The following is a 56,595-nucleotide window of genomic DNA, read 5'->3' as shown; positions in this document are numbered from 1 at the left end:
GCACAATGCCGATACAACGCCAGCCTTACGTGGCCCGGCGTGTTCCAGCCAGCCACCCCAGATTGCTGCCGAGCAGCCCAGGAAGATGAAGAACAGGGTGTAGATCCAGCCCAGCATGGAGATGGGCCAGTCGCATTGGGACGAGAAGACTTGGCTGATGAAGCTCATGTCCGGCGCGCAGGCGACCGGTTTGGTGATACCCAGCGCCTTGGACAGTGGCAGCCAGAACACCGAGAACCCGTAGGCCATGCCGATGCACAGGTGGATGGCCAAGGCGGCCGGTGGAACCAGCCAGCGGTTGAAGCCAGGCTTGGCGATGATGCGTTCCTTGGACAGGAACGCAGGCTGTGCGGCAGTTGAACCCGCCGCAGTGCTAGTGCTCATTGGTGTTTCCCCCAGTTGTTAGTATGTGTCCGTCAGGCGCTCTCTCCCTCGGCCTTGCACGCAAAGCGTTGGCCGTTGTTGTTGAGTAAAGCTCCATTTAAGCGCGACGCTATGTCGCAGAAGGCAGACGAACCTGCGCAGATTAGCACCTGTGGATGACAGAAAAACCAAACTGATATCACCTTTTTCGGGAAATCTGTTTTGTTTGACGCCAGAAACCCGTTTCCCCGCCCCTGGATACAATGTAACGATCGGGGCACTGACGCAGGCCGTCGGGCGTTATACTCTGCGGCTAAATTTTGAAATCGACATACAAGGACTCGCCCATGAAAGCGTTCGGCAAAATCCTGGGTCTGGTACTTCTCGGGCTGTTGCTGATCATTGTGGCTCTAGGCTTTGCCCTGACCCATCTCTTCGATCCCAACGACTATAAAGACGAGATTCGCCAGATTGCCCGCGACAAGGCCCACATCGAGCTGACGCTCAATGGCGATATCGGCTGGAGCCTGTTCCCCTGGCTTGGCCTGGAACTGCACGAAGCCAGCGTGGCGACCCTGACCGCGCCGACCCAACCGTTCGCCGACCTGCAAATGCTCGGCCTCTCTGTACGCGTGCTGCCGCTGCTGCGCCGCGAAGTGCAGATGAGCGATGTGCGTGTCGAAGGCCTGAACCTGCGCCTCACCCGCGACAAGCAAGGCCATGGCAACTGGGAAGACATCGGCAAGAACGTGACCGAGGCGACCGCCGGCAGCCCTGGCTCGACCGAGCAACCTGCCGAGACCGAACCGGAAAAACCTTCGAAGCCTATCCGCCTGGACATCGACAGCCTGACGGTCAACAACGCCCGCGTCGAATATAACGATGAGCAGACCGGCAAGCAGTTCAGCGCCGAAAGCATCCAACTGAGCGCCGGTGCCGTGCACGAAGGTGCCAGCATTCCGGTGAAACTCACCGCGTTCTTCGGCAGCAACCAGCCGGTGATGCGAGTCAAGACCGAGGTCAACGGCAACCTGCGCATCCAGCGTGCGCTCAAGCGCTATCAGCTTGAAGACATGAAGATCACCGGCGAAGCCACGGGCGAGCCGCTGCAAGGCAAGACTGTGACCTTCTCAACCCAGGGCCAATTGCTGGTGGACCAGGCAGCCAATATCGCCGAATGGACCAACATGAAGTTGTCGGCCAATCAGCTGCGCGCCTTGGGCGAGCTGAAGGTCAACGACCTGGACAAGACCCCGCAACTCAGCGGCGCGCTGTCCATCGCCCAGTTTGACCTGGCCAAGTTCCTCGATGGCATCGGCCACCCGTTGCCGCCGATGGCCGAGGGCAGCCTGAGCAAGGTCGAACTGGTCAGCCGCCTCAAGGGCACGCCAACCAGCCTGGCCCTGGAAGACCTGAACCTGAAACTCGACGGCAGCACCTTCACCGGTCGCCTTGCCGTGGACGATTTCGCCAAGCAATCCCTGCGTGTCCAGCTCAAGGGCGATACGTTCAACGCCGACAACTACCTGCCGGCCAAGTCTGAATCCGCCAAGGGCGCAGCCGCAGCCCGCCAGGCCGAAGTGCAGAACAGCGAAGCCGGTGCCATGGCCGCCGGCGGCACCACGCCGCTGCCTGACGCGCCGACCAAAGGCGCCTGGAGCACCGACAAACTGCTGCCACTGGCGCGCCTGCGCACACTGGATGTGAATGCCGACCTGGCCTTCGGCCAACTGACCCTGAGCAAGCTGCCGATCCAGAATGCGGCGCTCAAAGCGTCCGGCATCGATGGCCAGCTCAAGCTCGACACCTTGAGCGGCGGCCTCTACAACGGCACTTTCCAGGCCAACGGTACGCTTGACGTGCGCCAGGACATTCCGGTGCTGGCGCTGCAAAGCCATATCAAGCAGGTGCCGGTCGAACGCATCCTGCAAGCCCAGGGGCAAAACCCGCCCGTGAAGGGCCAGATCACCCTCGACAGCAATCTCACGGGTCGCGGCAATAGCCAGAAAGCCCTGATCGACAGTCTCAACGGCACGGCCAGCTTTGTGATCAACAACGGTGTGTTGCTCAACGCCAACCTCGAACAGCAACTGTGCACCGGTATTGCCCTGCTCAACCGCAAGACCTTGAGCAGCACGCCGCAAGGCAAGGACACACCGTTCCAGGAGTTGAAGGGCAACCTGACCTTCCGTAACGGCGTGGCCAGCAACCCTGACCTGAAAGTGCGCATCCCAGGCCTGACCGTCAACGGCAACGGCGACGTCGACCTGCGCGTGCTGGGCATGGACTACCGCGTCGGTATCATCGTCGAAGGCGACCAGCGCGAAACCCCGGACCCAGCCTGCCAGGTGGGCTCGAACTTCCAGGGCATCGAAGTGCCGCTGCGCTGCCGTGGCCCGCTGGAACTGGGCGCCAAGGCCTGCCGCCTGGACAAGGACGGCCTGGGCCAAGTCGCGATCAAGGCGGCCGGCAACCGCCTGAACGAGAAGCTGGAAGAGAAGCTCGACAAGGTTAATCCACAGCTCAAAGATGCTTTGAAAGGCCTGTTCAAACGATGAGAAACGAGCAGTTTTCAACGGCGGTGCTGGACTGGTACGACCGCCACGGTCGCCACGACCTGCCCTGGCAACAGGGCATCACACCTTACCGGGTGTGGGTCTCGGAGATCATGTTGCAACAGACCCAGGTGAGCACCGTGCTCAATTACTTCGACCGCTTCATGGCCTCGCTGCCGACGGTCGAAGCCCTGGCCGCCGCGCCGGAAGATGAAGTGCTGCACCTGTGGACCGGCCTGGGTTACTACACACGGGCGCGCAACCTGCAAAAAACCGCGAAGATTGTCGTGGCCGAGTACGGCGGCGAGTTTCCCAGGGATGTCGAGAAGCTCACCGAGCTGCCCGGCATCGGCCTGTCCACCGCCGGCGCAATCGCCAGCCTGAGCATGGGCCTGCGGGCGCCGATCCTCGACGGCAACGTCAAACGCGTGCTGGCGCGCTTTACCGCGCAAGAGGGCTACCCGGGCGAGCCCAAGGTGGCCAAGCAGCTGTGGGCCACCGCAGAACGCTTCACGCCCCATGACCGCGTCAACGCCTACACCCAGGCGATGATGGACATGGGCGCCACGCTCTGTACCCGCAGCAAACCCAGCTGCCTGTTGTGCCCGCTGGAAAAAGGCTGCGAAGCCCATATGCTCGGCCTGGAAACGCGCTACCCGATCCCCAAGCCGCGCAAGACCATCCCGCAGAAGCGCACGCTGATGCCGCTGCTGGCGAATGCGGAGGGCGCGATCCTGCTTTACCGTCGCCCTTCGACCGGCCTGTGGGGCGGCCTGTGGAGTTTGCCGGAGCTGGATGACCTGCAAGACCTGGAACACCTGGCCAACCAGCACGCGCTGGAGCTGGGCAAGCAGCAGGCGCTGCCGGGGCTGATCCACACCTTCAGCCACTTCCAACTCGCCATCGAACCCTGGCTGGTCCAGGTCGAGGAAACCGCCCATCACGTGGCCGAGGCCGACTGGCTCTGGTATAACCTCGCCACCCCGCCGCGCCTGGGCCTTGCCGCCCCGGTAAAAAAACTGCTGAAGCGCGCGGCCGATGTATTGAATGCAGGAGTTCCGTCATGACCCGCACCATCATGTGCCGCAAGTACAAAGAAGAATTGCCCGGCCTCGAACGCCCTCCGTACCCAGGCGCCAAGGGCCAGGACATTTTCGAGCACGTCTCCGCCAAAGCCTGGGGCGACTGGCTGAAACACCAGACCCTGCTGATCAACGAAAAACGCCTGAACATGATGAACGCCGAAGACCGTAAATACCTGGCGGGCGAAATGGACAAGTTCTTTTCCGGCGAAGATTACGCCAAGGCCGACGGCTACGTGCCGCCTGCTCAATAATTGATCAAAAACCGGGGTCTGCACGTAAGCGACGGTAATAATTAAATATTTTTTGAAAACTTGCTTGACGACCCCCTGAAAAACCCGTTTAATGCGCCCCGTTGCCCAGATAGCTCAGTCGGTAGAGCAGGGGATTGAAAATCCCCGTGTCGGCGGTTCGATTCCGTCTCTGGGCACCACTATTCAGTTTCAGGTGGTGCAAACGTCATCTGAAACACACAAGAAACCCGCCTAGTGCGGGTTTTTTGTTGCCTCGGATTTATCGATTAGTCTGAGGCGATTCAGCATCGCCCCAGAAGATCTTTCACTTGCCATCCCACATCAACGTAAACACCGCGACCCGCTCCTGATCGGAGATCTGAAAGCCCCGCTCCTCGACCCGATCAATCCAACCCTGGGCCGACAGCTTCTCGCCAAAACGCACCAGGCGTCCATAGCGCTTGAAGACCGCCCTCAGCACATTGATCATCGCCGGGTAGCTGCAGCCGCCGTCGAAGCAGATGCTCAACCAGCCAATTCGCGAACGGCCGATCACGTGGCCACAGTCAGGCCGCTTAAAGTCCTTTTTCGTCATGTCCATGATGCTTCCAGTACGGCAATTCCAAAAAACAGTTCGACTGAGTGACCGATCAGTCACTCAGCCAGCGAACATACAGCAACTTGCTGATTCATTTCAGCAAAAACACCATCAGCGGATTGTCGTTCAACCGCCCCTCAAAGGTCGGCGCCTGACGCTCAAGCGGCGTCCCTTGCAGCAGCGCGGTCTCCTTGCGCGACACGATTACCCAGGCAGGTCGAGGCAAGCCCTCCAGCCCCTCGAGTTGTTGACTGCCGACAAACAGCGGTTGCTCATCATGATCCAGGTTCATCATGTAGCGCACCGCCCAGGTGTCTCGCCCCAGATTGATAAACACCAGCGGCCCAGGCGTCTCGACACGCAACGCTTCTACCTGACCGACAAACTTGCGGGTATCGAACTGTATATCCTTGGACGGCTCCACCACCGTCACCAATAACAACCATTGCGCCAGCAATGCGATCAGGCTGAGCCACACCAACCGCCCCGCTCGCCGCGAGGCAATCAGCGCTGCCACTTGCAGCACCACCAGCACACCCATCAACAGTGGCAGCGAAACGTCGGGCCAGTAACCATGCTTTTGCCATCCATGCCGACAGACAAAGACTACAACCACGCACAACGCCGGTAGCGCCACGACCAGCCCTTCGTAGCATCGGCGCACGCCCGAGAGCCAACTCGGCGCCTGGAGCAGCCCATAGGCCGCGACAGCCGCAAACATCGGCACCATGGGCAGGATGTAATAGGCACGCTTGAAGTGCGGCACCGACAGCCCGAGCAAAATCATCAGGCCGCAGGCGGCGAGTCGCACCACCAGTTGCATATCGCCTTCGAGCCGCTCGGACCAGCGATGACGCAGCGCAACCATGGTGGCCAGCGCCAACGGCACCACCGGGAAGTAGCGGTACAGGCTCAGCTGGAAGTAGAAATAGAACGGCTCGCCGGTTTCATCGAGGCGGCCGCCCACCTGCATCTTGAACACCTCGTCGGCAAAGGCGTCACCACCGCTGATGCGCGCCAACTTCACCAGCAACCACCAACAGGCTGCCAGCAACACCAGGCCAACAGCGCCGTGAACCAGCACCTGTTTCACCCGCTCCCCAGGCTTGCCCAACGCCCAGTACACGCACACCACACCACAGACTTCGATCAACCCCAGCGGCCCGCGTATCGCAAAGCCCAGGACGAACAACGGAAACACCGCAAGCCGCCTCCAGCGCCCGCCACTGTGTAGCAGGTAGAAACTTCCCACACACAACAACGCCACCATCTGATCCAGGCAGACCGAGCGGGACTTTTCGAGCAGTTGAGTGGTGAGCAAGGTCAACAACACAGTGAGCAGTGCCCACTGTCGATTCGCAGGGACCAGCAGGCGATAGACCACAGCCACTACACCCGCAGACGCCAGGGCGGTGGGCAGCACATTCGCCAGGTGGTTGGGGGCGCCAAACAGTCGGGCAAACACATAGCTGAAGAACGTCGCGGTGCCGGGGTAATCCGCGTAGGGCTGGCCATAGGTGGTCGGGAAAAGACTCGCGCCATGGCGAAACATTTCTTGCAGGAACAGCGCCCAGCGTCCGTCAAACCCTTGGGGCTGCTGATCCCAGATACCCAGGGTGAACAACAGCAGGGCGAACAGGAAAATGCCCAGGGACTCCAGGCGAAAACGGTTGCGGTGATCCATCGGTTGACCTGTCAGGTAAGGGGCGCCGACTTATGGTGCCGACTGCCCTGCTGAATAGCGCCTGAACAGACCTGAATATTCCGGTGTTTACCGACCCACGGGCCACACCCATTTCGGGATCAATCGAACGTAAATCAACTCACCCAGCAGTTCGACCAGGGTTTGCAGGATCACCGCTGTCGCCGCCAACCCGCGCACGTCCTCAGGCAGCGCCAGCGCCAAGGGCAGCACCACCAGCGAATTGCGCGTCGACGCGCTGAACGTCACCGCCCTGGCCGTCACCGCAGGCAGCGCAAACAGCCGCGATGCCAGCGCGCCCATCAACGGCGCCAGCAAGAGGAAAGCGATGTACACCGGGATCACCGGCAGCAACAGGTTGATATCCCGCACCACCGAGGTGATTTGCGAGCCGATCACCACAAACAGCACCAGCGCCATCGCTGGCACCGGCATCCACGTCCAGGCGTCGCTCCAAGCACTGACGAGCGATGATCGCCGTGCCAGGGAAGTGGTGAGCACCGCCAGAATCATCGGCACCACGATCAGCAGGAAGAACGCCTCGATAAACGGACCCACTTCCACCACCACCTCAGATTGCGAACCGAGCATTACGCCCAGATAAATCGGCAACAACGCTAATTGCAGCAACAACAACACCGGCGTCGCCGCCAGCATCAGCCGCGAATCGCCCTTGCCGATATGGGTAAACACCACCACGTAGTCGATGCACGGGGTCAGCAATACCAGCAACGCCCCCACCAGCAGTGCCGGACGTCCTGCCAGGCCTTGGGTCAATGCCCACACCAGTAACGGAATGAGGATAAAGTTGGCGAGCAGCAATGCCGACAGGAAGCGTTTGTTGCTCAGGCTTTTGCGCACGTCCAGAAAGGGGATTTGCAGGAACATTGCGTACATCAGCACCGCGATGGCGGGTGTGATCAGTATGCTGAGGTGGTGGGCGAATGAGGGCGCGAGCAGGCCGAAACCGGCAGCCAGCAGCACGACTACGAAGTACAAAGGGATCTGGTTGCGTTCGAGGGTATCGCGGGTCATAAGACAGCTCTATCGGGTCGCACAGCGCAAGGTTATGCGTCTACTGATCCAACGTCGAGCGACACAAAGAAAAGGGTATCAGGGGTACTCCTGGCGGGCATGTAACACTGTCACTATTTCGATCCAATCCGTTATTGATACACCACCAAATAGTTAGGATGCACGACAATTTCTCGAGTACCAGGGATTCGGCCCAGACGGTAGAGATACGGATGATCAGGAAGAGCCGTTGTCGCTGCCTCGATGGATTCGCTCAAACTACTGGCTGCCACGGTATTGCGCTCAAGGATATATTCCAGAATGACTCTTAGCTCGGCACGAGCTTCCGGCCGCCACTCAACCCGCATCTTGCGCTTTTCGCTTCGATTCAATCAGAGCGCGCATCTCTGCCATGACCTGATCGTGCGGAATATTTGGACGAGGATCATCAATCGAAGCCTGCACCTTGGCACGGAACCAACGGTCATAGCTGGCAGCCTGCTCTTCAGTTTCAAACTCAGAAACGATGGGAGAAAGTGGGATGCTCATAGAGACCTCCTTAATGGATGCCTGCCAGTCTAATCGGTCCATGGTTTGCTGTCGTTCCTCTCGGATGTATGGCTTTATCAGCGGGTATCGAAGGTTAATGACCCTGCCAGACGCGGTGCAACTACTGGCAAACTGGTGAACTGTTACTAAAAAATAAGAAACCTATAAAGGCCGAGAACCCAATGAATTTGAACGACGCCTCTTTGCGATTGCCCTCGGCCTCACCTACGCGCGAGCACGGCGAACCTTTCAAGGAGCCTGCCGCCGATGGCCACCCGCTAGGCGGCTTCACCTGGCGCCACATCAGAACCGATCCCACACGCCCCGTGGTCATTATCAACGCCGCCACCTCCGTGCGCTGCCGCCACTATGCCCGCTTTGCCGCCTACCTGTTCACCAACGGCTTTGACGTTATCACCTACGACTACCGTGGCATCGGCGAATCCCGCAGCGGCTCATTGCGCGGCTTCAAGGCTTCATGGTCGGACTGGGGCGTGCTGGATTTCGAGGCCATGTTGCAACGTGCGCAACGGGAGTTCCCGGCGCAGCCGATTGATGTGGTCGGCCACAGCTTCGGTGGCTGCGCGGCAGGGCTCGGGGCGTCGGGTGCGGTCATTCGGAGAATGGTGACCGTGGGCGCGCAGTTTGCGTACTGGCGCGATTACGCAGCAAGTGTGCGCTGGCAGATGTTTGCCAAGTGGCATGTGATGATGCCGCTGCTGACCAAGCTGTGCGGACACTTTCCCGGTAAGCGCCTGGGCTGGCTGGAAGATACACCGGCGGGCGTGGTGCGGGACTGGAGCACACCGACGCCCAAATATGAAACACGCCCCAGCGGACGAGCCCTGGGTGAGTTGCCGTTCAGTCGCGTGAAGGCGCAGATACTGGCCATCAGCATTACCGACGATCCGTTCGGGACCGTCGCCGCCATCGAACGGTTATTGGGTTATTTCGACGGCAGTCAGCGCACTCATTTACGGATAGCGCCTGAGGATATAGGCGAAAAGACAGTCGGACATTTCGCATTTTTTCGCAGCGAATATCAGGATAGGTTGTGGCCGATTGCATTGGCGTGGCTTCAAAACGGCCAATTGGCTGCAGATACCCTTGGGATTTCCCCCAACCTGCGCTTCAATACCCCACCCAGACCCAAAACCCTAGGACGCTGAGCCCATGGCCTCGCCAAACAAGCAGCAAAAACGTGCCCACCGGGCCAAGGCCAAGGCCAAGCAGAACCGCACGCAGCGCGCCGTCGCGACCAAGCCGGATGCGTTTGCCGGCGATGACAGCCGCATTGACCTTGAGTCAGTGGATCTGACCGAGCTGTTCGTAGAGATGCGCACCGCTGGCGAAACCAGCCAGCGGGCCCTGTGCGCGGTGTTCCTGGCCCACCCGTTGCTGGCACTGGTGCTGGAGCAGGAAGGCGAGGAAGAAGCCACCGACTTTATCCTCGCGGCGCTGATCGAATATCGCCAGTGGGTTACAGATACCGATGATGAAGCCGCGGCCCTGGCGTGGATCGAGTCGCCGGAATTCCAGGCGGATTACGTGGCGGCTTCACAAGAACTGGCAAGCTCGGCTGACTGATTGCACACATAAATAAGGGAGCCAAATGGCTCCCTTATTGTTTTCTTCAACAGATCAATTCAGCACAGCAGCACCCACTCTCTGCGCCTTGCGACGGCTCGCCACAATCAGCCCCGCCGCCACCACCAGCAAGCTCAACACGCCTGTCGCAATGATCTCGACCCGGTGCGCTTCCTGGAACAGCATGATGGTCAGCGTGCCCACGATGAACACCATCACTGCGTAGGTCAGGCCTGGGAACAGCCACATCTTGAAGACAATCTTCTCGCCCGCCGCCGTGCGTTTCTGGCGCATGCGCAGTTGCGACACCGCGATCACCAGGTACACCAGCAACGCAATGGCGCCGGAACTGGCCAGCAAAAACTCAAACACTGCCGCAGGGGCCACGTAGTTGGCGAATACCGCCAGGAACGCCGCGCCAGTCGACAGCAACACCGCCCAGTAAGGCGTGCCGCTCTTGTTGGTGCGCTTGGCCACCGCCGGCGCATCACCGCGACGGCCCAGGGAGAACAGCATGCGCGAGGCGGTGTACAGCGCCGAGTTCAAGCAGCTGGTCACGGCAACCAGTACCACCAAGTCGACGATCAGCTTGGCATTCGGAATGCCCATGCGTTCCAGCACGGTCTGGTAGGAACCTACGGCGGCCAGGGTCGGATCGTTCCAGGGCACCAGGGACACCACGATGAAGATCGACAACAGGTAGAACAAACCAATGCGCCAGATCACCGAGTTGGTGGCCTTGGTGATCTGCTGGCCTGGGTTCTTCGATTCAGCGGCGGCGATGGTGACAATCTCGGTACCCATGAAAGAGAACATGGTGGTCAGGATCGCCGCCAACACGGCGCCCATGCCGTTGGGCATGAAGCCTTGGGTGTCGAACAGGTGCGAAACGCCGCTGACCTGGCTGGTCGGCAGGAAGCCGAAGATCGCGGCCAGGCCGAGGATCACGAAGCCGACGATGGCCACAACCTTGATCAACGCAAACCAGAACTCGAACTCGCCGTAGTTCTTCACGCTGAACAGGTTGGTCGCGGTCAGCAGCAAAGTGATGATCAGCGTAAAGGCCCAAATGGCCACGTCCGGGAACCAGGCATGCAGGATGGTCGCTGCCGCGTTGGCTTCCAATGGAATCACCAATACCCAGAACCACCAGTACAGCCAGCCAATGGTGAAACCGGCCCAATGGCCGATCGCCCGGTCGGCGTAGGTGGAGAACGAACCGGTGTCCGGCGACGCCACGGCCATTTCGGCCAACATGCGCATCACCAATACCACCAGCGTGCCCGCCGCGGCATAGGCCAGCAGTACGGCCGGGCCGGCAGCAGCAATCGCGTGGCCAGAGCCAACAAACAAACCGGCACCAATAACGCCGGCAATCGACAGCATGGTGACGTGACGCGGTTTGAGCCCCTGTTCGAGGTCATTGGAGCTTTGCGTACTACTCATTGACACACCTTTACGAGGAATTGCGAAAACGGTCCGCCCGGCCCGGAATCTTTCTCGTGAAAAGAAACCAACAGGGCGTTCTTTATTTTTTACGCAAGATTTGCGCCAAAATGTTACAGAGCCGCGATTGACGCGGGCTGTAGGACGCTTCAACACGACTCGCAAGTCATTGAGAGCAATGGCATTCCGCTATAGCGTTACCGTGCGACTCACATTCAGGACGAATAAACGCACCATAAACACACACAAAAAGTACGTGACGCCCCACAAAAGGGCTGATATGCACCGTTTGCCCGGTTAACCCTTCCAACACCCGGCCAAAGCTGGCACCATCGCGCCCTTTTTTACGCGAAGCCTGCGGTTTTTCGGGTTCAAACGGATGTTCGGTTGTTGATGGCGCGACACGCTGCTGTGCCGATGCGACACCCTGCCGCACACCACCTGTTTACCGCCGGCCATGCTGTTGGCTGCCATCAAGACGCTATGCTAGCTTGGCGCCTCGCCAGGAAGGCGGCCCAACAGCAGGATCGCAACGAACACAATGAGGACCCCACATGGCCGAGGCCACGCCCGCGCTTGAAATCCGCAACTTGCATAAACGCTATGGTGAGCTGGAGGTACTCAAAGGTATCTCGCTGACCGCTCGCGACGGCGATGTGATCTCGATCCTGGGTTCCTCCGGTTCCGGCAAGTCCACCTTCCTGCGCTGCATCAACCTGCTGGAAAACCCGCACCAGGGCCAGATCCTGGTCGCCGGCGAAGAACTCAAGCTCAAGGCCGCAAAAAACGGCGAGCTGATGGCCGCCGACGGTAAACAGATCAACCGCCTGCGCAGCGAAATCGGTTTTGTGTTTCAAAACTTTAACCTGTGGCCGCACATGAGCATCCTCGACAACATCATCGAGGCCCCTCGTCGCGTGCTTGGCCAAAGCAAGGCCGAAGCCATCGAAGTGGCCGAAGCCTTGCTGGCCAAGGTCGGCATTGCTGACAAACGCCACGCTTACCCCGCGCAATTGTCCGGCGGCCAGCAGCAACGGGCGGCCATTGCACGCACCCTGGCGATGCAGCCTAAAGTCATCCTGTTCGATGAGCCCACTTCGGCGCTTGACCCGGAAATGGTTCAGGAAGTACTTAATGTGATCCGCGCGCTGGCCGAAGAAGGCCGCACCATGCTGCTGGTCACCCATGAAATGGGCTTCGCCCGCCAGGTGTCCAGTGAAGTGGTGTTCCTGCACCAGGGCCTGGTCGAAGAGCAAGGATCGCCACAGCAGGTGTTTGAAAACCCGCTTTCGGCGCGCTGCAAACAATTCATGTCCAGCAACCGCTAACGGAGCAACATGCATGCAGAACTATAAAAAATTCCTTCTGGCCGCGGCCGTCTCGATGGCGTTCAGCGCCACGGCCATGGCGGAAACCTTGAAAATGGGGATCGAAGCGGCCTACCCGCCGTTCAACAATAAAGACGCCAGCGGCAACGTCGTCGGCTTCGACAAAGACATCGGCGACGCCCTGTGCGCCAAGATGAAAGTCGAGAAGTGCGAAGTGTATGTGTCCGACTGGGACGGCATCATCCCGGCCCTGAACGCCAAGAAGTTCGACTTCCTGGTGTCCTCGCTGTCGATCACCGATGAGCGCAAGCAGGCCGTCGACTTCACCGACCCGTACTACTCCAACAAGCTGCAGTTCATCGCGCCTAAAGCCACTGCGGACTTCAAGACCGACGCGACTTACCTGAAGGGCAAGACCATCGGCGCCCAACGCGCGACGCTGGCCGGCACCTACCTGGAAGACAAGCTGCCGGACACCACCGCCAAGCTGTATGACACCCAGGAAAACGCCTACCTCGACCTGACCTCTGGTCGCCTGGACGGCATCCTCGCCGACAAGTACGTGCAGTACGAATGGCTCAAGAGCAAAGACGGTTCAGCCTATGAATTCAAAGGCGACCCGGTTGTAGAAAGCGACAAGATCGGTATCGCCGTACGCAAGGACGACCCACTGCGCGATCGCCTGAACAAAGCCCTGGCAGAGATCAAGGCAGACGGCACCTACAAGAAGATCAACGACAAGTACTTCCCTTTCAGCATCGAATGATCTGAACGGTATGCCCGGCGCGCTCACTTGAGCGCGTCGGCTTTTTGCAATGCCTGCCGCGATATGAAAACACCATGAATTTCGATCTCTACGGATTCGGCCCGGCGCTCGCCGCTGGCGCGCTGATGACCGTCAAACTGGCGCTCACGGCCCTGTGCCTGGGGCTGGTGCTCGGCCTTGCCGGGGCCTTGGCCAAGACTTCGCCGTACAAACCACTGCAGTGGGTGGGCGGTGCGTATTCGACCATTGTTCGCGGCATTCCCGAACTGTTGTGGGTACTGCTGATTTATTTCGGCACGGTCAATCTGATGCGTGCCCTTGGCGAGTTCTTCGGTAACCCCGACCTTTCCCTCAGCGCCTTTGCCGCCGGGGTGATCGCCCTGGGCCTGTGCTTTGGCGCCTACGCGACGGAAGTGTTCCGTGGCGCGATTCTCGCGATTCCCAAGGGCCACCGCGAAGCCGGTGTGGCGCTGGGACTGTCGAAGTTCAGGATTTTCACCCGGTTGATCATGCCACAGATGTGGCGCATCGCCCTGCCGGGCCTGGGCAACCTGTTCATGATCCTGATGAAGGACACCGCACTGGTGTCGGTGATCGGCCTGGAAGAAATCATGCGCCATGCGCAGATCGGCGTAACCGTCACCAAGCAGCCATTCACCTTCTTCATGGTGGCCGCGTTCATGTACCTGGGCCTCACGGTCCTGGCTATGACCGGCATGCACTTCCTGGAAAAACGCGCCGCCCGCGGCTTTGCAAGGAGCACCCAATGAGCGGCGACTACAGCTGGCTGGCGCATTTTGACCTGGGCTTGAACTGGGCCGTGATCATCAAGTGGCTGCCAAGATTGGCCCAAGGCGCAACCCTCACGCTGGAGCTCGTGGCCATTGCGGTGATCGCCGGTCTGCTGTTGGCGATCCCGCTGGGTATCGCTCGCTCCTCACGCCGTTGGTACGTGAGCGCCCTGCCCTACGCCTACATTTTCTTCTTCCGTGGCACCCCCTTGCTGGTGCAGTTGTTCCTGGTCTACTACGGCCTGGCGCAGTTCGACACGGTGCGCGAGAGCTTCATGTGGCCCTACCTGCGCGATCCGTTCTGGTGTGCCACCGCCACCATGACCCTGCACACGGCCGCCTACATCGCCGAGATCCTGCGCGGCGCGATCCAGGCTATCCCGCCCGGCGAGATTGAAGCGGCGCGCGCCCTGGGCATGTCCAAGCCGAAGACGCTGTTCTACATCATCCTGCCACGCGCCTCGCGCATCGGCCTGCCGGCTTACAGCAACGAAGTGATCCTGATGCTCAAGGCCAGCGCTCTGGCAAGTACCGTCACCCTTCTGGAGTTGACCGGCATGGCACGGACCATCATCGCCCGTACCTATTTACCGGTGGAGATCTTCTTCGCCGCCGGCCTGTTCTATCTGTTGATGGCTTACATCCTGGTACGGGCCTTCAAGCTGCTGGAACGCTGGCTGCGCGTCGATGCCTGCCAAGGACGCTGAGGCACGCTTCCAGGCACTGGATGCGTTCCTGATCGAGCACCAAGGGCTGTGGAAACCACGGCCCTTTACGCATCGCCAGCTCCCTTGGGAAACCGAGCATCCGGACCTCGCCCAGTGGCTGCGCCAGCGCTCGCTGGCCGATGCCGAGGCCAGTCATAACCAACCCCATGACCTGCTGGCACCGGCACCTTTTCCACAACTCGCTGCGCAAGCTCGCCAGCTCAGCGCTGTGGATAAGTTACCGGTGCAACTCCTCGCACCCGCTCGCCATCGCCTGAACGTCGATGTTCCGGGCCGCAAGTGGGACCAGATCGAAGCCTTCGGCGCCGCACTGCATTTCAAGCAAGTGCCCACACACTGGCTGGACTGGTGTGCAGGCAAAGGCCACCTGGGCCGCCGCCTGCTAGAAGCCGATCAAGCACTGACCTGCCTGGAACACGACCCGGCGCTGATCACCGCAGGCCAAGCCTTGAGCGACCATCACCGCTTGGCGGTCACCCATTGTCTGCAAGACGTGATGGCCGACGTGGCAATCAGTCCCGAACACACGCCCGTTGCCCTGCATGCCTGTGGCGACCTGCATGTACGCCTGCTGCAACTGGCCAGCAAAGCCGGCTGCAAACAGCTGGCGCTGGCGCCTTGCTGCTACAACCGCATCAACGCTCAAACCTACCTGCCACTCTCCAACGCAGGCCGCGCATCACGTCTACAACTGTCGATCGATGACCTCGCTCTGCCGCTGAGCGAAACCGTCACCGCAGGCAAGCGGGTACGCCTGCAAAGGGACTCGTCCATGGCGCGACGCTTGGGCTTCGATCAGTTGCAACGCGAACTTCGTGGCGTCGACGAGTACCTGCCCACGCCCTCTCTGCCCGCGAGCTGGCTGGACAAACCCTTTGCCGACTACTGCCAGGAACTGGCCAACCTCAAAGGGTTATCCACAGGCGATCAGGATTGGGCGGCGCTGGAGGCACACGGCTGGCGCCGCTTGGCACAGGTGAGGAATCTGGAGTTGGTACGTGGTCTGTTTCGGCGCCCACTGGAAATGTGGCTGGTGCTGGATCGAGCATTGTTTCTTGGCGAAAACGGCTACAGGGTCCAGGTAGGCACGTTCTGCGAACCCGCACTGACGCCGCGCAACTTGATGGTGCTTGCCGAGCGCGATTAAGGGGCAAAATGGTCGCAGCACAGCCTGTGGATAACTCTGTTGATGAAATCTTTACGGAGCCTGTAGCTATCTGCGATACAGGTCATAAACCGAGCTGGTCATTTTTTGTTCACAAAATAAAACGCACACAAAACAGGCAGTTGCGGCGTGATGAGAACCGCTCCACAAAATGGCTGTTTAGTGACAGGTGCATCCAACCGATTGTGCATAAGCATCTGGCGTTCAGCGTATAACCAGCGCTTCAGCCGGTTGTTTTTGGCGCCTTCAACAGCCGACAAATATCGTTGATATCGTCAGCTGCCAGCCCCTTCTCCACGCTATCCAACGGGTCGACACCAAAAGCCAGTGCTTCATTGATCGCTATGTCGCGGTGCACTTGCAACGCCGCTTTCCCCAGCCTCTGTGTGAAGGCCTCGACCATGTCCAGGCTGAAGGCGCTCCTTTCATCCACTTGGTTGATGACCACGTGCACTCGAGGCGGGTGCTGAGCCTCAAGATGCGGGGCAAGCAGTACATCCAGATGGTCAAGGGTGCCCAGGCACGCAGCATCGGCCTGCACGATGACCAGCACCACGTCGGCAACGCTCAATGCTTGATGGAAGTAGACGTTGTTACCGGCGGGGGTATCGATGATCACCGTATGCCGTGCGCTCAAGTCCAGAGACGCGAGGTGTTGAGCCAGCCAGTGCGGCTCGTGCTTGAGCCAGCGCTCCAGGCTTTCCTGCTGGGGGATATCGACTTCGCCAAAGGTGATGACCTGGCAACCGGCAAAGCTGAGCTGTTGGAGTTGGCTCCACTGCCCATGCTCCAGGCTGGTGCGCCCGATACCTGGCAATGCAGAGCTGACCCCGAAGTGATGTTGCAAGGCGTTCTGCGGGTCCAGGTCCAGCGCCACGACGGACTCGCCCTGGCGTTGCAGGCCGCTGCTCAAAGCAGTGGCCAGGGTGCTTCGGCCGACACCGCCATTGATCGACACCAGCGCCACCACTTTCGGGCGCAAGGTCATGGCGGGCGCGGGCGTGGCGCTTTCGTTGGCGGCGCGCTCGTCTTGGCTGGGAATGCTGCCGAAGAAATGCAAACGCGACGCCATGCCGCGCTCATCCTGGCAGACATCCTTGCCGAGCAAGGCTAAAAGACCCTCAGTAATGCCCATCACAAACCCCTCATCACGGCGAAGCTCAAAGACGTGAAAAGGTCAGCTGATACGACTGCTTACCGCAGGTCTTTTTGTGGTCGCCCTAGTGCAAGCAGTCTGCTTCAGGCGCGTAAAAGTGTCATTATTTTGATGAGATAGTTGTCTATTTTTTAGACAAACGGCAAATAGTCAAATTACTGACCCATACTGATCACATCGTAGGGCGTTTGCAGATCCCGCTCGGGAATCTCCCAAATCAACAACTTAGGCGGCGTTTGCTTGAACGCCGGGCTTTCAAAATAGGCCTTGGCCGCGCCGGAGAATTCGCCACCGTCTTTGCTGAAATTGCCGACCGGCGCATTCAGGGCCTTCTGCAGGAAGCCAACAAAGTTGGAATTACGCGAAAACGAGGTGCCGATCAGCGCCACATTGGGCAAGCCGGCGTCGCCAAACAGGTCATCGGCATTGCTGGTCGCGCCACCGGTTTCATGGGCGGTGCTGGCCGCGACCGACTCCCCTGGCGGCTGCAACTTGGGCGGTAACCAATCAAGACCTGCCAGGCGCACCAAATCACCAGGACGCACGGCGAGCGGTGCCTGGGTGATGTCGAAGATTTGCTCCGGCGTGGCCTTGATACCGCGCTGCTGGATACGCTGCGCCAGAGCCTGGGCACCGGCGTTGGAGCCAATTTCGCTCCAGTGAGTATCCGTGCGCAGGTAAGCCTCGGCGCCCAGCGGCTTGAGCGTATCGGTCAGGTCCAGCGCGGAAACGCCGGATGCCTGCAACAACCGGGTCCAGTCCTGGATCCGGCTATCGAGCACCGCGGGACGGTACAGGCCACAGCGTTGGGCAGCGGCAATGCGACTCTTGTCCGGCACCACCACCACTTGCAGATCGATACCTTTTTGACCCAGTTGTTTTTGCAGGTCGATCACCGCCTGAGCCTTGGTCTGGGCATTGGCTTCGGCGTGACGGTTGATGCGCAGCTCATCGCTGATAAACAACCAGCCGGGGCACCCCGGACGCACGCGTGGCCCGGTGTCGCCAAACGCCAGCCAGCTACCACCACGCTCCAGGTTCGCGGCCTGGATCGCCATCGGCGCCTTGGCCAGTTCCTTGGCAAAACGGTGAGTGAGGTCGCCGTGCAGCAGCATGTCGCTGTCGACCTTGGCCGGCACATAACTGATCGGTCCCTTTACCATCAGCCAGGCGCAGGACAACAACCCCGCCGCCAAAAAGGGCACCAACACCCAGGCCGCCAGGGGGCTGGTGCGAACGGCCAGGTCGCTCGGTGGAGTCGGCGCGGTAGGAGCAGGCATGGTCGGGCGTCCTTAGAACTGAAAGTACAGAAACGGTACGGCGTCGCGGCTGGCAATCAGCGCAAACGACAACACAAACCCGGCCACCGGCCACAGCGAAGCCGCCACCACGAACCACGGCTGGGTGCCGAAACGCTGTTCGCAACGCACCTGCCAGATCGGCGCGATGATGCACACCAGGCCCAGCAAAGCCGCCATGCCATGGGCCGGGCGCATGGCCACAGCCATCGCGTCACCCAGGCCCATGCCGTGCATCCCGAACTGGCCGGCATACATGGTCAGCGCCGAGTGGAAGTCCGGCGCACGAAACAAGGTCCAGGCCAGGCACACAAACAGCAACGTGAGGCTGTGCGACAGCACCGGCGGAATGCTCGGCAGGCTCGAACGCGACCAAGCGCGGTCAACACACAACGCCACGCCATGGGCCGAACCCCACAACAGGTAGTTCCAGCTGTCACCGCCGTGCCACAACCCGGCAATCGCCATGGTCAGGAAGAGGTTGCGATAGGTACGCCACACGCCGTCACGGTTACCGCCCAAGGCGATGTACAGGTAGTCGCGCAACCAGCTGGACAACGACAGGTGCCAGCGCCGCCAGAAGTCCTGGATGCTGCTGGCCAGGTACGGCCGGTTGAAGTTTTCCGGGAAATGGAAGCCCAGCATCAGGCCCAGGCCGATGGCCATGGCGCTGTAGCCGGCGAAATCGAAGAACAGTTGCAGCGAGTACGCCAGGCAACCGATCCAGGCGTCCACCAGGCTTGGGTTTTCCAGGTGGAAGGCAATGTCCACCAGCGGCGACAAGGTGTCAGCCACCAGCACTTTCATGCCCATGCCGATCATGAAGCGGCGCGCGCCCAGGGAGAAATTCGGCCAATTGAAATAACGCTGGTTCAGCTCGCGGCGGACCCAGTCGTAACGGATGATCGGACCGGCAATCGAATGCCCGAACATCGAGATATAAGTGGCGTAGTTGATGAAGCTGCGCTCCACCGGCACCGTATGACGGTGCACATCCACCAGATAGGAAATCGCCTGCAACACGATGAACGACAGGCCGGCCGGCAAGGCCACGCGCTGCCAGTCGAGCGGCATATAGCCGTACCAGGTGATCACCTCACTCACGGTGCCAGCGACGATGTTGGCGTATTTGTACCAACACAGCACCGCCGTGTTGAACACGATCAACGCAATCAACAGGCGCACCCGGCCTTTGCCATCCTCACGGGAGCGGTCCACCAGCAGGCCGCCGATCCAGGCCACCACGGTCAACACCATGTGCAGGAACAGGAACAACGGGCTCAACCAGCCGTAGAACAACCAGCTGCCGATCAACAGGATGACGTTGCGCCAGCTCGGACGAGCCAGGGCATAGATCAACAGGAAGGCCGGCAGAAACAGCGTGAGGAATTCGAGTGAGGCAAAGACCATGGTGGTGTCGGGCCCGATCAGTTAGCGAGTGCGTCAGAGGCGAACAGCAACTTCGAGCCTGTGTCTGAAGGAACGGCCAAGACGCTGTAGCGCTCGCCCGCCTTGAGGGTAAACGTCAGCGGCTGGCCAACCGGCGCGCCGGCGCATTTGAGCTGCACCGACAGTTCCACCGGGTTGATCATGCGACGCTGCACCGCGCCTTCCGCGACCTTCTTGAACAGCTCGGCCTTTTGCGTCACGGCTTCCAGGCTGGCGTCGGCGCAGGTGGCGTCGGCGTTGATAAAGGCCAGGGAGGCTTTGAGTGCGTTGAAGTCGTCCGGCACTTCGCGCACCACCAATTGGCGCGTGGCGCCCTTGGCATCGACCAGCGCAACCACCGTGGCGAATTCGCCCGGCGCCACTTTCACGGAGAAATCGGTGTTTTTGCCGGCGCTGCTCAACACGCCTTTGATCGGCTTGTCACCGCCGACCACTGGCAAAAAGGCCGACACGGCTTTGTCGCCATTCAACACCAGGCTGGCCTTGGAACCGTCGGCCACCAGCTTCAATTCGCCAGGGGTGCCGTTGGCAAAACGCAGGAACGCTGCGTCTTGCTCCGGGCCGGTCGGGTACAACGGGATGTCGGCGCTGTAGGCGCTGACGCTGGCGAGCAAGGTCGCCAGGCCCAGGGTCATCCGTTTCATTATTTGCTTCCTTTACCGTAGGCCGATGGCGGCAGGTCACCCAAGGCAGTACCGATCGCCTTGGCCCACTTCTGGTAACCGTCGATGGTGAAGTGTTGGCCGTCGGTGGTGATCCACTCGCCCGGTTTGGAGAACGTCAGCGAATCGATGTAGGTGCACGGCGCCACGTTGCTGGCCAGGAACGACGACATCAGCTTGGTGCGGGTGTCATCCTTCTTGTACTGGGAACCGACCTTGCCCCATGGCGGGCCGACCCACACGCATTTGGTGCCGGTGTCGGTGATGGCTTTGGTCAGCGAGGTCACGCTTTTCCAGGCCCAGGCTTTGGGGAACACCGGGTTGGTGTAAGAGCCCATGGTGTCGCCGATGATCAGCACGACCACGTCGGGCTTGTCCTTGGCGATCAGCTCCTGGATCGGCGTGGTGCTCATGGCGTTCTTGCCATAGATCACGGCCTTGCCAGTTGGCGTACGTTCGCCACCGCACTCGACTTTTTTCGGGACAACCCAATCCGCCGCACCGGCACCGCACGCACCGATGGAGTGAACCACCGCGCCTTGCTTGGTGAGGTTGTCTTGCAACGGGTTGAGCAACGAATCGGGAAAGCTCATATGACTTTCGCCCAATACCAGCATGGTTAGGCCGGCAATCGCAGAAACAGGCATGAATGACTCCGATTAATCAGTTGGAATAAGGTGAACGGTACGGGCTGACCGGCAATGGCATAGGCCCGCTCAGGTCTTCGAACAAGTAGCGCAGATAAGCGTTACCGGCGTACTGGCGGTAGTCCTGGGCGTTATCGACACCGATTTCGCCACCCAGGTAGAACCGCGAGCTCAGGCGGTATTCGGCGGCAGCGTTGAAGCTGTAGCCGACGCCGGTTTTGTCCGAGCTTTTGTATTCCTGGGTACCGAGGTCTTTGCGGCCCGGGAAAAAATCCGCGCTATCTTGGCCGATATACTGCACGCCCACCGAACTTTTTACCTGGTAGCTGAAGCGATCAAAGCTCTGCGCCCACCGAATCGGCACGCCCAGGGAGAAGAAGCGCTGCGGGCTGAAGTAGCCGCCGTTGCCGTAGGTGTAGAAGTCCTGGTTCTCCTTGAAGCTCAGCGCCGAACCGCTGATACCCAAGGTCAGGGTGTCACGTGGGTTATTACGCAGGTACCAGTAGATACCGCTGCCCAACTCCATGCGCGTATTGTCGTCAACGTGGTTGCCCATCAGTTGATGCAAGGAGGCGTAGCCGTAAACACCCAATTTCTGGTTGTCGTAGCTCAACTCGCCACGCCCGCCGTTGGCGGTCACGCCGCCCCACTTGTAACCGTCGCCGTCTTTGGAGCCTGCAAAGGAAGTGACGCTGTCGGTGACTGGGCGCCGAGAGATATTTGCACCATAGCGGAAGTTCGAATTGGCCTCGAACGGACGCGACACGCTCACGCCGCCGACGATGGTGTTGTAGAGGAAGCCCAACGGGCTTACGCCGACGTCGGCCTTGAGGCCTTCATCAGGGTTCTCAAAAGCCACGGCCAAGCCAACACCGGTAGCATTCTGGGTCCGTGGTGAGGTGACCTTGCCGCCGCCGAAGCGTGATGCAGCATCATCGCCAACACTACCAGCGCTCAAATGCACCGGCGTCACCCGCAGCGCCACCGTGTTATCGCCCACTGGCATACGCGCTTCAAACGGCGCTTCCACATCGGTGAGTTTGCTCAAGCCTTTCTCGCCGTTGTTGCTGCGCACGCTCAAGCCTTGCACCACATAACCGGTACGGTCACGCAGGATGGTATCCAGCGCACGTCGCGCCGGGCTCAGCTCGGGGCTGTCGACGGAGGCAATGCTCGACGGCGGCACAAACGGGTCGCTCAAGTCGTTGGACGTTGCACTCGCAAAAGCACTGGACGTCACGGACTTGGTTGGCGCATCGATCGGCGGCGGTACGGCGCCAGCAACGGTCAGGTCGGTGACCTGGCGACGCTGGCCCGGCAAGCCTACGAACGGGTTATACGATGTACCTGGAGCACCAGCCGGGGCCACTTGGGTCTTGGCCTTCATGGCGTTTTCAATCGCCAGGGCCTTGCGCAGTAACTCAGCGGCTTCGCTGTTCTTGCCCAGCCCCTGGTAAATACGCGCGGCCGAGGTGAGCGTCTCCGGGTTACCCGGCTCCAGGGCCAGCGCCTTGTCACTGGCGCTTTGCGCCAAGCTGCGGTCATTGCCTTTCAGGGCGATGTCCGCCAGGCCCAGTTGCAGGCGTGCGTTGTTCGGGTTCTGCTGGATCAGCGGCGCGTACAACTCCATCGCCTTCTTGCCGTTGCCACTGGCGGCGTACATCCGCGCCAGTGCGCCGACGCCCAGCGCGTCATTCGGACGCTGGGCCAACGCCGGGGACAGCATGTCATAGGCGGCTACCAGGTCGTTCTTCTCGCGCAGGGCATCCGCCTGTTTGACCCGGTACAGGTAAATCAGGTCGTCATAGCGCTGGCGACCGATTTCGCTCAAAGGCTGGCCTTGCACTTCGCGCAGGATCTCACCCGCCTCGCTGTACTTGTTAGCCTTGAGCAGCACGTTGGCGTACAGCAGTTTCTGGTCGACCGTAGGGTTGGGGTTGTTCTCCACCACCTTCTGCATCATATCGAGGCCGTACTGCGCGGCGCCGACTTCCACATAGGCGGCGGCCAACACCGCCACACGCTCAGGCTTCTGACGGGTCAACGGTTCGGAACGCCCCAGCAATGCCAAGGCTTCAGGGCGCTGGCCACGGCGAGCGGTTTCGATGGCCACGTCGGTCTGCTGGTGCAGCGCGATATCGATCACCAGCTCGTTCATGTCGGCCGTGCGTTGCGCCGTGGGGATACGCCCCAGGGTCGTCTCGGCCTGTTTCCATTCGCTCAGTTGCGCCGACAACAGGGTGCTGGTGTACAGCGCGTCCGGCTGGTTGGGCTGAGTCTTGAGCAAGCCGTCGATCAACGCACGGGCATTGCGGATCTGGCCGTCGCGCAGGTACATGCGCGCCAGGGCAAAGCGGGTCCATGGGTTTTCAGGGTCAGCGTCGAGAGCCTGGCGGTAGGCCGCTTGTGCGCCTTTCACGTCACCGCGTTGCTCCGCCAGTTTACCGACCTGGGTCGCACGCAATGCGTTGATTTTCACGCTCGGCGCGAACTTGGCGCGCTGCGCCGGTGACACCGAGTCGATCAGCTTCAAGGCCTCATCCGGTTGACCCGACTGGGACAACACGTTGATCAAGCCACTCAAGGCATCCGGGTCACCGGGATGACGGGCCAACACCTTGCGGTAGCCGGCTTCGGCTTCTTCGAACTGGTTGTCCTGAGACTGGAAACCCGCCAACGCGACCGCCGCGCCAGGCTGGCCTGGGTTCAGGCGCTCGGCCTGGGCCACCAGGTCACGAGCCTGGGCGCTGCGGCCGGCGCGTTGGGCGTCGCGGCTCTGGCTGATCAGGTTCCAGTAGCGCACGTCGTTCAGGGCCGACTGCCACGCGGCACCACCGGGCAAACGGATAGCCTGGACGAGGTAGTTTTCGGCTTCGCTGTAACGTTCCTGCTGTTGACGCAATACGCCCATGCCACCGAGGGCATCGACGTCATTGGATTTTTGCGCAAGGCGCGCGGCCAGCAGTGGCTCGGCGGTTTTCAGGTCGCCGTCATCCAGCGCCTTGAAGGCCTTGGTCATCTGCGGGTCACGCTGCCAGGTACCGCCGCCTTTGCCTTGGGCAATGCCCTTGTTCATCAGCGCGCGAATCTCGGCGTCATCCGGGTGCACGGTGAGGAACTGCTGGAACAGCGACACCTGGTCCGGCTTCGGCGGGCCGAGCCAGATCAGTGCGAAGCGCCAGGTTTCATCGGCGTTGCCGCCCACGTCGTTGTTCGGCGCCAGTTTGGCGAGGGCACGAATGCCGTCAGGCCGCGTGGCCGGGTTGCGCGCCAGGTGCTTGGCGAGGAACAACGCAACGATCGGATCGTTCGGCCGTTCACGGGACAAACGCTGCAAGCCGGCGATGGCTTCGCTGGTGCCCTTGGCCGTGAAGCCCAAGGTGTTGTAGTACTCACGGGCGATCAGGCCCTGGGGTTGGCGGCCCTGGAAAACCTGGCGGTACAAGGCCACGGCCTTTTCGCGCTCGTCGTCGGGCTCACCCAACTCACGGGCCTGCTCCAGCAACTTGGCGTTGTCCGGCACGGCCACGGTGATGTCCTGCTCCAGCTGCAACGCCTGGCGCGGCACCGGGCTCAGCGCCTGCAAACGGGCCAGGTACTTTTGCGCTTCGGCCGGACGGTTCTGTTGCACCTGGATCAAGCCGATGCCGTACAGCGCATCCGGTTGCTCGGGGCTCAGGCTCAAGAGTTTCTGCCAGGTTTCCAGCGCGCGTTCAGGGTTCTTTTTCGACTGCCAGTAGTAACCCTGCTCGATCAGCAGGGCCTGCGGGTCGCTGGTTTCAGCGACGCTGGCCGTCGAGACCAGGGCGGCGAGAATCGCAATGGCTAGCGTGTGACGGCGCATGCGGCCTCCCAGGATAATTTGACCGTGCCGTCTTGTTCAAAACGGTACTTCTGATCGGCAAAGCCCTGGCTGAACAGGCTGAGCATGTAGTCGTAGTAGATCGGCTGCGCACTCTCGGGTGCCGAAGGCGCCAGGGCCTTGGCGAGCGCGTCGTCGACCTTGGTCTTTTGCAGCTGCGCCAGGGCGGTTTCGCCGCGGGCCTGGAAGAAGGCAATGGTCGATGCGGAGAAACCCATCGGCGTGTAGCCGTTGTTTTTCTCGGCTTCGCCGGTCAGCACGTGGATTTTTTCCGGCGGGAAGCCGGTGACCGAGGCAGCCGTGGCGCGGGACATACCGCCCAGCGACTTGAGCATCGCCGCCGCCAATGGATCGCCTTTGGCGGTCATGCCGGCCCACATGTAGGTGCGGATCGCGTCGTAGCTGCCCAGGTCATCGGAGAACGGGTCGACCACAAACAGCCCGGCGTTGGCGCTGGTCGCGCGATAACCGACCCAGTTGGCCGCGAGGCCGTGAGGGTTGCTGGCGGTATCGGCGAGCATGCGCGCGTTGCTTTCAGCCACTTCGTTCCAACCGGCGTTCGGGCGTTCTTTCTGGAAGCGACGCAGTTGTGCAAGCACCTGGTAGCTCGGATTGAAACGCCACAAACCGCCCGGATGCACGTAGCCCACCGGCCCCGGCAACAGCATCTTGCCCAGACCGGGCACGCGCACGATCAGGTTGCGTTCGACGTTGGCCAACAACAACTGCGCGTCGGCGCGGTACTGCGGGGCATTCCACACGCGCGCCGCTTCGAGCAAGGCGTAAGCCATCCACAAATCAGCGTCGCTGGCGGAGTTCGGGTCGATTACGCCCCAGGTGTTATCGGCTTTTTTGCCCCACAGCCAACCCGGCAGGTTCTGGCCGATGTCGGAGCCCGACATGTTGGCCTTGGTCCAGGTCCACAGCTTGTCGAAGCTCGCACGGTCATTACCGACCAGCGCAAAGAACATCGCGTAGGACTGCCCTTCCGAACTGCTCTCGGTGGGTTTCATCGACGAGTTCAACACTCGCCCATCGTCCTGCACAAAGCGCTTGGCGTAGTTCTGCCACAGCGGCCAGTCACAGGTTTGCGCCTGCGCGCTACCGGCAAACATCACCGCGCCCAGTGCGGCCAGGGCCATGCTCTTGAGCGGGCTCATGCCAACCGCCGTTTTGCACGTGCGCGCAGCGACAGATAGATAAGGCTGGTCACCACCGCCAGGCCGAGGAAGGTGATCAACAGCATCCAACCCAGGTTCTGCGACAGTTGCCACTGCATGAATTTGAAGTAGTTGAGCTTGCCGACGTAGTACTGCTCGTCACCTACCAGCGAACTTATTTGTGTGCCCTGCACCACGGCCAGGCTGCCCTGGATCGAGTCTTTGTAGTCGTCACCGCCAATCAGCGCCGAGGTGGCTTCCAGCAGGCCCTGCGGCTGGTTGCTGGCGATCAGCACCACACTGCGACCGCTCTTGAGCGGCGATTGGAAGCCCGCCAGCCAAGTACTGTTGCTCAGGCCCTTGAAGGTAATGCCGGCATTGGCCGGATGCTGGTTGCCCGCCGGGTCCGGGCTGACCCAGCTACGGACATAACGTGGCAGGTCAGACAGCAGGAACTGGTGCTGCTCACCATCGCTGGTAGCCGGCAGGTATTGCTGCCACTGCTTGAGCAGCGGTTGGTTGGCCGCGGTGGCGAGCACCAGCAGGTCTTTGTCGGCAACGCTTTGCACGTCCTTGGCCTGCACCACTTTGACGGCGGTGGCCGGGTAGCCGGTGGCTTCGCCGAAGCGGCCCATCACGGTCAGGTAGGCGGTCAACTCGTCGGTGCCGAAGTTGTCGGGCATGACCACGGCGGATTCCGACAAGTCAGCCAGGCGGGTGAACGGGAAGCCGGAGTCGTTGAACACGCCCAGGTTCGGCATGGCGATGTAATGCTGGTAGCCGGTGACGTCGAGGGTCGAATCCGGGTCGACTGAACCGCGCATGTTGTCGACGATGATGTCCCGGCATTCGCCTTCTTTGATGTAGTCGTACATGAAGCGCAGTTGCAGCTTGGACTTGGGCGATGCCGAGCTGATCGGCAACAGCGTCGTCACTTCGCGCGGCAGGCTTTCGTCTTTCTTCAACTGGTCGAGCAGGGTCTGGCCGCCGCCCAGGTTGGTCACCGACGGCAAGGCCACGGACTTCATGAATTGATCATTCAGGCCGATCAGCAGCGACGAGTTGGTCGATACCTGCTGCGGCGTGTAGCGGTATTTGAGCTTGAGCGGCACGCCCTCTTCACGCCAGTTGAACAGGTCTGGCGGCAGGCGCATGTCGACGCTGATCGCGCCTGGGTTGTAGCCCGACACGCTGAGTTTCTGCTGCTCGATCAACTCGCCCAGGCGCACCGGGCGGTTGCTTGGCAGCCAGTTTGGCGCGTCGTACGGACGGCGCGGTGCCAGGGTGTCGAGCTTGGTGATGACCACGCTGTTGCCGGCCAATACCGGGTTACCCAGCACGACCGCGTTAGCGGCGCGCTTGAGTTCTTCGCCGTCACGCCCGGTGACGATCAGCAGTTTGCCGTTGACGTCATTGGGGTTGGCGATGAGGGTCAGGGTCGGGCCGGTCGGCTTGGCGACCGCAACACCGTGCACGTCCAGCGCATCGGCGGTTTGCACCAACACGATGGCGTTGCCTTTGGCCGGCAGCTCGCCGAGGGTGGTCGGGAACGTCGCGCCCCGGTAGCTGGCGAGGCCGCCGATCCATGAAGACAAGGCACCGGCCGCTTCCAGCGCGGCGCTGTCGGGCGCAGTGGCGAACACGAACGGCAGGCTGACCTGGCGCGCGTCACGCTTGTCGAAGAACGGCAGCGGCAGCACGGCCAGGTCGTCCTTGAGCACGATCGGCTCGACCTGCACTTTGAGCTCGCTGCTGTTGCTGATCTTGGCCCATAGGCTGCTGTGCAGCGGGTCTTCGCAGGACATGGTGTAGTGGCCGATGAACTGCAGGCTCAAGCGGTTGAACTCGGTGATCAGCTTCGGCGGAAGCTGCACCAGTTGCTCTTGCTGGATGCCCGCGCCTTCTTTGGGCAGCGCCAGGCTGGCGGCGACTTCGCCGTTGACCAACACGTTGATCTGCGACAGGTCGGCCAGCAGCGCCGGCGAGTAGCTGTATTTGAGCAGCAGTTGCGCGCCCTTCACCACTTCATCGGCACGGATATCAAAGTTGACGCTGTCGGACGACTCCACGCCTTGCAGGTTCATGGTGTCGCGGCGGCCCAGCTGCTTGAGGGTCAGGCTGTAGCCGTTATCGGTGCTTTGCACCGGCACGGTGGCAACCGCTTGCTCGGCAGCTTGCGCCAGGGTGTTGAGGCCCATCAGCGAGGCGATCATCAGCGCGAGTGCACGGCGCGGATGAGGGCGAGCGAATATCTTCGAGGTCATGGCTTGTCCATCAGCGTATCTAGCGGTTTTGTGGGGGTGCGGCTCAAGGCCAGACGCAGTTCGTGTAGGGTGGCGCGGCCCAGGGTGAACAAGCCGCCGATGCCGATGGAGCCCACTTCACGCAGGGCCGCCAGCGGTGTATCCGGCTGGCCGGCGCCCCAGCTCGCGGCCCAGGTATCGGCGCGGGAGAAGGTCAGGCGAACCAACTCGCTTTGCTGGCGCAGACTGAGGGGCTCGAACTGGGCACCGATCTGCGCGCCCTTGCTGAACACCACGCGGGCATCGAACAGGCTGTCCTGGCCGTTGCGTGACAGCACCAATTGCACGCGCTCACCCTGGGTGATCGAGTGACCATCGGAGAGCATCAAGCCGAAGCCGTTTTGCGAGAAATCTTGAGTCGTGCCTTCAAGCACACGGCCGTCAGCACAAATGATGCTCACCGGCAGCTTGGCGCTGACACGCGGCTCGGAACGCACTTGGCGCGCTTCCGAAGCCACGGCCACGGCGGCGCTGGTGATGATCAGGTTGTAGAGGGTCCAGGTCAGGTTGATCGCTACCGTCACGGCAGTGGACGCATCGCCCCAGATCAACTGATGGATACCGAAGCCCAGGCCGACCAGATTCACTGCCAGCAACACCAGGTACGGGCGCGCGAGTTTCCAGTCGAAGAACTGCTTGTCGATGATGCCGCCCTTGTCGGTCACGTTGAAGCCACCGGCCTTGGGGTTGACCAACGCCACCAGCACCGGCGGCAGGATGTACCAGGCCAGTACCGTCTCGTACACCTCGTTCCAGAACGAGTGACGGAAACGCCCCTGGATCCGGGAGTTGGTAAGGCTCGAGTGCACCAAGTGCGGCAACACGTAGGCAACGATCATCAGCGCCGACGCGTGGAAAATCTCCGCCCCGAACACCAGATAAGCCAACGGCGCGGTCAGGAACACCAGGCGCGGCAAACCATAGAAGAAGTGCAGCATGGCGTTGGCGTAGCAGATGCGCTGGCCCCACTTGAGGCCTTTGCCCAGCAGCGGATTGTCGGTGCGGAAGATCTGCGCCATGCCCCGCGCCCAGCGAATCCGCTGGTTGATGTGGCGCGACAGGCTTTCGGTGGCCAGGCCCGCGGCTTGCGGGATGGCCAGGTAAGCGGTGTTGTAGCCCAGGCGGTTGAGCTTGAGCGCGGTGTGGGCGTCTTCGGTCACGGTCTCGACGGCTACGCCGCCGATTTCCAGCAGCGGTTTACGGCGGATGACCGCACAGGAGCCGCAGAAGAAGGTGGCGTTCCACAGGTCGTTGCCGTCCTGCACCAGGCCGTAGAACAGCTCGCCCTCATTGGGCACGGCGCGGAAGGTATCGAGGTTCTTTTCGAACGGGTCTGGCGAGAAGAAGAAGTGCGGCGTTTGCAGCATCGCCAGCTTCGGGTCTTTGAGGAACCAGCCCAGGCTCACTTGCAGGAAGGAGCGCGTTGGCACGTGGTCGGCATCGAACAGGGCGATGTATTCACCGTCGGTGACCTTCAACGCTTCGTTGAGGTTACCGGCCTTGGCGTGGAAGTTGTTGTCGCGGCGAATGTAGTTCACGCCGACCTTGCGGCAGAAGTCACGGAAGTCGTCGCGGCGGCCATCGTCCAGCACGTGGACGCGCAGCTTGTCCTTGGGCCAGTCCATTGCCTGGGCGGCGAAGATGGTCAGTTTTACGATGCTCAGCGCTTCGTTATACGTGGGGATGAACACGTCGACCGTCGGCCATTCTTCGGGCTCGGTCTTCAACCACACCGGCGTACGGCGCAGCGGCCAGGCGGTTTGTACGTAGCCGAAGATCAGAACGATCAGGGCGTAGAACTCGGCGGCGACCAGGCCGTAGCCGAAGAACATGTCGATCCAGGTCTCGAACCCGAGGGTGGAGGTGAGCCGCCAGAACATGTAGCGCAACGACGCCACCAGTGACAACACCACCAGCGCGAGGATCGCCAGGCGTCCGGGAATTTTGCGCAGCACCAGCACCGCCAGGAAGCACACGCCGGCAAACAGGCACTGGCTGTAGAGGTCGAGCGGTGCGCTGATAATGCCCAGCAACAACAGGGCGCCGAGCACGCAACTGGCAACAACCAGCACCGTACGCAGCGCCGCAGGCCACCGATTGAAGCGCGCAATCGCGCCATTTAGGCGCTGTTCAGCGCGCCCTTCGACGAAGGGCGTGGAGGACGTATTGTCGGTCATGGGAGGTCCGAGTCGATGCGTTCGAGCAAGGTGCGGCACAGGGCGTGGACGTCCTGGCTGCCGATACTGTTGACGGTGGGGTCGAGGGGATCGCGACCGTAGGCTTGGGCTTCACTGAACGCGGGATCGCGGTGGACCGTGCCCAGCAGGGCAGCACCCAGGCGGGTCTTGAACACCTCGACCATGTCCAGGCTGAAGCGGTGGGCAGCGTCCAACTGGTTGATCACGTAGAAGCGCTGTGGCGGTTTTTCGCGGTTGAAGTACGGCGCAAGCACACTGTCCATCTGGTCGAGGGTGCTGAACGAGGCCACATCCGGCTGCACGACGACCAGCACCGCATCGGCCACCGACATGGCCTGGCCGAGGTACACGGTATTGCCGGCCGGGACGTCGATGATCACGGTGTCCTGGCCATTCAATTTAAGGTCAGCCAAGCGTTGGCCCAGCCACTCGCTATCCTGACCCAGCCAACGGTTCAGACTCTGCTGCTGCTCGTGGTCGGTGCTACCAAACGCCACCAGGCGGCAACCGGCAAAGCCGCGTTCAGGCAGGGTTTCCCAGCTTTCATTGAGCAAACTGTTCGCGCTGAGGCCAGGCATGTCGAGGCCCAGGCACAGGTGGTGACGCAAGGCGTTCTGCGGGTCCAGGTCCAGGGCGAGCGCCGGGCGGCCCTGGCGCTGCAAGCCGCTGGCAATCGCAGCGGTCAGGGTGCTGCGGCCGACGCCGCCTTTGACCGAGACAACCACCACGACGTTGGGGCTCGATTGCTCCGAATACACTTCGCCGTCACGCCCCTCCACCACTTCGGGCGGCTGCAGGTGGTCGGCTTCGCCTTGGCTCAGCTCTTCCAGCAGACGCAACAGGGGAGCTGACGGCGCTTCAATTTCAGGCAGGGCTTGAGTCGCGACGGGGGCTTCCAAGACCTCTACATCGTCCTCGATGAAATCATGGACAAAGTCGATCTCGCGGTAGCCACTCGGGTTGGCACCCAGCTTGTTGAATAGTTTTGAAATGTCATCTGCTCGACTCACTCACTGCCCCTCCCCACCTGTTTGCGCTTTAAAGGCGATAAAAAGGTCAGCAATAGGCTGACCTTGTATTTTTCTAGTTATGTGGTGTCGGGCGCATTCTGTGATATCACATTGATGGTGTCAGTATTTTGATGCTTTTAGTTCAATTTAATCCGACGAACGGCGTGGCGCCATTTTTATGACTTTTTTGTGATAAAAATTGCATTCGTTGTAAGAACATGAACTTGCACTGTTAATTCGCGAAAATTGTTGTCCAGATGGACAAGAACGGCGCAAAACTGACACACCCATCAACAAATATTCGATTGCCCAACATTGTCTCGAAAAATTGCCTACATGAAACCGCGATTAGCCTGACGGTTTATATCGCGCCACAGAATACGGAAACCTCACCTGTATTCAAGGGAAAACCAGCCGAGCGGTTGATCCAAATCGCCCGCGAAGCCACGGCCCGTGTGTCGGTGCGTACAGGCACCGGCTCGCTGGACAGCGAAGCAAAACCCGCGCCGCATGACTCCACCAGGGCACTTAATCTGCTAAGCCCGGAGGATACCGCCCGTTAACTAAACCAAATTGATCGCAGTCAGCCTGTAGGCTTTTGCTGCAAATGCAGGCAGAAATGGGTAATGGACTACAAGAAGTTCGGGAAGAACTGTGGGAAGAGGCGTTGATACCTATAACAACCGGGCACCCGAGCGCCCGGTTTTGGAGCGTGCCAGCCTTATTGGCGCACGCGGCGCTCGGTGAACGCGTAGTCATCCTGGCAATCGCTGGTAGGGTCCGACGACACGCTCACATAGTGAACGGTGTCGGCGTCGAGCAGCTTGTAGGTGTACACATCCGGCGAACGTACGCCGTCCGTGCGCAACTCATTCTTGCCATTGGCCGCTGACCATGAACCCTGCTCGGTCTGGATCACCTGGGTCTGCTGCGCATCGCGGTAGAAGGTAATGACGAAGCGCCCGTCAGGCTTGAGATTATTGGTCCACGACAGGAACTGGCATTTGCCGGTTTCGGTACGCAAGCCTTTCCAAGTACCGACCAGGGCAGGGTCATTACCGGGCTTATTGGAGGAACACGCGCTGAGCGCGGCAGTGAGGAGGATGAGGGACAGGGAGAGAGTCCGTTTCACGTGGGGCTTCCTTTGGATGGGATGAGATTGCACCGGGTTTGACCCTTCGGCGGCTTAGGAAGAATCCTACCCTTGCTGATCGGAAAAAGGGGCGCGGATGAAAAAACCTTGGGTTCTGCAAAAATAGTCAGAATTCAGGGGTTTACAGAACCTTGCCAATCGCTATAATCGTCGCCCTAACACGCCGGTATAGCTCAGTTGGTAGAGCAACTGACTTGTAATCAGTAGGTCCCGGGTTCGACTCCTGGTGCCGGCACCATATCTCGAAGCCCCGCAATGCGGGGCTTTGTGGTTTCTGGGGTTTGGAAAACGCGAGAAACTCTGGGCGTCGTTTCCTGAAAATGCCCACTAAACGTCCACGCTCAAAACACTACCCTGCTTTTTTTCGCATCCATCCCCTCAGCATCCCCGATTGCCCCCCGTTCCACCATCCCCTCCCTTCCATCGCTGCCAATTCAGCGATCGGGCCAGAGAACCCGGCAAGATGCAGGCGCACCAAGCGCCCCTAGACCCGTATGCCTGGGCGTCGCATTACTTGCAGGAGATGAGCAAGGCGGTGATTGATGTGTGGTGAAGGTGTTGGGGTCAACCGGCACTACCAGGCAGCAGCCCCCACCTGAAGAGCCCCACCCTGAGAGGGCCGGGGCTAGGTAAGGGATCCCCCGATTTGTCACCCGCCCATTCCCGCTGTTTACTCCACCATCAACAGCCCCACCCTCTGCTACCCTGCTCCAAGCACCTCAACGTCCAAGACATCATGGCCGAGACAATCCCCATGACGAATGCCCCGCCTGCCATCAAGCTCAGCACGCTTCGCCAGATCGCGCCCTACCTGAGCATGCGCGGGGTATCGCCGTTGGAGTTCTTTCGGCGTTTTGGCATTTCCCCGCATGTCTTCCAAAACCCTGAAGCCTGGGTGCCGCGTGCGGCGTGCTTTCATATCGCAAATGAAATGGCTGCCATCGCCCAGGACCCTTTCGGTGGAGCGATGATCGGGCATTTGACCGATGTGCGCTCAACCGGCCTGTGGGGCGAGTTGATTCTGGGTTCCACCAGTTTGGCTCAAGCCTGTGCAGCGGCGGCGGTGCATACGGATTTGTTGCACCAGGGCAGCGAAGTCAAGATTGTCACCGAAGGCCGTACGACAAAGTTGATCCAGCACTTTACCGGGCACCATGGCGCAGACCCCAAGCAGGTGATTTTCGGCACGCTGGCTGTGCTCAGGAAAGTGCCGCTCATGTCGGGTGCGCCTGGCGCCATACGCGTGCATTTGAAGAACCCGCGAGAGCGAGGCGACGAGGCGCTTGAGGAGTATCTGGGCCCGAACCTGGTCATGAACGCCGACTACAACATGATCGAGTTTGATCGAGAGTTGCTCGAAATCCCCCTGCGGCCTGTCCGGGATGTCGCCTGGAAAACCACCCAAGCCTTGAACTCGACCTCGGCAGCGGCCGACGTGCTTGCCCAGCAGATTGCCGATCAGGAACTCTCCAAGCTGGTCATTATTTCCAGAAAGATCGGGCTGTCTGTGCGAACGCTGCAGCGACGCCTGGAACATTGCGGCATCGACTTCGACGCACTGCGTGACGAGACACGTCGCAGTGAAGCCCTTCAGTTGATTGCCAGCGGCCGGTACAGCGCGACTGAAATTGCCTACATGGTCGGCTACAGCGATCCCGCGCACTTTACCCGTGCCTTCAAGCGCTGGACCGGCAGCCCACCATCGCGCTATCGCGCCCTCTTGAAACAAGATCGTTAATACCCTCGCTTAACCCTTCCGGCCACGCTCAGCGGACGCCTTCGCGTCCCCGCTCGCTGAGCTTTTGGCACCAAATGGCAAGTTCGTGCCAGGGCGTTCTTATACAGTCAAAAAATCAACGCCAACTTATAAAACCCCGAGGTTTCAATGTCTCAATCACCCACGGCCTGCCTCTTCGCCCTGGCGCTGGCTGCTTTTGGAAGTGCGCACGCTCAGTCATCCCCGGAGGCGGCGATACCGGTGGGTGTGGATAATTTTGCGCGTGCCGAGTCCGATCTCTACTTGGGCAAAATGGTTGCCACCGGCAGCTTGGGCCGCTTTGTTCATAGTCGCGAAGCCGTGCCCATCGACGCCCAGAATGTGGTGCGGATGAATCGGGACACGCTCTATTCATCAGCGGTATTCGACCTCGATGCCGGCCCCGTCACAATCGCCTTGCCTGAGGCCGAGGGGCGGTTCATGTCGATGGCCGTGATCAATGAAGACCACTACGTGCCCATCGTCACCTACGGCGCCGGCCGCCGGACACTGACGAAGGAGGCAGTCGGCACACGCTATGTGTTTGTCGCTGTGCGCACCTTCTTCGACCCCACGGATCGTCAAGACCTGGAAAAGGTGCATGGGCTGCAGGACGCAATCACGGTCGAACAAGCCAAGGTTGGGGAGTTCGTCGTACCGAAGTGGGACCCGGCCAGCCAGGCAAAAGTGCGCGAAGCCCTCGAAGTGCTGGGCTCGACGATTCCCGACTACAACCAGTCGTTTGGTCCCAAGGGCAAGGTCAATCCGATTCATCACCTGATCGGCACGGCCACGGGATGGGGCGGCAACCCGGCCAAGGACGCCATCTACCTCGGCGGCGTGATGCCTGCGAACGACGGCAAGACCGTTTACCGACTCAAGGTCGGCGATGTTCCGGTGAAAAGCTTCTGGTCTGTCAGCGTTTACAACGCAGACGGCTACTTCCAGCAAAACCCCTATGACGCTTACTCGCTGAACAATTTGACCGCCCAGAAAAGTGCTGATGGCTCGATTGTCATCCAGTTCGGCGGCTGTGACGGGAAGATCGCCAATTGCCTGCCGACTACGCCCGGTTGGAACTACACGGTTCGGCTGTATCAGCCGAGTGACGAGATCTTGAGTGGCCAATGGCGTTTTCCGACGCCGCAGCCTGTCGCTCTCTAATTCAGGAAAGAATCGATGACAACGCTCGGTGGTTCAAACGTGTTCAAGCATCCGACGACACTCATTACAGGTATCACTCTCGCCGTGGCGATAGCGTTACCAGCGTACGCAGACGACTCAAACAGCGAGCCGTCCGTCACGGTTGGTGGGGGACTGGCGGTCGGCCCGTTGTACGAGGGTTCGTCGCACTACGCGGCGTTTCCGTCACTCAAACTCAAGGCCGTGTTGCCGACTGAAAACTGGGGCAAGTTCACTGCGGCCTTCCCGGATGGGCTGCGCTGGGACTTGCCAGGGCTATCGCCCTTCGGCGTAGCCCTGCTGTTGGGGTACGACCAGGGGCGCAAAGAAAGAATCCACACCCTGGGCGGCCGTGACGACTACCTCAAGGGCATGGGCAACCTGGACAGCACGGCCCTGATCGGCGCAGAAGCCTACTGGATCCTGCCCGCCGGGCGCCTGTTCGTTCGCGGCCTGCAAGCCAGCGAAAGTCGCAACTACGGCGGCGAAAACCTCGGCCGTACCAAATACCTGGAAGCCGGCTTCGCCACCGCCTACGCGCTGTCTTCGGCACTGACCCTGGACTCGACGCTGTACGGCACCTGGAGCAATGAGAACGACATGATGGCCCGCTATGGCGTCACAGCCCAGCAAGCCGCGCGCACCCAGTTCGATGAATACCACCCCGGCGGCGGCATGCGTGACGTGACCTTGAAGCTCGGTCTCACCTGGCAATGGCAGCCACAGTTGGCGCTGGAAGGCGGCCTCAAGACCTACGCCCTGGTCTCAGACGCACGCAACAGCCCGTTGACGGGTGAAAAGGTGGGCGCAGGCGCCTATCTGAATGCCTTGTACCGATTCTGACCAGGGAACAATCGATGAACACACATCACATGCTGCTGGGGCTGGCAGGCTTGATCGGCGCGGGGCTGGCGTTTGCCGACGAGCCCGTCACCCAGATCACAGACCCGCATTTCAAGCTTGCCCCTGGTTATCTTGATTCGAAGGATCTGCCATTGCGCCTGGCCTTGCTTGGCGCGCCACCCAAACCGGACTCCGCAGCCCTTGCGCGGGATGAAGAAGCGCGGCGCGCTGCATTGTCGCTACGCGGCACAGCCCGGGAAAAACTCGCGGCGGCGGATGCGGAGCTGGCCTTCCCGGGCCCGGCACAAGCCTTCTCCTGCGCGATGGGTACACCGATCACCGAAAAAACCACGCCACATCTTTATACCTTGATGCAACGCACCCTGACGGACGCTGGCGGCTCCACCTACGCCGGGAAAAACGCCTACAACCGCACCCGACCTTTCGTGGCGCATAACGAAGGCACCTGCCGCAAGGATATGGAACCCCTGCTGCGCACGGATGGCTCCTGGCCGTCCGGCCACTCTGCTGCCGGTTGGGCCTGGGGATTGTTGCTGGCCGAGATTCAGCCGGCGCGCGCCACCGAGTTGATGACCCGTGGATTGTCCTTCGGCCAGAGCCGCGTGATCTGCGACGCACATTGGCAAAGCGACGTGGATGCCGGTCGCATCATGGGCGCGGCGACGGTGGCGAGCTTGCATGCCAATCCCGCGTTCCTGGCGGATTTGGCGGCGGCGAAAGAGGAGGTCAAGGCCGCTCAAAAAGCCGGTCTGAAACCTACGCAAGACTGTGGGGCGGAAAGCGTGGCGCTCTCGCTGACCCAGCACTGATCGGAGAAACACCATGATGCACTTACGACGCCTGACGCTGGTGTTGGGCGCCTTTGCGGCAATGCCCACCTTGGCCACGGCCGCCGACGGCGAGGGCTGGACCTTCAACGGCGGACCTTACCTGTGGGGCGCCGGTATCCGTGGGCACGTGGGCCATCGCAGCACCGGCACCCAATTTATCAAGTCCGATTTCTCCGACATCGCACGCACGGTGGATATGTCGGTGATGCTGATGGGCGAGGCGCGTCGTGGTCCCTACAGCGTGCTCGCCGACCTGATGTACATCGACACTGACACCCGCAGCCGCCTGCCTGGAGGCATCCTTGCCAACAAGCTCGAGGTGGAAAGCAAGACCGCCTCCGGGTTCCTGGGAGGTGGCTATACCGTGTGGGGGGATGCAGACCGGCGGTTGGATGTGGCCGGCGGGATGCGCGTCTGGTACAGCAGCACCACCCTCACCTTTCATGGTGGGCCCGCTGGCGGGCGATCCGGCTCCGACAGCGCAACCTGGGCCGACGCCATGGCCGGGCTGCGCGGGCACTATGCGTTGAATGAGCGGTTCTGGTTGTCATCCTGGGGCATGGCGGGCGCCGGGCAGTCCAAGCAAGACTGGGACCTGGCGGCGCTGGCGGGCTGGGAGTTCTGGCCCGGCTTCTCGGCAGTGGCCGGCTACCGGGCGATGGGCGTGAATTACCGTCACGATGGTTTCGTCTACGACATCGTCCAGAAAGGGCCGTTGCTGGGGATCAGTGGGCGGTTCTGAGACGCGCCTTTCTGCGCAGATGGACCATTTGTGCCGTCAAGCCGATCACCAGCGCCACCGCGATACTCGCCTGTGCGCCAAGCAACACGGGCGATTGCAGGTCTGTCACGAAGGGGTGGCCATCGGGAACGCGACGCAACGTTTCGGAAACGGTGGGCACCATCAGAAAGAACGCGGTCAGGCTCAAAAAGATCGTTTCCAAGTAGACACGCGCCCGCCCCAACCAGGCCAAGTGCCTTACCCCATAACCCGCCAACAGCAGCGCAAGGGTCATGACACCGATGATGTTGCTGACGGGTTGATGCGCCACCAGGAACACGGTGAAGCCGCCGATCAACATCGACACAAAATAGAACACTCCCGGCACCGACCGAGGCACGATGCGTCCGTGCTTGATAAACATGTAGGCGGCCAGTGGGATAGCCGGCAGGCTGCCGAGGGTGTGAAGCCAGCCAAGGGCGGAGATTCCGAACATTTCAGTGTTCCCATGTAATTGGATGACGTGCATAAACGGCCAACGTTGCAAACGTTCATCTCGATGACGCCGGCACGCTATGATCTCGGGGATCAGCTTAGCGACGGCGGGATTGGACCGACATGATGAATCCCTTGGAAAACTTGATCATTCATCCGGAAATGCAACTGGAAGGGCTGGCCAAGGGCGATTTGCTGTCCCAGGTGCTGGCGCAGATCCGTCTGACGGGCGACCGCGTTTATGCCTGCACGCTTGCGCACGCGCAGACCCTCGATCTTGATGAAAAGAGCGCGCATATCTGCGTGCTTCAGCAAGGCAAACTGCAGTTGGACGTGGCCGATCAACCGGCACAGAATTTGAACCCAGGCGATGTCATCCTGCTGCCCCACGGTCCTGCGGGCCTCGTGATGACGGCGTTGGATGGGGCCGCCAGCGTGGTCATCTGCCGCTTCTGGTTCGACGCGAGCAGTTTCCAGGCCATGCTGTTTGCCCTGCCGCGACTGATTCATATCCCGCACGCTGAAGCTGCCGCCTGGGCGGAAGGCATCCTGCATTTCATGCTGCTTGAAGCCCATGACACGCAACCGGGCGGTGCGTTGATGATTTCGCGCCTGATCGACTTAGTGGTGATTCGTATCCTGCGCACCTGGGTACAGCAGGGTGTTGCTTCTGGATGGCTGGGTGGGCTGTCGGATGCACGTATCGCCCGAGCGCTGAAGGCCCTTCACGAAACGCCGGGCACGCAGTGGCGTATCGACGCGCTGGCGGAAATTGCGGGGATGTCACGCTCGAACTTCTGTGAACGCTTCACTACGCTGGTCGGGCGCTCGCCGTTGCGTTATCAGAATGAATGGCGCCTGACCCTGGCAAAAACCATGCTGTCCAGACAGGACGGTCGCATCGGCGAAATCGGCTTTGCAATTGGCTATGAATCCGAGGCGGCGTTCAGCCGAGCTTACAAAGCCTTTTTTGGTCGCTCGCCACGAGAGGACAACGCCCGGCCGGGTTAGGCCGGGACGTGTGTATCAATGACCCGCGCTTTGCCCACCGTCGACATGCAGAATCTCGCCGGTGACAAACCCAGCGCGTTCCAGGTAGACGATCGCCTGGGCGATGTCATTCACCTCACCCATGTGCCCGACCGGGTGCAATTGCCCCAGCGCCGCGTGGGTTTCTGCGCCGTGCATCGGCGTCTTGATGATCCCTGGGCTCACCGCGTTCACCCGGATGCCACGCTTGGCGTACTCGATCGCCAGGGACTTGGTCGCAGAATTCAGCCCACCTTTGGTGAGGTTCGCGAGTACCGACGGCACGCCGTCAATCGCGTGGTCCGCCAGGCTGGTGGTGACGTTGACGATATGGCCGGCGTGGTTCTTTTCCATCTCGGCAATGGCGAGTTGGGTGATGTAGAAGAAACCGTTGAGGTTCACCGCAAGCACGTTGGCGTAGTCCTCCTGGGTGTAAGCGGTAAACGGCTTGGCGATGAAGATACCGGCGTTGTTGATCAGGCTGTCGATGCGCCCGAAGGTGGCCAGGGTTTCACGGATGACGCGCTGGGCGGTGGCCGGGTCGGCGATGTCGCCGGCGACGGTGAGGATGTCCGGGTCGCTGGACGGCTGGATCGAGCGCGACGTCGCGACTACGCGGTAGTCGAGAGCGCGGTAGGCCTGGACCACGGCGGCGCCAATACCTTGGGACGCGCCGGTGATGATGACGACTTTTTTCATGAGGGTTCTCCGGTAGAGATTCAGGCTTGGGATTTGCGGTATTCGGTGGTGGTGATGCCGGCGTAGCCCCAGTTATCGGTATCGACTTCTTCGATGACGATGTGGGTCAGGTCCGGGCGTTTGTGCAGAACGCGTTCGAGGGTTTCGGTGAACTCGGCGATGACCTGGGCTTTTTGCTCCGGGGTAACGCCGTCACGGGTGATACGCAGGCTGACAAATGGCATGGCGATAACTCCAGTGGCCGGCCATCGGGGTGATGGGCGGGCAGTGGGGCCAATTTAGGCGTGCGTCGCAGAGGGATAAAGGTGGGGCGGAGTACTTCATTCGTACTGCGGTGTAACAAGACGCGGTGGAATGCCAGGCATAAAAAAACCCCGAACCAGTCGGGGTTTTTTATCGCCTGGATATCAGGCGCGACGCCGGATCAATTAGAAAACGTTGATCGGGTAGTCGGCGAACAGACGGATTTCGTTACCGCCAACGTTGTAGTTGCTGGCGTTGCTCGAAACGCGCAACCAGGACGCACGTGCACGCAGGCTCAGGTCTTTGGCCGGGCCGCTCTGTACGACGTACTTGAACTGGTTCCAGATTTCACGCTCGGTGCCATCGCCGCGGTTGGAACCGTCGTCAATGTTGGTACCGCGCACGTAGGCAACGTTGTAGGTCAGGCCCGGTACGCCGAAGGTGGCGAAATCGATGCCGTAGCCGGCTTGCCACGAACGCTCGTCCTTGCCGTTGAAGTCGGACCAGTAGGAGTTGGCCAGCAGGATGGTGTTACCACCGTCGCCGATGCCGCCAGCATTGCGGTAGCCGCCGTACAGGTAGCCGGTGTCGCCGGTGCTGCGCTGGTGAGCGATGGTGAAGCTGTGCGGGCCGACAGCCCAGGTAGCACCCAAGCTCCAGATCTTGTTGTCGCGCGCGTCTTCGCTGCCTTGGTTTTCCAGGGCGAAGCTCTTGTCCAGCTTGGTTTTGTAGCCGTTGAAGTCAAAGGTCAGCGACTGCTTCTCTGGCAGGGCCAGCACGTAGTTGACGTTGACGTATTGCTTCTTCAGCACGTCCTGCATGTCGGAGGCGTACAGCGCGGCCGACAGGCTTTCGGTGAATTTGTAGCTACCACCGATGTAGTCGATGCTTTTCAGGCGACCGCTGTCGGTGCCTTCCATGCTCTTACGGGCTTCTTTGGTGAAGTGACCCGCGTCCAGTTGCAGACCGGCGATCTCTTTGGAAACGATCGAGGTACCGGTGTAGGTTTCCGACAACAGACGGGAGTTGTCGTACTGCAACACAGGCACGGCCGGGAACTGATCACCGTACTTGAGCACGGTGTTGGAAACGCGGAACTTCACGGCAGCGCCGCCCTTGGCCAGGTCGTGTGGTGCCGAGCCAGGGTTGTTCGAGCCGTCAGGGTTGGTGGTGCCATTGCCCTGTTTGAAGAAGTCGATACCGCCGGCGCCGGCGCGGCCTTTACCGCCGTCCAGACGAATAGCGTATTGGCCGATCACGTCCACACCCACACCGACGGTGCCTTGGGTGAAACCGGATTCGAGCTTACCGATGAAGCCTTGGCCCCATTCGGCTTTGTCTTGCTTGCCGTTTTTGTAGTCACGGCTGATGTAGGCGTTACGTGCGGCGATGTTCAGGTGGCTGTCTTCGATAAAACCCTTGGACTGGTCCTGGTCGTTTGCCATTGCTGTCGATGCGCTCAAAATCCCCAGAGCGATCAGACTCATCCGTTGCTTCAACATTTTTTTGTATTCCTTATTTCTGGTTGAGTACGCGCTATGACACCAGGCTCCGTAATGCTTTTTCTGGTGTCGACTGATTCCGGAAAAAAGAAGGCCCGCGGACGACTTAACAGGCCGCGGGCCTTTTTTATTGGATGAGTCATGGCGGTTAGCCACAGGCGTTGGGCGCAATCCTAGTCGCGCCCGGAACTATGTGTCAATTTCGCGAATCGTCTGTATTTAGGCGAAATAATTCTAAGGAAGCGCCTACAGCGGTCCTGTAAGCGACAAAAAACCGCATTCAAAACGGCAAAAAACACATTCCGTAACACATTTCAAAGCCGATACGTTTGGTAATAGATAACGCACGCAAATGCAAAGCATTACCATTAACGCGCAATTTCCTCCCAAACAATTCGGATACATTTCTCCATGCCTGCCCCTCGCCTGACGCCCATCACCCTTGGGCTTTCTGTTCTGCTGTCTGCCGGTTTTGCCTGTGCGGCCACGACTTTGCCCGAAACGTCGATCAGCGCCGAAGCTGATGAAGACGACCCGCGCGTCAAGGAAACCAGCACCGCCACTCGCACCGCCACACCCGTGCGTTATGTGCCCCAGGCGATCGACTCGGTAAAGACCGAAAGCCTGCGGTCCTATGGCACCAATGACCTGGGCCAGGCGTTGAGCGGCATCCCTAACGTCAGCAGCGGTGCCGACACGCGCTTCGATAGCTTGCGCATCCGCGGTTTCGACGCGAGCAACGACTTCTATCTGGATGGCATTCGCGACGACAGCCAATATGTGCGCGACCTGCACAACATCGAGCGCATCGAAGTGCTCAAGGGGCCAGCAGCCGTGCTTTACGGGCGAGGCGGTCAGGGAGGGATCGTCAACCGCGTGAGCAAACTGCCGATGGCCGGGCATAAATCGAGTATCGAAGCCCAGGGCGGCAGTAACGACTTGCGCAGTCTGTACGCCGACCTCAGCACCGACCCCACCGATAACATCAGCCTGCGCCTGAACATGGGCAACCAGGACAACAACAGCTTCCGCGACGGCGTCAGCGGCAATCGTCAGTTGTTCGCACCGTCGATGAGCTGGCAGCTCACGCCGGACCTGAACTGGCTGGTGCAATACGAATACAGCCGCTACAACCGCACGCCCGACCGTGGCATTCCGGGGGTCAACGGCCGACCCGCCGATGTGAGCCGCAGTACCACCTACTTTGATAACCGCGACTACATCGACGACAAATCCCAGTCGCTGCGCTCCAAGCTGGCCTATGAACTCAACGACAACTGGCAATTGCGCCAGACACTCGGTGTGTTCAAGCTCGACAGTGATTTCGACAATACCTACCAAACCGCCTACGTGCCGGCGAACAACAGCGTCACGCGCCAGCGCTGGCAGCAAGACCTCACCACCCTCAATATTTTCAACAACGTCGAGCTGGAAGGTGGCTTCAGCACCTACGGCCTGGAACACCGCCTGCTCACCGGCCTCGAACTGGGCAGCCAGCGCCGCGATCCGAAGCTGTACACCGCCACTGCCGTCAACCGAGGCGGCCAGGCCGTACCGAGCCTGGACCTCAACCAGCCCAACCGCAACCTCAGCCATACCGGGCGCATGAGCGTGTCGAGCAACAACCACACCGAAGTCGAAAGCCGCGCACTTTATGTACAGGACCAACTGCGCCTGAATGATCAGTGGCAAGTCCTGGGCGGCCTACGTTACGACCGCTTTGAAGTGGATACCAAGAACAAGCTGACCCACGCCCAGCAGGCTGTCAAAAGCCACAGCACCAGCCCGCGCTTCGGCCTGGTGTGGACGCCACTGGAGCACCACTCGTTCTACGCGTCGTGGAGCAAGACGTTTTCCCCAGCGGGCGGCGGCTTGATCGGTATCACCCCGAATGCTGCCGGCAGCGTCAACGACCTGAGCCCCGAGCTGACCAAGCAGAAGGAAATCGGGGTCAAGAGCGACTGGCTCGACGACCGTCTGAGCACCACTCTGGCGGTGTACGAACTGGAACTCTACAACCGCCGCACCAGCGACCCGCTGGACCGCACTATCACCCTGCTCAGCGGCTTGCAGCGCTCACGCGGCGTGGAGCTGACCGCCACCGGCAAACTCGTCGGCAATTGGTATGTACGCGGCGGTGTCGGCCTGCAGGATGCCAAGGTCGAGAAGGACAACAACGGCTTCGAAGGCAAGCGCGTCAGCGATGTGGCCAAGCGCAATGCCAGCCTGTTCATCACCTGGAAGCCGGAAATGGGCTGGTACGCAGAAACCGGCCTGACGCTGGTGGGCGACCGCTATGCCGACAGCCTCAACACCGTGGTGTTGCCGGGTTATGGCCGTTGGGATGCGCTGGCCGGGTTCCGTCAGAAGGAATGGGACGTGAGGGCCGCGCTGAACAATATCGCGGATAAAAACTACTACGCATCGGCGACCAGTGTGGCGCAGATTCAGCCAGGTGAGCCGCGTAGCCTGGTGGTGACAGGTACCTACAGCTTCTAGAACCACACGGTATTCAAATGTGGGAGCAGGTCGCGCCGTCGCTCCCACACTTTGATCTCAGTATTCTTTAGTTCTTCAACACGTCGCACAGCGCGTGCACTTCATCCTCACTGAACAACCCCGCCGGGTAACGTTCACTCATCACGCTGCGCAGGTCAGGCGGTTGCCTGATCTGCCGCGAGCCGTTTTCCTTCAACCAGAGCGCCAGCGCATGGATCGCGTCGCCGTTGACCCGCAAAGGGTGGAACGTGCGCGTGTACATCAGGTTGATATCGGCATTCATTTCAGCGCTCTCTCCTACTGCGTGAGCGTCTAACTTACTCAAGGTTTATGACAGAACTGCGCAGTCATGACCCTGAGCTACTGTCACAACGGCGATACAAGAGCTATGCCAATGTCTCGGGCCCATAGGCGTTTGGACACAAAAAAGCCCGCGACCTGTCTGGGTCGCGGGCTTGTTGTAAACGCCTGAACCGATCAACGCCGGTTCGTCGTCATGGTGCTGTTACAACTGCACTCAATTTTTGTGCGGCGCTGGCTGTTGTTGGGTCAGGCAATGGATATTGCCGCCGCCCAGTAACAGTTCACGGCCCGGCACCATCACCACTTCATGCTGCGGGAACAGGTCCTGCAGGATGGCCTTGGCCTGGCTATCCAGCGGGTCGTCGAAGCTCGGTGCGATGATGCCGCCGTTGACGATCAGGAAGTTGACGTAGGAACCGGCCAACCGCACGGTCGGATTTCGCTCCTGGCTGCCGTCAACCGGATCGACACCCGCACATTCATCCTCGGTCGCGTACAGCGGGCCTGGGATCGGCATTTTATGCACTGTGAACGAGCGTCCCTGGGCGTCGGTGCTGCTTTGCAGCACGTCCATGGCGGCGTGGCAACGCGCGTAGTTCGGGTCTTGCGGGTCGTCGGTCCAGGCCAGCAGCACTTCGCCTGGGCGCACGTAGCAGCAGAAGTTATCCACATGACCGTCGGTTTCGTCGTTGAACAGACCGTCCGGCAGCCAGATGATTTTATCCACAGCCAGATTGGCACTCAGCACGGCTTCGATCTCGGCACGACCGAGGTGCGGGTTGCGATTGCGGTTGAGCAGGCATTCCTCGGTGGTGATCAGGGTGCCTTCGCCGTCCACATGGATCGAGCCGCCTTCCAGCACAAAGCCTTCGGTGCGATAGCGCGGTGCGCGTTCGATTTCGAGGATCTTGCCGCCGACCTGCGAGTCGCGGTTCCACGGCGAATACAGGCCGCCATCAAAACCGCCCCAGGCATTGAAGTCCCAGTTCACGCCGCGCACTTCGCCATTGTTGTTGATCACGAAGGTTGGGCCGGTGTCGCGCACCCAGGCGTCATCGCTGGACATCTCGACCACGCGGATATTCGGCACATCCAGGCGTGCGCGGGCATTTTCGTACTGGCCGGCGGATACCGCCACGGTGACCGGCTCAAACCGTGCAATGGCCTTGGCCACCGCCACATGAGCGGCTTGCGCCGGTTTGCCACCCAGGCGCCAGTTGTCCGGGCGCTCCGGCCAGATCATCCAGGTCTGGGTCTGTGGCGCCCATTCGGCAGGCATGTGGAAGCCATCGGCGCGGGGGGTGCTGTGCAGGGTGGTCATGGCGATCAGGACTCCGAATGGGGGGAAGGCCGACTTTATAACGGATAAAAATCGGCTTTAAAAGCAACATAAGATGGTATCTGGTGAATATTACAATATTTAGCCGATAACAATCGATTAATCACAGTTGCTCATCGAGCACCTTCGACAGCATGTCGACGAAAAAATCCACGCTACGCCGTGAGGTGACCATCGGCGGCTTGATCTTGAGAATATTCAAATAGTCACCCGTGGGCTGCATGAAAATCCCCAGTTCCCGTAGGCGATCACACAACAACGTGGTTTCTTCGGTGGCCGGTTCCAGGGTTTGCCGGTCGCGCACCAACTCCAGCCCGAGGTAAAAACCGGAACCATGGACGGCACCGACTAATGGATGACGATCTATCAGTTCCTCCAACCTTGCCTTGAAATGCCCGCCAACTACCTGGGCGTTTTCCCATAGATTTTCCTCTTCCATCACATCCAGCACCGCCATGCCGATGCGGCAACTCACTGGGCTGCCGCCCGACGATGAGAAGAAATACCCTTCAGCCTCCAGCGCCTCGGCGATTTCACGCCGGGTAATCACCGCGCCCAGCGGCTGGCCATTGCCCATGCCCTTGGCCATGGTGATGATGTCGGGCACCACGCCCTGTTCTTCAAAGCCCCAGAAAAAATGCCCCATCCGGCCGTAACCCACTTGCACTTCATCGGCGATGCACACGCCGCCCTGGGCGCGGACAAGTCCATACACCTGCTGCAAATAGCCCGGCGGCAACGAGATACCACCGGCATTGCCATACACCGGCTCGCAGATGAAACCCGCCAGTTGGCGTTTGCTCGCGGCGATTTTCGCCAGGTTGTGTTCCACGCTTCTTACGTAATCCGGCGCACTGTCCTGCCCTCGGAACTCGCCGCGATAGGTATTGGGCGCAGTCACCGGGTGCACCCAGTCCGGGCGACTGCTCAATGCCTGAGGGTTATCGGCAATCGAGGTGGACACCGCGTCCGCCGCCACCGACCAGCCATGGTAAGCCTCCAGCACGCTGAGCATGTCGCGCCCGCCGCTGTAGGCCCAGGCCAGGCGGATCGCCAGGTCATTGGCCTCAGTGCCGCTGTTGACCAGGAATACCCGGTCCATGCCCTCAGGCGCCAGCGCCAGCAAGCGCTCGGAAAACTCGGCAATCGCCGCGTAGTGGAAACGCGAGTTGGTATTGAGCAACAACCACTGGCGCGCCGCCACCGCCGCCATGCGCGGGTGGCCGTGGCCCAACACTGCGACGTTGTTGAGCATGTCCAGGTAGGAACGACCCTGCATATCGATCAGATGGTTGCGCCAGCCACGTTCGATGCGCGGCGGGTCGACGTAATAGTGCTTTTGCGAGCGGGCGAAACTGGCGTCGCGACGGGCCAGCAGGGCCTCGGGGTCCAGCTCGGGCTCGGCATCGCAGGCCAGCCCCAACAACGCGGCCGGCGATGGGCACAGCGTTTGCCAAGCTTGTGCCCGGGAAGGTGTGCAGAACAGCGGTGCGGGGCAGTCAAAACGGCAAAATTGCACGGTGAGCGGGCCTGCGACCTCACCGATCACCTGGCCCTTCAGCACCGCAGCACCTAGCTGCAACTGTGCTTTAACGCCCCATAGCCGCACGCTTGCCTCGCTGCTGTGTACCTGCAGCTCACCGTGGGCGTCCCGTCGCACAACACCTGCAAACGGCGCTTCGACGGAGGTACCCAACGGCACGTGCAGTTCGACATGCAGCGGGAACGTCTCTGGCTCATTCGCGCTGTCGGGCTCGGTACGCGACAACCGGTATTGCCCATAGCGACTCGCCGCCAGGCCATGCACCGCCGCGGCTTCCTGTAACAGGCGCTGATCAATGCCGGGTTGCTCCCAGTTTCCAGCCTCAAAATGTGGGCTGAGGACGCCCAGGTCGATCAACGCGAACTCGCGCCCTACCAAACCCGGCAACAAGGGCGCAAAACCCTGGCTGGCGATCGGTTCGGACGCCTGACTGACACATCCCAGAATCGCCGCCTCCATCAACTCAAACGGCACTGACGTCGCCACGTGGAAGATTTCCCACTCATGCTCGGCGTTTTTCAGCAGGTAACTGTTGTCCGGATCCAGGCGTTGCTGCTGCTCACTGCTCAACACCAGCACCGCCGCACGGGCGACGATCAGCGGCCACAGCGCCTGCAATTCTTCGTGCTGTAACGGCGTCACCGCGTGGCACGCCTGGATCGCCGGCAAGATCGCAAAGGGATCGCCGTCGGCGTGGTGCAGCAATGCCGCACAAGTCACCGACAGATCGGCAATGCGCCAGGTGTGCACGAGGTCACCGAAATCGATCACGCCTTGAAGTTGCCAATGACGTTGAGCATCACGTTGCCACACCACGTTGTCGTCAGTGATGTCCATATGCACTGCTTGCCATGGCAGGTGATCAGCCAGGGGGCGGATACGCTTTTCGACCTGCTCGGCCACTTGCTCCAGTGCCGGGCGGTGCGCAAGATTGTCCAGCGTCGCCAGCAGATGCTTGATCAGTGCCTGCGCGTGGCGCGGGTCCCATTGCAGCGTGCGGTCCAGGCCCGGATGCTCGAACCGCGCCAGCGCCTGACTCATGCGCCCGCACAGGTCACCAAACCCGGCGATCACCCTGCGCCCCAGGTGAGGCAGATGGGTCAACGGCTGGCCATCGATATAGTCCAGCACCCGCACGTGCAGGGCCTGGCCGTCGAGGCTCAGGGTCAACAACTCGTCCCCCGTCAACGACTTGATGACCTTGGGTACGCGTACAGCCTGCAAGCTATTGAGCGCCGCGTGTTGGGCGTGCAGCTCAACAGCGGCATAGTCACCCCGACAGATTTTCAGAACAAACCGGCCGCGAGGGCTGTCGACTTTGTAGTTGAGGTCTTGTTGGCTGCCCAATGATTGCAAGGTGCCAGTGAGGCCGTAATGCTGCTCAAGCAGTTGAGCCGCCTGGTCGGGGCCTACTTGCGGGCAGGGTAGACTGGCGCGATGGATCAGGGTGGCGAGCAGCATGGGGTTGGCCTCGGCTTTTTCAGGCGTGTATATCGCCATTGTTCAGGGGGATTAGGCAACCCCTGAGGCATGCCGCACTTGCTCCTGACCGCCACACAACTCAAGCTATGCTTCACTCGCTTGATGTCCGTCTAAGGAAAAGGCCCTCCGACATGCGCATTCTCATCACCGGTGGCGCCGGGTTTATCGGCTCCGCCCTGATCCGCCACCTGATTCAACATACCGAGCACGAAGTGCTCAACCTGGACAAACTCACTTACGCCGGGAACCTGGAGTCGCTGAGCAGCATCGCGTCCAACAGCCGCTATGAGTTTGTCCAAGCCGATATCATCGACCAGGCCGCCGTCAGTGCCGTGCTGGAGCGCTTCGAGCCCCAGGCGATCATGCATTTGGCGGCAGAGTCTCATGTCGACCGATCCATTGACGGTCCATCGGACTTTATCCAGACCAATATCGTCGGCACCTACAGCCTGCTGGAAGCTGCCCGCGCTTATTGGCACAGGTTGGCAGAGCCGGCCAAGAGCGCCTTTCGTTTCCACCACATCTCGACCGACGAAGTGTATGGCGACCTGCATGGCGTAGACGACCTGTTCACCGAGACCACCCCGTACGCACCCAGCTCGCCCTACTCGGCCAGCAAAGCTGCGTCCGATCACTTGGTGCGCGCATGGCAGCGTACCTACGGCCTGCCGGTCTTGCTGACCAACTGCTCAAACAACTACGGGCCGTTCCACTTCCCGGAGAAGCTGATTCCGCTGGTAATACTCAACGCACTCGCCGGCAAGCCACTCCCGGTCTATGGTGATGGTTTACAGGTGCGTGACTGGCTCTTCGTAGAAGACCATGCGCGCGCATTGCTTAAGGTTGTAACCGAAGGTGTCGTTGGCGAGACCTACAATATCGGCGGCCACAATGAGCAAAAAAACATCGACGTGGTCCGTGGCATCTGTGGCCTGCTGGAAGAGCTGGCACCGCAGCGCCCTTCTGGTGTGGAGCAGTTCACCGACCTGATCACATTCGTCAAAGATCGCCCTGGCCACGATCAGCGCTACGCAATCGACGCCAGCAAGATCGAACGTGAGCTAGGCTGGGTTCCTGAGGAAACCTTCGAGACCGGTCTACGCAAGACCGTGCAGTGGTACCTCGATAACCTGGAGTGGTGCCGCAGGGTGCAGGACGGTAGTTATCAGGGTGAACGATTGGGCAATACCGACATGAAGGATCTGATTGCATGATGAAGGGAATCGTATTGGCCGGTGGCTCAGGCACCCGTTTGCACCCCATTACCCTGGGCGTGTCCAAGCAATTGCTGCCGGTGTATGACAAGCCGATGATCTACTACCCGATCTCGGTACTGATGCTGGCGGGCATCAAGGACATCCTGATAATTTCCACCCCGGTGGATTTACCCCAGTACCGCAACCTGCTCGGGGATGGCAGCCAGTTCGGGGTGCGGTTCAGCTATGCGGAACAACCCTCTCCGGACGGCCTCGCCCAGGCATTTATCATCGGCGAAGAATTCATAGGCAAAGATCCTGTCTGCCTGATCCTGGGCGACAACATTTTTCACGGTGCGTATTTCGGCGATCAACTACGTGCAGCAGCCAAGCGTCCTTCCGGCGCCACGGTATTCGGCTACTGGGTCAAGGACCCGGAGCGTTTTGGCGTGATCGATTTCGACCAGGAAGGCCGGGCCCTCTCCATCGAAGAAAAGCCTCTCAAGCCGAAGTCACCCTATGCCGTGACCGGTCTGTACTTCTACGACAACGACGTGATCGAAATCGCCAAGGCGGTCAAGCCCTCGCACCGCGGCGAGCTGGAGATCACGGACGTGAACAACGCCTACCTCAAGCGCGGCGACCTTCATGTGGAACGCTTCGGCCGAGGTTTCGCCTGGCTCGATACCGGCACCCACGACAGCCTGCTGGAAGCCTCGCTGTATGTGCAAACCATTGAACATCGCCAGGGCCTGAAAGTGGCATGCCTGGAAGAAATTGCTTACCAGAATCGCTGGATTGATCGTGAGTATTTGCTGGAACGGGCCAAATATTTTGGCAAGACCGGCTATGGTCAATACTTGTTCACCCTCGCAGGGGATAATCCATATGAATGTATCCGCCACTGAGTTGCCCGGTGTTTTGATCATCGAGCCGAAGGTTTTTGGCGATGAACGCGGTTTTTTCTATGAGAGTTTCAATGCCCGGGACTTTGCCCACGCTACCGGGCTGCAACAAGAGTTTGTGCAGGACAACCACTCACGTTCGCAACGAGGCGTGTTGCGGGGCCTGCACTACCAAGTGGAACACGCCCAAGGCAAGCTTGTGCGTGTTACTGCCGGGGAAGTATTGGATGTAGCGGTCGATATCCGCCGCAGTTCACCGGCATTCGGCAAGTGGGCAGGCGTGCGGTTATCTGCGAACAACAGCCGCCAACTGTGGATTCCTCCGGGGTTTGCCCATGGTTTTGTAGTGCTGAGCGAGTACGCCGAGTTCCTCTACAAGACCACCGACTACTACACCCCCTCTGCCGAACGCTGTATCCGCTGGGACGATCCAGAACTCAATATCGACTGGCAACTCAACGGCGCCCCAACCTTATCCGCCAAGGATCAAAACGGCAAAAGCCTCAGAGATGCGGATCTGTTTCCATGACCGCGCCTTTGAAAATCCTCATCACCGGCCAACACGGTCAAGTCTCCCGTGAGCTTCAGCAACGGCTCCAAGGCCTTGGCGAACTGATCGTCCTGGGCCGCGACCAACTCGACCTGGCCAAACCCGAGCAGATCCGCCAGCAAGTCCGCGACCACCGCCCTGGCCTGCTCATCAACGCCGCCGCCCACACTGCTGTCGATCTGGCCGAGAGCGAGCCGGACGCCGCCTTCGCCATCAACGCCATTGCCCCCGGCGTTCTCGCGGAGGAAGCCAAGACCCTGGGCATCCCGCTGATCCACTATTCCACCGACTACGTGTTCGACGGCAGCAAGCCAGCCTCCTACACCGAAGCCGACGCGCCAAACCCGCTGGGCGTCTACGGCCAGAGCAAACTGGCCGGCGAGCAAGCGATAGCCGCCGTCGGTGGCCAATACCTGATCCTGCGCACCAGCTGGGTCTACTCCAGCCACGGCAAGAACTTCCTGCTGACCATGCAGCGCTTGCTGCAGGAGAAGCCACAACTGCGCATCGTTGCCGACCAGATCGGCGCGCCGACCTGGGCCGGCAGCATTGCCAACAGCACGCGTGCATTGATCGAGCGCTGGCAAGCCGGCAAATCGGGGAAATGGGGCATTTATCACCTGAGCGCCGCAGGCGAAACCTCATGGTTCGGCTTTGCCGAGGCCATTGGCGAGCACCTGCGCGAACAGGGCAAGGCCTGCGCCGAACTGGAGCCGATCCCTTCCAGCGCTTATCCAACGCCCGCCAAGCGCCCGCTGAACTCGCGTCTCGATTGCAGCCGCCTGCAGCAGCAATGGCACGTCAGCCTGCCCCACTGGCAAGACGCATTGCGCGAGTGTCTTGCAGAGCTGCACTAGGCATAATGCGCCTGTACTCACAGGCGCACGACTCCCATGACTCCACCCCTCCCGCGTAGACCCCGCTGGCGCAGCCTCGCCTTGTTGGCGTTGTGCCTGGCACCGCTGCTGTGGCCGCTGGAGCACCTGGCCGAGCGTTATTACCGCAGTGAGCTGGCCGGCCAGAACCGCCAGACCCTCGACCTGTACGTGGCCAACTTACTTGGCACGCTGCACCGTTATGAGGTGCTGCCGCAGATTCTCGGCGACTTGCCGGCCTTGCGCACCGCGCTGGATGCGCCTGGGGTGAGCACCAACCTGGTCAACGCCAACCTGCTGCTCAAGGACGTCGCCGCCCAGGCCGGGGTGGAGGTGATGTACCTGATGGACACCACCGGCAAGACCCTGGCCGCGTCCAACTGGGACAAGCAAGACAGCTTCGTCGGGCGCAACTTCTCGTTCCGGCCTTATTTCAGCGAGGCCATGGACGGACGCCTGGGGCGGTTTTTCGGGTTGGGCACCACCTCGGCCAAGCGCGGTTACTTCTTCGCCGCCGCCGTGCGTGATGGCGATACGATCATCGGCGTGCTGGTGGTCAAGGTCGACCTGGACCACACCGAAAGCCTGTGGGGCAACACCCCGGAGCAACTGCTGGTCACCGACCACAATGGCGTGGTGATCCTGACCTCACGCCCACAATGGCGATTCCGCGCCACCCGACCACTGACGGCTGAAGAACGCCAGGCCATCATCGCCATCCAGCCCTACCCGACCCGTGATCCGCAGCCGCTGAGCCTGAGCAACACTGCCTGGCTGCGCCAATCCACGGCCATCGCCGAAACCGGCTGGAACGTGGAGATCCTTGCGCCGCGTTCACTGATCAACCGCCCAGTACGCACGGTGGTTGCAGTCGGCGGCGCCACGCTGTTGGTGTTGATGTTGCTGCTCGGCCTGATGATGCAACGTCGCCGCCATTACCTGGAACGCATTGCGTTCGAAGCCAAGGCCCGTCGCGAGCTGGAAGCGCGGGTGGTGGAGCGGACCAGTGATCTGGAAGGCCTCAACCGGCGCCTGAAACAGGAAGTGCTGGAGCGCGAACACGCCCAGCAGGAGTTGGTACGCGCCCAGGATGACCTGGTGCAGGCGGGCAAACTGTCGGCGCTGGGCACCATGTCGGCGAGCATCAGCCATGAACTCAATCAGCCCCTGGCGGCGATTCGCAGCTATGCGGAAAACGCCGAAATCCTGCTCGACCATGAGCGCACCACCGATGCGCGAGGCAACCTCAAGCTGATCAGCGAGTTGACCGGGCGCATGGCCTCGATCATCGCCCACCTGCGCGCCTTTGCCCGCCGCGACCGCCATGCGCCCGAGAGTGTGGCCCTGCAACCGGCCTTGGATGATGCACTGGCGCTGCTGGCCAAGCGGCGGCGGTCGATGGAGGTCGAGCTGATCCGCGATTTGCCCGAAGCGACGCTGTGGGTCCAGGCCGGTGAAACCCGCCTGCGCCAGGTGCTGGGCAACCTGCTGGCCAACGCCCTCGACGCGCTCACCGAAAAAGGCCCGCCGCGTAAACTCTGGCTGAGTGCCGAAACCACCGAACAGGGCGTCAACCTGTACATTCGCGACAACGGCCCGGGCTTTTGCATGGAGGCCCTGGGCCGCGCCAGCGAGCCGTTCTACACCACCAAGACCCGCACCCAGGGGCTTGGCTTGGGGTTGGCAATCTGTGACACCCTGATGCGTGCCTTTGGCGGCGAACTGCTGTTTGCCAACCACAAGGAAGGCGGCGCGCTGTTAACCTTGAAATTGCGTGCCGGTGCGCCGGGCGTCAGTCTGCAACCGTCCGAGGACCGCAGTGTATGAGTATCGATAACCAGATTCAGGTGGTGTTGATCGACGACGATCCACACCTGCGTCAGGCCCTGTGCCAGACCCTGGACCTGGCCGGGCTGAAGGTCCTGACCCTGGGCGAAGCCACCGGCCTCACCGCGCGCCTGTCGCGGGACTGGCCGGGCGTGGTGGTCAGCGACATCCGCATGCCCGGCATGGACGGCCTGGAACTGCTCGCCGAACTGCATGGCCAGGACCCAGACCTGCCGGTGCTGCTGATCACCGGCCACGGCGACGTGCCGCTGGCGGTGCAAGCTATGCGCGCCGGCGCCTATGACTTCCTGGAAAAACCGTTTGCCAGCGACGCCCTGCTCGACAGCGTGCGCCGCGCCCTGGCCCTGCGCCGGCTGGTGCTGGACAACCGCAGCCTGCGTCTGGCTCTCAGCGACCGCCAGCAACTGAGCACGCGCCTGGTGGGCCACTCGCCGCAAATGCTGCGCCTGCGCGAGCAGATCGGCGCCTTGGCCGCGACCAAGGCCGATGTGCTGATCCTCGGTGAAACCGGCGCCGGCAAAGAGGTGGTGGCGCGCGCCCTGCATGATTTATCAAGCCGCCGCAGCGGCCCGTTTGTGGCGATCAACGCAGGCGCATTGGCCGAGTCGGTGGTGGAAAGCGAACTGTTCGGCCACGAACCCGGCGCCTTTACCGGCGCGCAGAAACGCCGTATTGGCAAGTTCGAATTCGCCAACGGCGGCACCTTGTTCCTCGATGAAATCGAAAGCATGAGCCTGGATGTTCAGGTCAAACTCTTGCGCCTGTTGCAAGAGCGGGTGGTGGAGCGCCTGGGCGGCAATCAGCTGATCCCGCTGGATATCCGCATCATCGCCGCCACCAAGGAAGACCTGCGCCAGTCGGCCGACCAGGGCCGTTTCCGCGCCGACTTGTATTACCGCCTCAACGTCGCGCCGCTGCGTATTCCGCCGCTGCGTGAGCGGGGCGAGGATGCGCTGATGTTGTTCCAGCACTTCGCCGATGAGGCCAGCAGCCGCCACGGCTTGCCGCTGCACGAACTGCAACCCGGCCAGCGCGCGCTGCTGCTGCGCCATAGCTGGCCAGGCAATGTGCGCGAATTGCAGAACGCCGCCGAGCGCTTTGCTCTGGGCCTGGAACTGGCGCTGGACAACACACCGGACAATCCATCAGCTGGCGTGCTGACCTCCACGCCTGGCGGCCTGAGCGAGCAAGTCGAGCAGTTCGAAAAAAGCCTGATCGCCGCCGAGCTGACCCGCCCCCACAGCTCCATGCGCAGCCTCGCTGAAGCCTTGGGCGTACCGCGCAAGACCCTGCACGACAAGCTGCGCAAGCATGGCCTGAACTTCGCCAACCAAAGCAGCGACGACGAATGACAGCCCCCACTCGCCAAGAGGCCCCCATGAACCGCGACAGCCGTTACCTGGAATCCATCCTTCACCACGACATCCCCCTCACCCGGGAAATGGGCCTCAAGGTGCTCGACTGGCAACAGGGGCGGTTGGAACTGCATTTGCCCTTGCAAGCCAACATCAACCACAAGAGCACCATGTTCGGCGGCAGTCTGTATTGCGGCGCGGTGCTGGCGGGTTGGGGCTGGCTGCACTTGCAGTTGCGGGAAGAAGGGATTGAAGACGGGCATATCGTGATTCAGGAAGGGCAGATCAGCTATCCGCTGCCGGTCACGCGGGATGCGACCGCGATTTGCGCAGCACCCGAGGAAAAGGTGTGGAAGCGATTTCTGGCGACCTACAAGCGCTATGGCCGCGCGCGGTTGACGCTCGAGACGTGGATTGTGAATGAAGGTAGCGAAGAACGCGCCGTTGCCTTCACAGGCCAGTACGTCCTACACCGCTAGAAGCCACAACCTAAAACTACTGTGGGAGATTCTATGTTGCAGGGGAACCCTGCAACCTTAAATTCGGCTGGTATTCGCTCTGATTTTTCATAAGC

49 protein-coding genes, 2 tRNA genes and 2 pseudogenes (1 of these 53 only partly in view) are annotated in these 56,595 nt (G+C 60.7%); 28 read left to right on the top strand and 25 right to left on the bottom strand.

All coding sequences use genetic code 11. The features are described from left to right. Window positions 1-384, bottom strand: partial view of an OFA family MFS transporter gene (locus ACP7BX_RS19360; protein ID WP_033896905.1) — the beginning only. Its footprint begins 1,278 nt before the window's first position; 384 of the gene's 1,662 nt are visible here — the first part of the coding sequence; its start codon is at window positions 382-384; its stop codon lies beyond the left edge, outside the window. Between the two features lie 326 nt (window positions 385-710). Here ACP7BX_RS19360 and ACP7BX_RS19355 point away from each other — a divergent pair, with 326 nt between their 5' ends. The 4 genes from ACP7BX_RS19355 (at window position 711) to ACP7BX_RS19340 (ending at window position 4,433) form a co-directional block, all read left to right on the top strand. Further along, window positions 711-2,921 (top strand): AsmA family protein, encoded by a 2,211-nt coding sequence (locus ACP7BX_RS19355; protein ID WP_426129454.1) that lies wholly within the window; start codon window positions 711-713, stop codon window positions 2,919-2,921. Then, window positions 2,918-3,985, top strand: coding sequence for an A/G-specific adenine glycosylase (gene mutY / locus ACP7BX_RS19350; RefSeq protein ID WP_133076494.1), 1,068 nt, complete (start codon window positions 2,918-2,920; stop codon window positions 3,983-3,985). The genes ACP7BX_RS19355 and mutY overlap by 4 nt, the downstream gene beginning before the upstream one ends. Beyond that, window positions 3,982-4,254 (top strand): oxidative damage protection protein, encoded by a 273-nt coding sequence (locus ACP7BX_RS19345; protein ID WP_010213895.1) that lies wholly within the window; start codon window positions 3,982-3,984, stop codon window positions 4,252-4,254. The genes mutY and ACP7BX_RS19345 overlap by 4 nt, the downstream gene beginning before the upstream one ends. A gap of 103 nt (window positions 4,255-4,357) precedes the next feature. Further along, window positions 4,358-4,433, top strand: a tRNA-Phe gene (locus tag ACP7BX_RS19340). Between the two features lie 125 nt (window positions 4,434-4,558). Here the strand turns inward: ACP7BX_RS19340 and ACP7BX_RS19335 are convergent. From ACP7BX_RS19335 to ACP7BX_RS19315, 5 genes and pseudogenes are all read right to left on the bottom strand, one after another. Continuing rightward, the gene (locus tag ACP7BX_RS19335; RefSeq protein WP_028615360.1) at window positions 4,559-4,834 is read right to left on the bottom strand and encodes a hypothetical protein; all 276 of its coding nucleotides are present in this window, start codon (window positions 4,832-4,834) and stop codon (window positions 4,559-4,561) included. Between the two features lie 88 nt (window positions 4,835-4,922). Next, the gene (locus tag ACP7BX_RS19330) at window positions 4,923-6,515 is read right to left on the bottom strand and encodes an ArnT family glycosyltransferase (RefSeq protein ID WP_426129457.1); all 1,593 of its coding nucleotides are present in this window, start codon (window positions 6,513-6,515) and stop codon (window positions 4,923-4,925) included. Between the two features lie 87 nt (window positions 6,516-6,602). Further along, window positions 6,603-7,568 carry an arsenic resistance protein gene (locus ACP7BX_RS19325; protein ID WP_426129459.1) on the bottom strand — a complete coding sequence of 322 codons (966 nt, stop codon included), beginning with the start codon at window positions 7,566-7,568 and terminating at the stop codon, window positions 6,603-6,605. 78 nt (window positions 7,569-7,646) lie between these two features. Continuing rightward, window positions 7,647-7,915, bottom strand: a pseudogene (locus tag ACP7BX_RS19320) (type II toxin-antitoxin system RelE/ParE family toxin). Further along, window positions 7,905-8,096 carry a type II toxin-antitoxin system RelB family antitoxin gene (locus tag ACP7BX_RS19315; protein ID WP_016979109.1) on the bottom strand — a complete coding sequence of 64 codons (192 nt, stop codon included), beginning with the start codon at window positions 8,094-8,096 and terminating at the stop codon, window positions 7,905-7,907. Before ACP7BX_RS19315 ends, ACP7BX_RS19320 begins: the two are co-directional and overlap by 11 nt. Before the next feature lie 182 nt (window positions 8,097-8,278). Between ACP7BX_RS19315 and ACP7BX_RS19310 the strand changes: the two genes are divergently transcribed. Both ACP7BX_RS19310 and ACP7BX_RS19305 read left to right on the top strand, forming a co-directional pair. Then, window positions 8,279-9,265 carry an alpha/beta fold hydrolase gene (locus ACP7BX_RS19310; RefSeq protein ID WP_426129461.1) on the top strand — a complete coding sequence of 329 codons (987 nt, stop codon included), beginning with the start codon at window positions 8,279-8,281 and terminating at the stop codon, window positions 9,263-9,265. Window positions 9,266-9,269: 4 nt separating this feature from the next. Continuing rightward, the gene (locus ACP7BX_RS19305) at window positions 9,270-9,683 is read left to right on the top strand and encodes a hypothetical protein (protein ID WP_426129463.1); all 414 of its coding nucleotides are present in this window, start codon (window positions 9,270-9,272) and stop codon (window positions 9,681-9,683) included. A 54-nt stretch (window positions 9,684-9,737) separates the two neighbouring features. On the opposite strand, the gene gabP is transcribed toward ACP7BX_RS19305, so the two are convergent. Continuing rightward, a complete protein-coding gene (gene gabP, locus ACP7BX_RS19300) occupies window positions 9,738-11,129 on the bottom strand; it encodes a GABA permease (protein ID WP_033896896.1) in 1,392 nt (463 codons plus the stop codon). A 554-nt stretch (window positions 11,130-11,683) separates the two neighbouring features. Between gabP and ACP7BX_RS19295 the strand changes: the two genes are divergently transcribed. The 5 genes from ACP7BX_RS19295 (at window position 11,684) to ACP7BX_RS19275 (ending at window position 15,889) form a co-directional block, all read left to right on the top strand. Further along, window positions 11,684-12,457 carry an ABC transporter ATP-binding protein gene (locus ACP7BX_RS19295; RefSeq protein ID WP_010213906.1) on the top strand — a complete coding sequence of 258 codons (774 nt, stop codon included), beginning with the start codon at window positions 11,684-11,686 and terminating at the stop codon, window positions 12,455-12,457. Window positions 12,458-12,470: 13 nt separating this feature from the next. After that, on the top strand, window positions 12,471-13,223 hold the full coding sequence (locus ACP7BX_RS19290; protein WP_426129466.1) for an ABC transporter substrate-binding protein: 753 nt from the start codon (window positions 12,471-12,473) through the stop codon (window positions 13,221-13,223). Between the two features lie 74 nt (window positions 13,224-13,297). After that, window positions 13,298-13,993 carry an ABC transporter permease gene (locus ACP7BX_RS19285; RefSeq protein ID WP_016979103.1) on the top strand — a complete coding sequence of 232 codons (696 nt, stop codon included), beginning with the start codon at window positions 13,298-13,300 and terminating at the stop codon, window positions 13,991-13,993. Window positions 13,994-14,031: 38 nt separating this feature from the next. Then, on the top strand, window positions 14,032-14,721 hold the full coding sequence (locus ACP7BX_RS19280; RefSeq protein WP_033896924.1) for an ABC transporter permease: 690 nt from the start codon (window positions 14,032-14,034) through the stop codon (window positions 14,719-14,721). Next, window positions 14,702-15,889 carry a methyltransferase gene (locus ACP7BX_RS19275; protein WP_426129468.1) on the top strand — a complete coding sequence of 396 codons (1,188 nt, stop codon included), beginning with the start codon at window positions 14,702-14,704 and terminating at the stop codon, window positions 15,887-15,889. Before ACP7BX_RS19280 ends, ACP7BX_RS19275 begins: the two co-directional genes overlap by 20 nt. Before the next feature lie 241 nt (window positions 15,890-16,130). Here ACP7BX_RS19275 and bcsQ (ACP7BX_RS19270) read toward each other — a convergent pair whose 3' ends face one another. The 10 genes from bcsQ (ACP7BX_RS19270) to bcsQ (ACP7BX_RS19225) all read right to left on the bottom strand — a co-directional run bounded on the left by bcsQ (ACP7BX_RS19270) (window position 16,131) and on the right by bcsQ (ACP7BX_RS19225) (window position 31,652). Then, the gene (gene bcsQ, locus ACP7BX_RS19270; protein WP_426129470.1) at window positions 16,131-17,042 is read right to left on the bottom strand and encodes a cellulose biosynthesis protein BcsQ; all 912 of its coding nucleotides are present in this window, start codon (window positions 17,040-17,042) and stop codon (window positions 16,131-16,133) included. A 176-nt stretch (window positions 17,043-17,218) separates the two neighbouring features. After that, on the bottom strand, window positions 17,219-18,343 hold the full coding sequence (locus tag ACP7BX_RS19265) for an alginate O-acetyltransferase AlgX-related protein (RefSeq protein WP_426129472.1): 1,125 nt from the start codon (window positions 18,341-18,343) through the stop codon (window positions 17,219-17,221). Between the two features lie 12 nt (window positions 18,344-18,355). Continuing rightward, window positions 18,356-19,771, bottom strand: a complete 1,416-nt coding sequence (locus tag ACP7BX_RS19260) for an MBOAT family O-acyltransferase (RefSeq protein ID WP_426129474.1) — start codon at window positions 19,769-19,771, stop codon at window positions 18,356-18,358. A gap of 17 nt (window positions 19,772-19,788) precedes the next feature. Then, a complete protein-coding gene (locus ACP7BX_RS19255; RefSeq protein WP_426129476.1) occupies window positions 19,789-20,454 on the bottom strand; it encodes a cell division protein FtsQ in 666 nt (221 codons plus the stop codon). Continuing rightward, window positions 20,454-21,119, bottom strand: coding sequence for an SGNH/GDSL hydrolase family protein (locus ACP7BX_RS19250; RefSeq protein ID WP_028615346.1), 666 nt, complete (start codon window positions 21,117-21,119; stop codon window positions 20,454-20,456). Before ACP7BX_RS19250 ends, ACP7BX_RS19255 begins: the two co-directional genes overlap by 1 nt. Before the next feature lie 16 nt (window positions 21,120-21,135). Beyond that, window positions 21,136-24,963: a cellulose synthase subunit BcsC-related outer membrane protein gene (locus ACP7BX_RS19245; protein WP_426129478.1), complete on the bottom strand. Its 3,828-nt coding sequence runs from the start codon at window positions 24,961-24,963 to the stop codon at window positions 21,136-21,138. Beyond that, window positions 24,945-26,141 carry a cellulose synthase complex periplasmic endoglucanase BcsZ gene (bcsZ, locus tag ACP7BX_RS19240; protein WP_426129480.1) on the bottom strand — a complete coding sequence of 399 codons (1,197 nt, stop codon included), beginning with the start codon at window positions 26,139-26,141 and terminating at the stop codon, window positions 24,945-24,947. The genes ACP7BX_RS19245 and bcsZ overlap by 19 nt, the downstream gene beginning before the upstream one ends. Beyond that, the gene (gene bcsB / locus ACP7BX_RS19235) at window positions 26,138-28,405 is read right to left on the bottom strand and encodes a cellulose biosynthesis cyclic di-GMP-binding regulatory protein BcsB (protein ID WP_426129482.1); all 2,268 of its coding nucleotides are present in this window, start codon (window positions 28,403-28,405) and stop codon (window positions 26,138-26,140) included. Before bcsB ends, bcsZ begins: the two co-directional genes overlap by 4 nt. Next, a complete protein-coding gene (bcsA, locus tag ACP7BX_RS19230; protein WP_033896884.1) occupies window positions 28,402-30,621 on the bottom strand; it encodes a UDP-forming cellulose synthase catalytic subunit in 2,220 nt (739 codons plus the stop codon). Before bcsA ends, bcsB begins: the two co-directional genes overlap by 4 nt. Continuing rightward, the gene (gene bcsQ / locus ACP7BX_RS19225; RefSeq protein ID WP_426129484.1) at window positions 30,618-31,652 is read right to left on the bottom strand and encodes a cellulose biosynthesis protein BcsQ; all 1,035 of its coding nucleotides are present in this window, start codon (window positions 31,650-31,652) and stop codon (window positions 30,618-30,620) included. The genes bcsA and bcsQ (ACP7BX_RS19225) overlap by 4 nt, the downstream gene beginning before the upstream one ends. Before the next feature lie 257 nt (window positions 31,653-31,909). Between bcsQ (ACP7BX_RS19225) and ACP7BX_RS19220 the strand changes: the two genes are divergently transcribed. Next, entirely contained in the window at window positions 31,910-32,215 is a 306-nt protein-coding gene (locus ACP7BX_RS19220) for a hypothetical protein (RefSeq protein WP_426129486.1), read from the top strand. Window positions 32,216-32,373: 158 nt separating this feature from the next. Here the strand turns inward: ACP7BX_RS19220 and ACP7BX_RS19215 are convergent, their stop codons facing one another. Continuing rightward, window positions 32,374-32,784: a lipoprotein gene (locus ACP7BX_RS19215; protein WP_033896881.1), complete on the bottom strand. Its 411-nt coding sequence runs from the start codon at window positions 32,782-32,784 to the stop codon at window positions 32,374-32,376. Between the two features lie 183 nt (window positions 32,785-32,967). On the opposite strand from ACP7BX_RS19215, the gene ACP7BX_RS19210 reads away from it, so the two are divergent. The 7 genes and pseudogenes from ACP7BX_RS19210 (at window position 32,968) to ACP7BX_RS19180 (ending at window position 38,179) form a co-directional block, all read left to right on the top strand. Continuing rightward, window positions 32,968-33,043 (top strand) — tRNA-Thr (locus tag ACP7BX_RS19210). Window positions 33,044-33,292: 249 nt separating this feature from the next. Then, window positions 33,293-33,438, top strand: a pseudogene (locus ACP7BX_RS19205) (DUF3077 domain-containing protein); the annotation flags it as partial. A 121-nt stretch (window positions 33,439-33,559) separates the two neighbouring features. Then, window positions 33,560-34,543: an AraC family transcriptional regulator gene (locus ACP7BX_RS19200; protein WP_314525029.1), complete on the top strand. Its 984-nt coding sequence runs from the start codon at window positions 33,560-33,562 to the stop codon at window positions 34,541-34,543. Between the two features lie 147 nt (window positions 34,544-34,690). Continuing rightward, window positions 34,691-35,725: a DUF1254 domain-containing protein gene (locus ACP7BX_RS19195; protein WP_133076511.1), complete on the top strand. Its 1,035-nt coding sequence runs from the start codon at window positions 34,691-34,693 to the stop codon at window positions 35,723-35,725. Window positions 35,726-35,740: 15 nt separating this feature from the next. Then, window positions 35,741-36,586: a MipA/OmpV family protein gene (locus ACP7BX_RS19190; RefSeq protein ID WP_426129489.1), complete on the top strand. Its 846-nt coding sequence runs from the start codon at window positions 35,741-35,743 to the stop codon at window positions 36,584-36,586. A 14-nt stretch (window positions 36,587-36,600) separates the two neighbouring features. Further along, window positions 36,601-37,416: an acid phosphatase gene (locus tag ACP7BX_RS19185; RefSeq protein WP_426129491.1), complete on the top strand. Its 816-nt coding sequence runs from the start codon at window positions 36,601-36,603 to the stop codon at window positions 37,414-37,416. 13 nt (window positions 37,417-37,429) lie between these two features. After that, window positions 37,430-38,179, top strand: a complete 750-nt coding sequence (locus ACP7BX_RS19180; RefSeq protein ID WP_314524479.1) for a hypothetical protein — start codon at window positions 37,430-37,432, stop codon at window positions 38,177-38,179. Here ACP7BX_RS19180 and ACP7BX_RS19175 read toward each other — a convergent pair. Then, on the bottom strand, window positions 38,163-38,654 hold the full coding sequence (locus tag ACP7BX_RS19175; RefSeq protein WP_426129493.1) for a hypothetical protein: 492 nt from the start codon (window positions 38,652-38,654) through the stop codon (window positions 38,163-38,165). The two genes, ACP7BX_RS19180 and ACP7BX_RS19175, sit on opposite strands and share 17 nt — an antisense overlap. 122 nt (window positions 38,655-38,776) lie before the next feature. Between ACP7BX_RS19175 and ACP7BX_RS19170 the strand changes: the two genes are divergently transcribed. After that, window positions 38,777-39,664 (top strand): AraC family transcriptional regulator, encoded by an 888-nt coding sequence (locus ACP7BX_RS19170; RefSeq protein ID WP_426129495.1) that lies wholly within the window; start codon window positions 38,777-38,779, stop codon window positions 39,662-39,664. Between the two features lie 15 nt (window positions 39,665-39,679). Here the strand turns inward: ACP7BX_RS19170 and ACP7BX_RS19165 are convergent, their stop codons facing one another. The 3 genes from ACP7BX_RS19165 to ACP7BX_RS19155 form a co-directional block, all read right to left on the bottom strand. Further along, a complete protein-coding gene (locus ACP7BX_RS19165) occupies window positions 39,680-40,381 on the bottom strand; it encodes an SDR family NAD(P)-dependent oxidoreductase (RefSeq protein ID WP_314524472.1) in 702 nt (233 codons plus the stop codon). A gap of 20 nt (window positions 40,382-40,401) precedes the next feature. Further along, entirely contained in the window at window positions 40,402-40,605 is a 204-nt protein-coding gene (locus ACP7BX_RS19160; protein ID WP_016979078.1) for a tautomerase family protein, read from the bottom strand. A gap of 204 nt (window positions 40,606-40,809) precedes the next feature. Continuing rightward, window positions 40,810-42,126, bottom strand: a complete 1,317-nt coding sequence (locus ACP7BX_RS19155) for an OprD family porin (protein ID WP_314524465.1) — start codon at window positions 42,124-42,126, stop codon at window positions 40,810-40,812. 411 nt (window positions 42,127-42,537) lie between these two features. Here ACP7BX_RS19155 and ACP7BX_RS19150 point away from each other — a divergent pair, with 411 nt between their 5' ends. Then, the gene (locus tag ACP7BX_RS19150) at window positions 42,538-44,625 is read left to right on the top strand and encodes a TonB-dependent siderophore receptor (RefSeq protein ID WP_314524460.1); all 2,088 of its coding nucleotides are present in this window, start codon (window positions 42,538-42,540) and stop codon (window positions 44,623-44,625) included. 67 nt (window positions 44,626-44,692) lie between these two features. Here ACP7BX_RS19150 and ACP7BX_RS19145 read toward each other — a convergent pair whose 3' ends face one another. The 3 genes from ACP7BX_RS19145 to ACP7BX_RS19135 form a co-directional block, all read right to left on the bottom strand. Further along, entirely contained in the window at window positions 44,693-44,908 is a 216-nt protein-coding gene (locus tag ACP7BX_RS19145) for a hypothetical protein (protein ID WP_133076520.1), read from the bottom strand. A 234-nt stretch (window positions 44,909-45,142) separates the two neighbouring features. Beyond that, window positions 45,143-46,249, bottom strand: coding sequence for an agmatine deiminase (gene aguA, locus ACP7BX_RS19140; RefSeq protein WP_426129499.1), 1,107 nt, complete (start codon window positions 46,247-46,249; stop codon window positions 45,143-45,145). A gap of 121 nt (window positions 46,250-46,370) precedes the next feature. Next, a complete protein-coding gene (locus tag ACP7BX_RS19135) occupies window positions 46,371-49,271 on the bottom strand; it encodes an aminotransferase (RefSeq protein ID WP_426129501.1) in 2,901 nt (966 codons plus the stop codon). Window positions 49,272-49,423: 152 nt separating this feature from the next. On the opposite strand from ACP7BX_RS19135, the gene rfbB reads away from it, so the two are divergent. Genes rfbB through ACP7BX_RS19100 form a run of 7 tightly spaced genes read left to right on the top strand, consistent with a single transcriptional unit; the run spans window position 49,424 to window position 56,500 of the window. After that, window positions 49,424-50,506: a dTDP-glucose 4,6-dehydratase gene (gene rfbB / locus ACP7BX_RS19130; RefSeq protein ID WP_314524449.1), complete on the top strand. Its 1,083-nt coding sequence runs from the start codon at window positions 49,424-49,426 to the stop codon at window positions 50,504-50,506. Then, entirely contained in the window at window positions 50,503-51,396 is an 894-nt protein-coding gene (gene rfbA, locus ACP7BX_RS19125; protein ID WP_314524447.1) for a glucose-1-phosphate thymidylyltransferase RfbA, read from the top strand. The genes rfbB and rfbA overlap by 4 nt, the downstream gene beginning before the upstream one ends. Next, the gene (rfbC, locus tag ACP7BX_RS19120; protein WP_314524445.1) at window positions 51,377-51,922 is read left to right on the top strand and encodes a dTDP-4-dehydrorhamnose 3,5-epimerase; all 546 of its coding nucleotides are present in this window, start codon (window positions 51,377-51,379) and stop codon (window positions 51,920-51,922) included. The genes rfbA and rfbC overlap by 20 nt, the downstream gene beginning before the upstream one ends. Further along, on the top strand, window positions 51,919-52,800 hold the full coding sequence (rfbD, locus tag ACP7BX_RS19115) for a dTDP-4-dehydrorhamnose reductase (RefSeq protein ID WP_314524443.1): 882 nt from the start codon (window positions 51,919-51,921) through the stop codon (window positions 52,798-52,800). The genes rfbC and rfbD overlap by 4 nt, the downstream gene beginning before the upstream one ends. 36 nt (window positions 52,801-52,836) lie before the next feature. After that, a complete protein-coding gene (locus ACP7BX_RS19110; protein ID WP_033898706.1) occupies window positions 52,837-54,645 on the top strand; it encodes a sensor histidine kinase in 1,809 nt (602 codons plus the stop codon). Next, complete coding sequence (locus ACP7BX_RS19105; protein WP_033898710.1) at window positions 54,642-56,018, top strand: sigma-54-dependent transcriptional regulator; 1,377 nt, start codon at window positions 54,642-54,644, stop codon at window positions 56,016-56,018. The genes ACP7BX_RS19110 and ACP7BX_RS19105 overlap by 4 nt, the downstream gene beginning before the upstream one ends. Window positions 56,019-56,044: 26 nt before the next feature. Continuing rightward, window positions 56,045-56,500, top strand: a complete 456-nt coding sequence (locus tag ACP7BX_RS19100) for a YiiD C-terminal domain-containing protein (RefSeq protein WP_426129505.1) — start codon at window positions 56,045-56,047, stop codon at window positions 56,498-56,500. The last annotated feature ends 95 nt before the right edge of the window (window positions 56,501-56,595 follow it).

The sequence above is a fragment of the Pseudomonas sp. DWP3-1-3b3 genome (assembly GCF_049896305.1).
Classification (GTDB): Bacteria; Pseudomonadota; Gammaproteobacteria; order Pseudomonadales; family Pseudomonadaceae; genus Aquipseudomonas; species Aquipseudomonas azotoformans_A.
Note: the sequence above shows the minus strand (reverse complement) of the source record. Positions and strands in the feature narration are given on the sequence as shown.

What these genes read in the sequence shown, in the direction of transcription:
- rfbB (WP_314524449.1), top strand. Translation starts at nt 49,424, where the DNA reads ATGCGCATTCTCATCACCGGTGGCGCCGGGTTTATCGGCTCCGCCCTG.
- ACP7BX_RS19195 (WP_133076511.1), top strand. Translation starts at nt 34,691, where the DNA reads ATGTCTCAATCACCCACGGCCTGCCTCTTCGCCCTGGCGCTGGCTGCT.
- ACP7BX_RS19305 (WP_426129463.1), top strand. Translation starts at nt 9,270, where the DNA reads ATGGCCTCGCCAAACAAGCAGCAAAAACGTGCCCACCGGGCCAAGGCC.
- ACP7BX_RS19260 (WP_426129474.1), bottom strand. Translation starts at nt 19,771, where the DNA reads ATGGTCTTTGCCTCACTCGAATTCCTCACGCTGTTTCTGCCGGCCTTC.
- ACP7BX_RS19245 (WP_426129478.1), bottom strand. Translation starts at nt 24,963, where the DNA reads ATGCGCCGTCACACGCTAGCCATTGCGATTCTCGCCGCCCTGGTCTCG.
- ACP7BX_RS19150 (WP_314524460.1), top strand. Translation starts at nt 42,538, where the DNA reads ATGCCTGCCCCTCGCCTGACGCCCATCACCCTTGGGCTTTCTGTTCTG.
- ACP7BX_RS19250 (WP_028615346.1), bottom strand. Translation starts at nt 21,119, where the DNA reads ATGCCTGTTTCTGCGATTGCCGGCCTAACCATGCTGGTATTGGGCGAA.
- ACP7BX_RS19135 (WP_426129501.1), bottom strand. Translation starts at nt 49,271, where the DNA reads ATGCTGCTCGCCACCCTGATCCATCGCGCCAGTCTACCCTGCCCGCAA.
- ACP7BX_RS19275 (WP_426129468.1), top strand. Translation starts at nt 14,702, where the DNA reads ATGCCTGCCAAGGACGCTGAGGCACGCTTCCAGGCACTGGATGCGTTC.
- ACP7BX_RS19160 (WP_016979078.1), bottom strand. Translation starts at nt 40,605, where the DNA reads ATGCCATTTGTCAGCCTGCGTATCACCCGTGACGGCGTTACCCCGGAG.
- ACP7BX_RS19220 (WP_426129486.1), top strand. Translation starts at nt 31,910, where the DNA reads ATGGACAAGAACGGCGCAAAACTGACACACCCATCAACAAATATTCGA.
- rfbD (WP_314524443.1), top strand. Translation starts at nt 51,919, where the DNA reads ATGACCGCGCCTTTGAAAATCCTCATCACCGGCCAACACGGTCAAGTC.
- ACP7BX_RS19330 (WP_426129457.1), bottom strand. Translation starts at nt 6,515, where the DNA reads ATGGATCACCGCAACCGTTTTCGCCTGGAGTCCCTGGGCATTTTCCTG.
- ACP7BX_RS19185 (WP_426129491.1), top strand. Translation starts at nt 36,601, where the DNA reads ATGAACACACATCACATGCTGCTGGGGCTGGCAGGCTTGATCGGCGCG.
- ACP7BX_RS19255 (WP_426129476.1), bottom strand. Translation starts at nt 20,454, where the DNA reads ATGAAACGGATGACCCTGGGCCTGGCGACCTTGCTCGCCAGCGTCAGC.
- ACP7BX_RS19325 (WP_426129459.1), bottom strand. Translation starts at nt 7,568, where the DNA reads ATGACCCGCGATACCCTCGAACGCAACCAGATCCCTTTGTACTTCGTA.
- ACP7BX_RS19110 (WP_033898706.1), top strand. Translation starts at nt 52,837, where the DNA reads ATGACTCCACCCCTCCCGCGTAGACCCCGCTGGCGCAGCCTCGCCTTG.
- ACP7BX_RS19175 (WP_426129493.1), bottom strand. Translation starts at nt 38,654, where the DNA reads ATGTTCGGAATCTCCGCCCTTGGCTGGCTTCACACCCTCGGCAGCCTG.
- ACP7BX_RS19105 (WP_033898710.1), top strand. Translation starts at nt 54,642, where the DNA reads ATGAGTATCGATAACCAGATTCAGGTGGTGTTGATCGACGACGATCCA.
- ACP7BX_RS19190 (WP_426129489.1), top strand. Translation starts at nt 35,741, where the DNA reads ATGACAACGCTCGGTGGTTCAAACGTGTTCAAGCATCCGACGACACTC.
- ACP7BX_RS19285 (WP_016979103.1), top strand. Translation starts at nt 13,298, where the DNA reads ATGAATTTCGATCTCTACGGATTCGGCCCGGCGCTCGCCGCTGGCGCG.
- bcsZ (WP_426129480.1), bottom strand. Translation starts at nt 26,141, where the DNA reads ATGAGCCCGCTCAAGAGCATGGCCCTGGCCGCACTGGGCGCGGTGATG.
- bcsQ (WP_426129470.1), bottom strand. Translation starts at nt 17,042, where the DNA reads ATGGGCATTACTGAGGGTCTTTTAGCCTTGCTCGGCAAGGATGTCTGC.
- ACP7BX_RS19295 (WP_010213906.1), top strand. Translation starts at nt 11,684, where the DNA reads ATGGCCGAGGCCACGCCCGCGCTTGAAATCCGCAACTTGCATAAACGC.
- ACP7BX_RS19310 (WP_426129461.1), top strand. Translation starts at nt 8,279, where the DNA reads ATGAATTTGAACGACGCCTCTTTGCGATTGCCCTCGGCCTCACCTACG.
- ACP7BX_RS19345 (WP_010213895.1), top strand. Translation starts at nt 3,982, where the DNA reads ATGACCCGCACCATCATGTGCCGCAAGTACAAAGAAGAATTGCCCGGC.
- rfbC (WP_314524445.1), top strand. Translation starts at nt 51,377, where the DNA reads ATGAATGTATCCGCCACTGAGTTGCCCGGTGTTTTGATCATCGAGCCG.
- ACP7BX_RS19170 (WP_426129495.1), top strand. Translation starts at nt 38,777, where the DNA reads ATGATGAATCCCTTGGAAAACTTGATCATTCATCCGGAAATGCAACTG.
- bcsB (WP_426129482.1), bottom strand. Translation starts at nt 28,405, where the DNA reads ATGACCTCGAAGATATTCGCTCGCCCTCATCCGCGCCGTGCACTCGCG.
- ACP7BX_RS19100 (WP_426129505.1), top strand. Translation starts at nt 56,045, where the DNA reads ATGAACCGCGACAGCCGTTACCTGGAATCCATCCTTCACCACGACATC.
- bcsA (WP_033896884.1), bottom strand. Translation starts at nt 30,621, where the DNA reads ATGACCGACAATACGTCCTCCACGCCCTTCGTCGAAGGGCGCGCTGAA.
- ACP7BX_RS19165 (WP_314524472.1), bottom strand. Translation starts at nt 40,381, where the DNA reads ATGAAAAAAGTCGTCATCATCACCGGCGCGTCCCAAGGTATTGGCGCC.
- ACP7BX_RS19290 (WP_426129466.1), top strand. Translation starts at nt 12,471, where the DNA reads ATGCAGAACTATAAAAAATTCCTTCTGGCCGCGGCCGTCTCGATGGCG.
- ACP7BX_RS19200 (WP_314525029.1), top strand. Translation starts at nt 33,560, where the DNA reads ATGACGAATGCCCCGCCTGCCATCAAGCTCAGCACGCTTCGCCAGATC.
- ACP7BX_RS19180 (WP_314524479.1), top strand. Translation starts at nt 37,430, where the DNA reads ATGATGCACTTACGACGCCTGACGCTGGTGTTGGGCGCCTTTGCGGCA.
- ACP7BX_RS19315 (WP_016979109.1), bottom strand. Translation starts at nt 8,096, where the DNA reads ATGAGCATCCCACTTTCTCCCATCGTTTCTGAGTTTGAAACTGAAGAG.
- ACP7BX_RS19155 (WP_314524465.1), bottom strand. Translation starts at nt 42,126, where the DNA reads ATGTTGAAGCAACGGATGAGTCTGATCGCTCTGGGGATTTTGAGCGCA.
- rfbA (WP_314524447.1), top strand. Translation starts at nt 50,503, where the DNA reads ATGATGAAGGGAATCGTATTGGCCGGTGGCTCAGGCACCCGTTTGCAC.
- ACP7BX_RS19265 (WP_426129472.1), bottom strand. Translation starts at nt 18,343, where the DNA reads ATGCCTGCTCCTACCGCGCCGACTCCACCGAGCGACCTGGCCGTTCGC.
- ACP7BX_RS19335 (WP_028615360.1), bottom strand. Translation starts at nt 4,834, where the DNA reads ATGGACATGACGAAAAAGGACTTTAAGCGGCCTGACTGTGGCCACGTG.
- ACP7BX_RS19355 (WP_426129454.1), top strand. Translation starts at nt 711, where the DNA reads ATGAAAGCGTTCGGCAAAATCCTGGGTCTGGTACTTCTCGGGCTGTTG.
- aguA (WP_426129499.1), bottom strand. Translation starts at nt 46,249, where the DNA reads ATGACCACCCTGCACAGCACCCCCCGCGCCGATGGCTTCCACATGCCT.
- gabP (WP_033896896.1), bottom strand. Translation starts at nt 11,129, where the DNA reads ATGAGTAGTACGCAAAGCTCCAATGACCTCGAACAGGGGCTCAAACCG.
- mutY (WP_133076494.1), top strand. Translation starts at nt 2,918, where the DNA reads ATGAGAAACGAGCAGTTTTCAACGGCGGTGCTGGACTGGTACGACCGC.
- ACP7BX_RS19145 (WP_133076520.1), bottom strand. Translation starts at nt 44,908, where the DNA reads ATGAATGCCGATATCAACCTGATGTACACGCGCACGTTCCACCCTTTG.